The 57671-nt window shown below is 40.1% G+C and carries 60 protein-coding genes and 1 pseudogene; 44 read left to right on the plus strand and 17 right to left on the minus strand.

From position 1 onward, the window contains the following. Positions 1-44 precede the first annotated feature (44 nt). Positions 45-782 carry a DUF3231 family protein gene (locus ABRT01_RS08185; protein ID WP_367746785.1) on the minus strand — a complete coding sequence of 246 codons (738 nt, stop codon included), beginning with the start codon at positions 780-782 and terminating at the stop codon, positions 45-47. A gap of 453 nt (positions 783-1235) precedes the next feature. Then, complete coding sequence (locus ABRT01_RS08190; protein WP_269409184.1) at positions 1236-1544, minus strand: hypothetical protein; 309 nt, start codon at positions 1542-1544, stop codon at positions 1236-1238. 468 nt (positions 1545-2012) lie between these two features. On the opposite strand from ABRT01_RS08190, the gene ABRT01_RS08195 reads away from it, so the two are divergent. Together ABRT01_RS08195 and ABRT01_RS08200 are read left to right on the plus strand one after the other, a co-directional pair. Then, positions 2013-2348, plus strand: a complete 336-nt coding sequence (locus tag ABRT01_RS08195) for a hypothetical protein (protein WP_269409183.1) — start codon at positions 2013-2015, stop codon at positions 2346-2348. A gap of 98 nt (positions 2349-2446) precedes the next feature. Then, on the plus strand, positions 2447-2584 hold the full coding sequence (locus ABRT01_RS08200) for a hypothetical protein (RefSeq protein WP_269409182.1): 138 nt from the start codon (positions 2447-2449) through the stop codon (positions 2582-2584). Positions 2585-2633: 49 nt separating this feature from the next. Here the strand turns inward: ABRT01_RS08200 and lexA are convergent, their stop codons facing one another. Beyond that, entirely contained in the window at positions 2634-3257 is a 624-nt protein-coding gene (gene lexA / locus ABRT01_RS08205; RefSeq protein WP_269409181.1) for a transcriptional repressor LexA, read from the minus strand. A gap of 294 nt (positions 3258-3551) precedes the next feature. Here lexA and ABRT01_RS08210 point away from each other — a divergent pair, with 294 nt between their 5' ends. The 7 genes from ABRT01_RS08210 to ABRT01_RS08240 all read left to right on the plus strand — a co-directional run bounded on the left by ABRT01_RS08210 (position 3552) and on the right by ABRT01_RS08240 (position 9285). Further along, positions 3552-4190, plus strand: coding sequence for a YneB family resolvase-like protein (locus tag ABRT01_RS08210; RefSeq protein WP_269409180.1), 639 nt, complete (start codon positions 3552-3554; stop codon positions 4188-4190). Positions 4191-4278: 88 nt separating this feature from the next. Continuing rightward, positions 4279-4512, plus strand: a complete 234-nt coding sequence (locus ABRT01_RS08215; RefSeq protein ID WP_269409179.1) for a DUF896 domain-containing protein — start codon at positions 4279-4281, stop codon at positions 4510-4512. A gap of 176 nt (positions 4513-4688) precedes the next feature. Then, positions 4689-6692 carry a transketolase gene (gene tkt / locus ABRT01_RS08220; RefSeq protein WP_269409178.1) on the plus strand — a complete coding sequence of 668 codons (2004 nt, stop codon included), beginning with the start codon at positions 4689-4691 and terminating at the stop codon, positions 6690-6692. 166 nt (positions 6693-6858) lie between these two features. Next, on the plus strand, positions 6859-7317 hold the full coding sequence (sirA, locus tag ABRT01_RS08225) for a sporulation inhibitor of replication protein SirA (protein WP_269409177.1): 459 nt from the start codon (positions 6859-6861) through the stop codon (positions 7315-7317). 44 nt (positions 7318-7361) lie between these two features. Then, a complete protein-coding gene (locus ABRT01_RS08230; RefSeq protein ID WP_269409176.1) occupies positions 7362-7586 on the plus strand; it encodes a YneF family protein in 225 nt (74 codons plus the stop codon). Positions 7587-7953: 367 nt separating this feature from the next. Then, complete coding sequence (locus ABRT01_RS08235; RefSeq protein ID WP_269409175.1) at positions 7954-8658, plus strand: cytochrome c biogenesis CcdA family protein; 705 nt, start codon at positions 7954-7956, stop codon at positions 8656-8658. Positions 8659-8808: 150 nt separating this feature from the next. Further along, on the plus strand, positions 8809-9285 hold the full coding sequence (locus ABRT01_RS08240) for a CcdC family protein (protein ID WP_269409174.1): 477 nt from the start codon (positions 8809-8811) through the stop codon (positions 9283-9285). Between the two features lie 101 nt (positions 9286-9386). Here ABRT01_RS08240 and ABRT01_RS08245 read toward each other — a convergent pair whose 3' ends face one another. Next, positions 9387-9869 (minus strand): DUF2621 domain-containing protein, encoded by a 483-nt coding sequence (locus ABRT01_RS08245; protein WP_269409173.1) that lies wholly within the window; start codon positions 9867-9869, stop codon positions 9387-9389. A gap of 247 nt (positions 9870-10116) precedes the next feature. Between ABRT01_RS08245 and ABRT01_RS08250 the strand changes: the two genes are divergently transcribed. The 7 genes from ABRT01_RS08250 (at position 10117) to ABRT01_RS08280 (ending at position 16463) form a co-directional block, all read left to right on the plus strand. Next, positions 10117-11235: an ATP-binding protein gene (locus ABRT01_RS08250; protein WP_367746786.1), complete on the plus strand. Its 1119-nt coding sequence runs from the start codon at positions 10117-10119 to the stop codon at positions 11233-11235. A 243-nt stretch (positions 11236-11478) separates the two neighbouring features. Beyond that, on the plus strand, positions 11479-14214 hold the full coding sequence (gene acnA / locus ABRT01_RS08255; protein ID WP_269409170.1) for an aconitate hydratase AcnA: 2736 nt from the start codon (positions 11479-11481) through the stop codon (positions 14212-14214). Between the two features lie 177 nt (positions 14215-14391). Further along, positions 14392-14997 carry a redoxin domain-containing protein gene (locus tag ABRT01_RS08260; RefSeq protein ID WP_269409169.1) on the plus strand — a complete coding sequence of 202 codons (606 nt, stop codon included), beginning with the start codon at positions 14392-14394 and terminating at the stop codon, positions 14995-14997. A gap of 18 nt (positions 14998-15015) precedes the next feature. Further along, positions 15016-15216, plus strand: coding sequence for an FbpB family small basic protein (locus tag ABRT01_RS08265; RefSeq protein ID WP_269409168.1), 201 nt, complete (start codon positions 15016-15018; stop codon positions 15214-15216). A gap of 117 nt (positions 15217-15333) precedes the next feature. Next, positions 15334-15564, plus strand: a complete 231-nt coding sequence (tlp, locus tag ABRT01_RS08270; protein WP_367746787.1) for a small acid-soluble spore protein Tlp — start codon at positions 15334-15336, stop codon at positions 15562-15564. A gap of 174 nt (positions 15565-15738) precedes the next feature. Continuing rightward, positions 15739-16164 carry an acyl-CoA thioesterase gene (locus tag ABRT01_RS08275; protein WP_269409166.1) on the plus strand — a complete coding sequence of 142 codons (426 nt, stop codon included), beginning with the start codon at positions 15739-15741 and terminating at the stop codon, positions 16162-16164. Further along, the gene (locus tag ABRT01_RS08280; protein WP_269409165.1) at positions 16164-16463 is read left to right on the plus strand and encodes a hypothetical protein; all 300 of its coding nucleotides are present in this window, start codon (positions 16164-16166) and stop codon (positions 16461-16463) included. The genes ABRT01_RS08275 and ABRT01_RS08280 overlap by 1 nt, the downstream gene beginning before the upstream one ends. Positions 16464-16522: 59 nt before the next feature. On the opposite strand, the gene ABRT01_RS08285 is transcribed toward ABRT01_RS08280, so the two are convergent. From ABRT01_RS08285 to plsY, 3 genes are all read right to left on the minus strand, one after another. Beyond that, positions 16523-16807 carry a HesB/YadR/YfhF family protein gene (locus ABRT01_RS08285; RefSeq protein WP_269409164.1) on the minus strand — a complete coding sequence of 95 codons (285 nt, stop codon included), beginning with the start codon at positions 16805-16807 and terminating at the stop codon, positions 16523-16525. Between the two features lie 20 nt (positions 16808-16827). Next, complete coding sequence (gene yidD, locus ABRT01_RS08290; RefSeq protein WP_269409163.1) at positions 16828-17061, minus strand: membrane protein insertion efficiency factor YidD; 234 nt, start codon at positions 17059-17061, stop codon at positions 16828-16830. 173 nt (positions 17062-17234) lie between these two features. Continuing rightward, a complete protein-coding gene (plsY, locus tag ABRT01_RS08295) occupies positions 17235-17819 on the minus strand; it encodes a glycerol-3-phosphate 1-O-acyltransferase PlsY (RefSeq protein ID WP_269412544.1) in 585 nt (194 codons plus the stop codon). Positions 17820-18060: 241 nt separating this feature from the next. Here plsY and ABRT01_RS08300 point away from each other — a divergent pair, with 241 nt between their 5' ends. The 15 genes from ABRT01_RS08300 to ABRT01_RS08370 all read left to right on the plus strand — a co-directional run bounded on the left by ABRT01_RS08300 (position 18061) and on the right by ABRT01_RS08370 (position 39176). Then, on the plus strand, positions 18061-19128 hold the full coding sequence (locus ABRT01_RS08300) for an ABC transporter ATP-binding protein (protein WP_269409162.1): 1068 nt from the start codon (positions 18061-18063) through the stop codon (positions 19126-19128). Beyond that, positions 19125-20651 carry an ABC transporter permease/substrate-binding protein gene (locus ABRT01_RS08305; RefSeq protein WP_269409161.1) on the plus strand — a complete coding sequence of 509 codons (1527 nt, stop codon included), beginning with the start codon at positions 19125-19127 and terminating at the stop codon, positions 20649-20651. The genes ABRT01_RS08300 and ABRT01_RS08305 overlap by 4 nt, the downstream gene beginning before the upstream one ends. 12 nt (positions 20652-20663) lie before the next feature. Then, positions 20664-21080, plus strand: a complete 417-nt coding sequence (locus ABRT01_RS08310; protein WP_269409160.1) for a CoA-binding protein — start codon at positions 20664-20666, stop codon at positions 21078-21080. A gap of 196 nt (positions 21081-21276) precedes the next feature. Beyond that, positions 21277-23259 carry a DNA topoisomerase IV subunit B gene (gene parE, locus ABRT01_RS08315; protein WP_269412543.1) on the plus strand — a complete coding sequence of 661 codons (1983 nt, stop codon included), beginning with the start codon at positions 21277-21279 and terminating at the stop codon, positions 23257-23259. A 76-nt stretch (positions 23260-23335) separates the two neighbouring features. Then, the gene (gene parC, locus ABRT01_RS08320; protein WP_367746788.1) at positions 23336-25786 is read left to right on the plus strand and encodes a DNA topoisomerase IV subunit A; all 2451 of its coding nucleotides are present in this window, start codon (positions 23336-23338) and stop codon (positions 25784-25786) included. Between the two features lie 195 nt (positions 25787-25981). After that, positions 25982-26584 (plus strand): TetR/AcrR family transcriptional regulator, encoded by a 603-nt coding sequence (locus ABRT01_RS08325; protein ID WP_367746789.1) that lies wholly within the window; start codon positions 25982-25984, stop codon positions 26582-26584. An 87-nt stretch (positions 26585-26671) separates the two neighbouring features. Continuing rightward, positions 26672-27814 (plus strand): acyl-CoA dehydrogenase family protein, encoded by a 1143-nt coding sequence (locus ABRT01_RS08330; protein ID WP_367746790.1) that lies wholly within the window; start codon positions 26672-26674, stop codon positions 27812-27814. A gap of 54 nt (positions 27815-27868) precedes the next feature. After that, the gene (locus tag ABRT01_RS08335) at positions 27869-29224 is read left to right on the plus strand and encodes an acetyl-CoA carboxylase biotin carboxylase subunit (protein ID WP_367746791.1); all 1356 of its coding nucleotides are present in this window, start codon (positions 27869-27871) and stop codon (positions 29222-29224) included. A gap of 10 nt (positions 29225-29234) precedes the next feature. Continuing rightward, on the plus strand, positions 29235-29447 hold the full coding sequence (locus ABRT01_RS08340) for an acetyl-CoA carboxylase biotin carboxyl carrier protein subunit (protein WP_269412542.1): 213 nt from the start codon (positions 29235-29237) through the stop codon (positions 29445-29447). Positions 29448-29477: 30 nt separating this feature from the next. After that, complete coding sequence (locus ABRT01_RS08345; protein WP_269409155.1) at positions 29478-30260, plus strand: enoyl-CoA hydratase; 783 nt, start codon at positions 29478-29480, stop codon at positions 30258-30260. 28 nt (positions 30261-30288) lie between these two features. After that, positions 30289-31818, plus strand: a complete 1530-nt coding sequence (locus tag ABRT01_RS08350) for an acyl-CoA carboxylase subunit beta (RefSeq protein WP_269409154.1) — start codon at positions 30289-30291, stop codon at positions 31816-31818. Between the two features lie 361 nt (positions 31819-32179). After that, positions 32180-32635, plus strand: coding sequence for a CBS domain-containing protein (locus ABRT01_RS08355; RefSeq protein WP_269409152.1), 456 nt, complete (start codon positions 32180-32182; stop codon positions 32633-32635). A 362-nt stretch (positions 32636-32997) separates the two neighbouring features. After that, positions 32998-36615, plus strand: coding sequence for a dynamin family protein (locus ABRT01_RS08360; RefSeq protein WP_367746792.1), 3618 nt, complete (start codon positions 32998-33000; stop codon positions 36613-36615). Positions 36616-36677: 62 nt separating this feature from the next. Continuing rightward, positions 36678-37547: a 5'-3' exonuclease gene (locus tag ABRT01_RS08365; RefSeq protein WP_367746793.1), complete on the plus strand. Its 870-nt coding sequence runs from the start codon at positions 36678-36680 to the stop codon at positions 37545-37547. 333 nt (positions 37548-37880) lie between these two features. Continuing rightward, entirely contained in the window at positions 37881-39176 is a 1296-nt protein-coding gene (locus tag ABRT01_RS08370; RefSeq protein WP_367746794.1) for a hemolysin family protein, read from the plus strand. Between the two features lie 83 nt (positions 39177-39259). On the opposite strand, the gene ABRT01_RS08375 is transcribed toward ABRT01_RS08370, so the two are convergent. Continuing rightward, positions 39260-39424, minus strand: a complete 165-nt coding sequence (locus ABRT01_RS08375; protein ID WP_269409148.1) for a hypothetical protein — start codon at positions 39422-39424, stop codon at positions 39260-39262. Between the two features lie 172 nt (positions 39425-39596). Between ABRT01_RS08375 and ABRT01_RS08380 the strand changes: the two genes are divergently transcribed. Continuing rightward, on the plus strand, positions 39597-40922 hold the full coding sequence (locus ABRT01_RS08380) for a D-serine ammonia-lyase (protein ID WP_367746795.1): 1326 nt from the start codon (positions 39597-39599) through the stop codon (positions 40920-40922). Positions 40923-41016: 94 nt separating this feature from the next. Here the strand turns inward: ABRT01_RS08380 and ABRT01_RS08385 are convergent, their stop codons facing one another. From ABRT01_RS08385 to ABRT01_RS08395, 3 genes are all read right to left on the minus strand, one after another. After that, the gene (locus ABRT01_RS08385) at positions 41017-41175 is read right to left on the minus strand and encodes a hypothetical protein (protein WP_269409146.1); all 159 of its coding nucleotides are present in this window, start codon (positions 41173-41175) and stop codon (positions 41017-41019) included. Between the two features lie 187 nt (positions 41176-41362). Then, positions 41363-41572 carry a hypothetical protein gene (locus ABRT01_RS08390; protein WP_367746796.1) on the minus strand — a complete coding sequence of 70 codons (210 nt, stop codon included), beginning with the start codon at positions 41570-41572 and terminating at the stop codon, positions 41363-41365. A gap of 53 nt (positions 41573-41625) precedes the next feature. Then, on the minus strand, positions 41626-41907 hold the full coding sequence (locus tag ABRT01_RS08395) for a phospholipase (RefSeq protein WP_367746797.1): 282 nt from the start codon (positions 41905-41907) through the stop codon (positions 41626-41628). Between the two features lie 203 nt (positions 41908-42110). Between ABRT01_RS08395 and ABRT01_RS08400 the strand changes: the two genes are divergently transcribed. Further along, positions 42111-42722: a YitT family protein gene (locus tag ABRT01_RS08400; protein ID WP_367746798.1), complete on the plus strand. Its 612-nt coding sequence runs from the start codon at positions 42111-42113 to the stop codon at positions 42720-42722. A gap of 2 nt (positions 42723-42724) precedes the next feature. Here ABRT01_RS08400 and ABRT01_RS08405 read toward each other — a convergent pair whose 3' ends face one another. Beyond that, a complete protein-coding gene (locus ABRT01_RS08405; protein WP_269409143.1) occupies positions 42725-43969 on the minus strand; it encodes an MFS transporter in 1245 nt (414 codons plus the stop codon). Between the two features lie 45 nt (positions 43970-44014). After that, positions 44015-44515: a DUF3231 family protein gene (locus tag ABRT01_RS08410; RefSeq protein WP_367746799.1), complete on the minus strand. Its 501-nt coding sequence runs from the start codon at positions 44513-44515 to the stop codon at positions 44015-44017. A 234-nt stretch (positions 44516-44749) separates the two neighbouring features. Between ABRT01_RS08410 and ABRT01_RS08415 the strand changes: the two genes are divergently transcribed. Genes ABRT01_RS08415 through ABRT01_RS08425 form a run of 3 tightly spaced genes read left to right on the plus strand, consistent with a single transcriptional unit; the run spans position 44750 to position 47269 of the window. Beyond that, on the plus strand, positions 44750-45706 hold the full coding sequence (locus ABRT01_RS08415; RefSeq protein ID WP_367746800.1) for a sulfonate ABC transporter substrate-binding protein: 957 nt from the start codon (positions 44750-44752) through the stop codon (positions 45704-45706). A gap of 22 nt (positions 45707-45728) precedes the next feature. Then, a complete protein-coding gene (locus tag ABRT01_RS08420) occupies positions 45729-46493 on the plus strand; it encodes an ABC transporter permease subunit (protein ID WP_367746801.1) in 765 nt (254 codons plus the stop codon). Between the two features lie 20 nt (positions 46494-46513). Beyond that, positions 46514-47269: an ATP-binding cassette domain-containing protein gene (locus ABRT01_RS08425; RefSeq protein WP_483101523.1), complete on the plus strand. Its 756-nt coding sequence runs from the start codon at positions 46514-46516 to the stop codon at positions 47267-47269. A 21-nt stretch (positions 47270-47290) separates the two neighbouring features. Here ABRT01_RS08425 and ABRT01_RS08430 read toward each other — a convergent pair whose 3' ends face one another. The 3 genes from ABRT01_RS08430 to ABRT01_RS08440 all read right to left on the minus strand — a co-directional run bounded on the left by ABRT01_RS08430 (position 47291) and on the right by ABRT01_RS08440 (position 48532). Beyond that, complete coding sequence (locus tag ABRT01_RS08430; protein ID WP_269412539.1) at positions 47291-47563, minus strand: YqhV family protein; 273 nt, start codon at positions 47561-47563, stop codon at positions 47291-47293. Between the two features lie 257 nt (positions 47564-47820). Then, complete coding sequence (locus tag ABRT01_RS08435; RefSeq protein WP_269409139.1) at positions 47821-47922, minus strand: YjcZ family sporulation protein; 102 nt, start codon at positions 47920-47922, stop codon at positions 47821-47823. A 160-nt stretch (positions 47923-48082) separates the two neighbouring features. After that, positions 48083-48532, minus strand: a complete 450-nt coding sequence (locus tag ABRT01_RS08440) for a DUF2512 family protein (RefSeq protein WP_269409138.1) — start codon at positions 48530-48532, stop codon at positions 48083-48085. Positions 48533-48707: 175 nt separating this feature from the next. Between ABRT01_RS08440 and mutM the strand changes: the two genes are divergently transcribed. Both mutM and ABRT01_RS08450 read left to right on the plus strand, forming a co-directional pair. Then, a complete protein-coding gene (gene mutM / locus ABRT01_RS08445; protein ID WP_367746802.1) occupies positions 48708-49514 on the plus strand; it encodes a bifunctional DNA-formamidopyrimidine glycosylase/DNA-(apurinic or apyrimidinic site) lyase in 807 nt (268 codons plus the stop codon). Positions 49515-49547: 33 nt separating this feature from the next. Next, complete coding sequence (locus tag ABRT01_RS08450) at positions 49548-50390, plus strand: deoxyribonuclease IV (RefSeq protein ID WP_367746803.1); 843 nt, start codon at positions 49548-49550, stop codon at positions 50388-50390. 24 nt (positions 50391-50414) lie between these two features. Here ABRT01_RS08450 and ABRT01_RS08455 read toward each other — a convergent pair whose 3' ends face one another. Then, on the minus strand, positions 50415-50990 hold the full coding sequence (locus tag ABRT01_RS08455; protein ID WP_269409136.1) for a Uma2 family endonuclease: 576 nt from the start codon (positions 50988-50990) through the stop codon (positions 50415-50417). Positions 50991-51243: 253 nt separating this feature from the next. On the opposite strand from ABRT01_RS08455, the gene ABRT01_RS08460 reads away from it, so the two are divergent. The 6 genes and pseudogenes from ABRT01_RS08460 to ABRT01_RS08485 all read left to right on the plus strand — a co-directional run bounded on the left by ABRT01_RS08460 (position 51244) and on the right by ABRT01_RS08485 (position 57611). Further along, the gene (locus tag ABRT01_RS08460) at positions 51244-51519 is read left to right on the plus strand and encodes a DUF485 domain-containing protein (RefSeq protein ID WP_367746804.1); all 276 of its coding nucleotides are present in this window, start codon (positions 51244-51246) and stop codon (positions 51517-51519) included. Beyond that, positions 51516-53051, plus strand: a pseudogene (locus tag ABRT01_RS08465) (solute symporter family protein). Before ABRT01_RS08460 ends, ABRT01_RS08465 begins: the two are co-directional and overlap by 4 nt. 3 nt (positions 53052-53054) lie before the next feature. Then, positions 53055-54812 carry a LytS/YhcK type 5TM receptor domain-containing protein gene (locus ABRT01_RS08470; protein ID WP_269409133.1) on the plus strand — a complete coding sequence of 586 codons (1758 nt, stop codon included), beginning with the start codon at positions 53055-53057 and terminating at the stop codon, positions 54810-54812. Next, positions 54809-55576, plus strand: a complete 768-nt coding sequence (locus ABRT01_RS08475; RefSeq protein ID WP_269409132.1) for a LytR/AlgR family response regulator transcription factor — start codon at positions 54809-54811, stop codon at positions 55574-55576. The genes ABRT01_RS08470 and ABRT01_RS08475 overlap by 4 nt, the downstream gene beginning before the upstream one ends. 152 nt (positions 55577-55728) lie before the next feature. Continuing rightward, positions 55729-56079, plus strand: coding sequence for a DUF485 domain-containing protein (locus ABRT01_RS08480; protein WP_269409131.1), 351 nt, complete (start codon positions 55729-55731; stop codon positions 56077-56079). Continuing rightward, entirely contained in the window at positions 56076-57611 is a 1536-nt protein-coding gene (locus tag ABRT01_RS08485; RefSeq protein WP_269409130.1) for a solute symporter family protein, read from the plus strand. The genes ABRT01_RS08480 and ABRT01_RS08485 overlap by 4 nt, the downstream gene beginning before the upstream one ends. The last annotated feature ends 60 nt before the right edge of the window (positions 57612-57671 follow it).

The following is a 57671-nucleotide window of genomic DNA, read 5'->3' on the forward strand; positions in this document are numbered from 1 at the left end:
GAATTTCCAAAAGTACTTTACCAGATAAAGGTTAGATGTCATTTTTACTCTGCGAAAGTTGAGTTATTTTGTAGAAAGATATCTCCATTTTCTTTTAAAATTTCTTTTGAAAGTTCCATGCCTTTTGTAAAATACTTTTGCACTTCCTTATCATTGGCACATTGAGCAAAACCTTGCAATAATTGCATTCCTGTAATATTGGATTCAATTGATCGATACAATACGCCGAATTCAACAGTATTTAATGGTCGCTTATAACCCAAAATGTTGGTGCCCTTCATGTATTGTTTATCAGTTATGAAATCAACTGACTTTGGCATGGCGACATAATTCGGACGCGGCAGTATCGACTTTTTAAGAAGATATTGTGTAAACAAATTATAATATGTCTCTGTTATTACGGTAACTTGATTATAAAAATTAATAATGTCTTCCCTATACGATATTGTTAAATGAAGTGCATACAACCCCGTACTAATTTCCTTTAGAACCCGGCTGAACATAATATCAAAGCCATTTTCCCATAACTTTGGTGCTTCTAGATTGACATCCTCTTTGGTGAAGCCTTCCGGACATGCTGCCCCTTCATTTTCAAACATGGCTTTCATTTCGGCAACCTTTGGATGAAGTTGTTCCCACAATCCTGACATTAGGTTTTTGGCTTCTTCATCATCGGCTTTCTCAATGAAATACTCCAACATTCGCAAAATCAGTGTCTTTTTTTGGTATGTCAACCATAGTGAACCCAGTTCAGCGGAACTCATTTTGGGTTGATTAGTCAATATATAAACCTCCAAAATACGTATTTTAAACGTATTTTCTCCCTCACATCGACATTTATGCACCAACGACAATAGGTTAAAGGAAAATTAAATATTATAAGCTACAAAAAGGGACGACTGATCTTGCCCCGAATCAGCCATCCCATCTAGGGGTTCCAATTGCAGTATATGTATCAGCGAGTATGTTTAATTCGAAATTATTGCTACGATGCATTGTTTGTTATTGTGCCCCAAAACATGCCTCATTCATGCCTCGAAGTTTTCGGAATCAAATGTTCTACTTTGATAAGATAGATGAACCGCCCCCCCTTAAATACAGGGTTAAAAAAGTCTAATACTGTAGATTCTGCACGATTGTTCATCCATGGGAGCGGAAACAGTATTTGTCCGACTATTAATGAAATGCGAAAATGACCGTTATATTTAACGGTCATTTTCGTGTATCCTGAAAAATTATTCGGTTATACGAGAGTCAATCTTACTAACAGATTTTTTTCTATTTTTAAATGTCACCCATGAAGTTTTTAATGAAGCATAGGTGCCCACGGCTGCCGCGCTATAAAAGCCACCCATAAAAAAGCCGGCCCATAAGTCATGTCTGTGACTATAAAAAATAGAAATGGAAAACCCGAGGATCGATGCAATCGTCGGGAAATACTGCCGAGGTATCGGAAATATTTTAAATAGCTGTGTGATAATAACGATCAGTGGCACAGCAATAACGCCATCCCAAAAATTTGTATGTATCACCGGAAATCCCATATTGTTGTCTCCTAACATGAATGATATGATCTTTTGCAGTTTGAGTTAAGTTTTTGTTTATTTGAAGAAAATATGTAATTAAAAGAGGATGTTCAAAAAGTCCGGTAAAAATGACATGCCCCTGCAAAAAGGGTATGCCGACGCCTGAGCGCAAGCCCGTTTTTAGTCGGCCTTCCTTTGAAGAAGCTCGTTGGCTTGCTTTTCCGCTCCTCATGTACCTTTTATGTACACTCCGGTGCTCGAAGCTACGCCGCCTAGAACTTCTCGGTCATTTTTATCCTCCTTTTTGAACATGCACTAAAATAATGATTAGTGGAAATAAAGAACGTCAAAAAATAGATTGTCTCATATATCATACATCCATTCATTACAAGCAGGGGATTCTGCAAACGTTCCAAAACGATGAATTACATGGTAGAATAAACATATCCGTTTTTTAAAACCGGTTGCTGGAATGGGGGATGCAAGGTGAGGCAAAAAATAGCTACAATAGCATTCATGTTGTTGATGTTTTTTGCAATAGGTCAATCGATGTACATGACATCACAAATAGATGTAAGCTCAATTGATGAGCCGGCAATTGGTGCAGCAACTACCGTATCAGATATCAACGCCGCTCATATAACGGAAACTCCTACACTCCCGGTTGTGCACGAATATAAAACGGATTTAATTTCTCATCCTTACAAAACGATTGTATATTATCCTGCACCTATCATCCGTTCATTCCATTTTCTCCCCCATGATATGGAATCGTATGGGTTTTTGGACGTAAAGAAGTATCAATCAAATTACCTCTCCTGATACGAAATCAAATCTTAACTTGGTGCTTTTAGCTTTCTGCCAGGATTAAGTTTTTATTGTTTATTCATGATATGTATCAAGTATGGAGGGTAATAATTATGAAAAAGAACAAACCATATTGGAAAGAATCGCTCGAATGTTATTTGTTTGTTACAATAACCATGATCCTGTTTGTTGCAGGTATTGTTGTAAGTGGTCAATTAACAGGAACGGATTGGATTGGTTTGTTAAAATAGTATTGTAGTAAGACCCCTTGATACATTGATAACGTATCAAGGGGTCTTTTTAATGAATGTTCCGATACAATCCAATTACTTTACCCAAAAGCGTTACATTTTGATAGATTAACGGTTCCATTGTTGCATTTTCCGGTTGCAGGCGGATATGGTCTTTTTCCTTGAAAAATCGTTTAACTGTTGCTTCATCCTCATCAGTCATGGCTACCACAATGTCACCGTTTTGGGCAGTGTTTTGTTGTTTGACGATGACTTTATCCCCATCCAATATACCGGCTTCAATCATACTTTCCCCTTCGATGACCAGCACATATAAACTCTCATCCGGTCCTGCGCTTGAACTTGGCAGTGGAATGAACTCTTCAATATTTTCGACTGCAGTAATCGGGATACCAGCTGTAACTTTACCAATAACCGGAGCATATCGCGCTTCATCTTTTGGAATATTGTTTTCTTCAAATGGATCTAAAATTTCAATGGCCCTTGGTTTGGTAGGGTCACGTCGAATATAACCTTTACTTTCAATTCTTGCCAAATGGCCGTGAACTGTTGAACTCGATGCAAGCCCAACAGCACCTGCTATTTCGCGGACAGATGGCGGATACCCTTTCTTGTTAACCTCATCTTTAATGAAATCCAGGATCATCTGTTGTCTTTTGGACAGCTTGGTCATGGAACTAACTCCTCTCGCATAGGATTTATTAATACTAGTTTATCATTGTAGTATAAATTTATCAAACATTCGTTCGAAAAAATGTTGACAAGATCGTATGTTCTGATATAAACTAATTATTAACTACAGCGAACAATAGTTCTTATTTGTTGAGAAGGAGCGGATTGATATGTTTGAAAAACTTACCAAGACCGATGTATTCTATTTAGTGACTTTTGCTTTCACATTAGGGTTTTTATATTTTTCCCTAATTATGAGTGCATAGGTTATAATAAAGGATGAAGGTGTTTTTAAGTGAGGGCGATTCTATACTGCCGGATTAGTACGAATAAGGAGACACAGGAAACATCATTAAACAGGCAAAAACAAGAGCTTTTACAACTTGCAAAAGCTTATGATTTTTCGGTTGTTCAAGTCATTGCAGAACAGGCAAGTGGATATGCAATTGATCGGGACGGTATATTTCAATTGCTTGACCTCTTTTCAGCCGACAAGGCAGATTGTTTACTCATTCAAGATGAAACGAGGTTGGGGAGAGGCAATACGAAAATCGCTTTATTTCACCAGTTAAGCAAACTCAACATTTCTATTTATACGGCGATTCATGGGGGACAGCTGGAACTGTCGGAATCAGATTCCATGGTTCTAAAGATTGTTGGTATTGTCGAGGAATACCAGCGCCAGATCCACAATAGCAAAATTAAACGTGGCATGAGAAAGGCAATCAGTGAAGGGTATGATCCGAGTAAAAATCTGACCAATCGAAATCAGGCACCAGGACGGGAACGAAAAACTTTTCCAATTGAAGAAGTAATACGGTTACGGCAAAAGAAGCTAACTTTTGAAGAAATCGCTCATACATTAAACGGGATGGGATATTCCGTCTCCAAAGCAACGGTACATAGAAGGTATAAGGAGCATCTCAACACTTGAAAGTACTTGCCAGGAAGGGTATGATGGGAAACCAAGGACATGTAGGTTTGTCCTTGGTTCTTACATGCTTTGGAGGAGGATCTCTTTTATGATATCAAAAGAAAAGCTGAATCGAATTAATGAATTGGCTCATAAAGCGAAAACAGCAGGATTAACTGATAAAGAGCAAAAAGAACGTCAAGCGCTAAGACAGGAATATTTGCAAAACGTCCGTAAATCGTTTAAAAACCAGTTAAAATCAATGACAGTTGTGGATCCTGCAGGTAATGACGTGACTCCGCAAAAATTACGTGATATGCAAGAGCGAGAAAAGAAGCACTAATTAACATGATAAAACGTGTTCAAAAAAGGACAAAGAGGATCGGGCACTTAGTCTGGGTCCTTTAATGCAAAGGTCACTTGGACTTTTTGAACATCCCCTTATACTTGTGAGAATATGAACTTCATTATAGAATAGGAAGAGATACAATTATTTGTAGAAACGGAAGGAGAGCACGCATGTCAAAAAATGTAGAACAATTATCCATTAATACAATACGTACATTAGCAATTGATGCCATTGAGAATGCTAATTCCGGCCATCCTGGTTTGCCAATGGGTGCAGCACCGATGGCATATACATTATGGACTGATTTTATGAATCATAACCCGAAACATTCAAAATGGTTTAACCGCGATCGTTTTGTTCTTTCAGCAGGACATGGTTCAATGCTGTTATATGGTTTATTACATTTATCCGGCTATGATGTATCCATCGATGATTTAAAAGGTTTTCGTCAGTGGGGCTCCAAAACACCGGGACATCCGGAAGTCCATCATACAGACGGTGTAGAAGCAACAACAGGCCCATTAGGACAAGGAATTGCCATGTCGGTTGGTATGGCAATGGCTGAAGCACATCTGGCAGCCACTTATAATAAAGATGATTTTGATATAATCGATCATTATACTTACGCATTAGTCAGTGATGGCGATCTGATGGAAGGCATTTCACATGAAGCAGCATCTTTAGCCGGACATCTTCGTTTAGGTAAATTAATTGCTCTATATGATTCGAATGATATTTCCCTGGACGGTGAACTAAACCGCTCCTTTTCCGATAATACCCAAGAGCGTTTTAAAGCGTATGGCTGGCATGTGATGACGGTAGAGGATGGTAATGATGTGAATGCGTTGCGGCAGGCAATTACCGAGGCGAAGGAAATTACCGATCAGCCAACGTTAATTGAGGTTAAAACTGTTATCGGGTATGGAGCACCGAATAAATCAAATTCCGCAGCTTCTCACGGCGCTCCACTCGGTTCCGATGAAGCAAAATTAACGAAAGAATTTTATCAGTGGGAGCATGACGCATTCCACGTTCCAGAAGAAGTGTACGCCGACTTTAATGAAAAAATCGTTAAAAAAGGTGAAAAAACAGAACAAGCTTGGAATGACCTATTTGCTAAATATAAAGAAGTATATCCTGAATTGGCTGATCAACTTGAGAAAGCGATGAAAGGTGAGTTGCCTGCAAATTGGGATAAAGATCTTCCAGTATATGAACCGGGAAAAGATAAATTGGCTACAAGGGCTTCTTCTGGAGAGGTGTTAAACGCGATTGCCAAATCCGTACCATATTTCTTTGGCGGAAGTGCTGATTTAGCCGGTTCCAATAAGACAACGATAAAAGAAGAAGCGGATTTTTCGCGTAATGATTATGCGGGACGCAATATTTGGTTTGGTGTTCGGGAACACGCAATGGCAGCAGCTTTGAACGGAATGGCATTACATGGCGGATTGAAAGTATTTGCCGGCACATTCTTTGTGTTTAGTGACTATTTACGTCCAGCTGTTCGTCTGGCATCGATTATGCATATGCCGGTAACATATGTATTCACTCATGATTCGATTGCAGTTGGGGAAGATGGTCCGACGCATGAACCGATCGAACAATTGGCTGCGATGCGAGCTATGCCAGGACTTTCTTTAATCCGGCCGGCAGATGGTAATGAAACACAAGCTGCATGGCGTCTGGCACTCGAATCACATGATCAGCCAACGGCTCTTGTGCTGACAAGACAGGGATTGCCAACCCTGGAAGGTACAAAAGAACGTGCGTATGAAGGTGTTAAGAAAGGTGCATATGTGATCAGTAAAGCAACCAAGGATACACCAGATGCGCTACTGCTTGCAACCGGTTCAGAAGTGCAATTGGCTGTCGAAGCAAAGGAGACGTTACAAGCAAAAGGCATTGACGTAAGTGTTGTCAGCATGCCTTCATGGGATCGTTTCGAACAACAAGATGATGCATATAAGAACGAAGTCATTCCAAAAGATGTAAAAGCTCGTATTGGCATCGAAATGGCCTCCGCATTTGGCTGGGATCGTTATGTCGGTGATCATGGAACAGTACTTGGCATTGACCGTTTTGGTGCCTCCGCAAAAGGGGAAACAGTCATTGAAGAATATGGGTTTACAGTTAACCGTGTTGTTGAGGAAGTCGAAAAACTAGTAAAATAAATAGCGAAAGTAAAAACAGGTAACCTGCTTTTGTGCCGGGGTACCTGTTTTTTTAATCTTTCCTCTACTTTTATGCCGCTCGACAAAACTAGTATTATTTTGCTTCACGGATTGACATTATTTTCATAGAGCGTGCGTATAATAGAATAAAAGAGGAGGGATTTCATTGGGACATTATTCGATCTATTGGATCAAGAAAGAATTTGCCTATCGATATTTCCATAACAGTGGCATATTATATCGTTTTTTTAAGGAGTATAAGAATCATGCAGAAGATGCGGATCTTCACAAACAATACCATTTTATAACCAATGCTTTTTCCACCGCCTCATTGGTAACCCACTTAAAACGTAACTTGCAACCACAGCAAACACTTATCGACCATGGTACGTATGTGGAAATAAGCGGTGAATCGTCACATATTGTTTTACATATGTACGAAAAACAGATAAACTTTCGGTGTGACACTTTACACGATGCGGAAGATTTATTGTTCCCGGCGCTTCGAACATTTTATCCGTTCTTGTTTACCATTCGCAACGACTGGGGTAATTATGGATGGGTAGACCCTGTTCCTACAGAAAGCGCGCATTTGCATGGACAAGTATTGTATTCTTCCTCTTGATTTACTATACTGTATGGGAGACAACTTGAAGGAGGAAAGCTTGCATGAGCACAATTTGGGTCGTGTTAATTGCTATTGTTGCTCTAATTGCTGGTGTCGCTCTTGGATTTTTTATCGCCAGAAAATATTTGATGAATTATTTGAAGAAGAACCCGCCAATTAATGAGCAAATGCTTCGAACACTAATGATGCAAATGGGTCAGAAACCATCACAGAAGAAAATCAATCAAATGATGCGTGCAATGAATAATCAGCAGGAGAAAAAATAACGTTTCCTTAAAAAGATAAAACGTTTTGTAATTGCATTTATTGCCGGAATTCATATTTGATTTTTTCTTAGCCATTATACAAATATATGGTTATTCTTGGAAGCCACTTTTTCTGTTCGGTGAAAGACAGAAGGAAGTGGCTTTTGATATCAGTTGGAGAATAATTGATCCGGAAAATGTTATTCTTGAATTAAAAACGAATCCAAATAACAAAAAATCATTGCAGATAAAATGATGATCATATAATAAAATAACCTACTTCAAAACATGAGCCCGAAAAGTTTTGGTTAATTGTCAAATTCAAATGCTTTGCCACAGGTCAGAATCTGGTAAAATGAAGAAGTAAAAGGTTGCTGGGAGGATTATTATGTCTGATATAAACATTTTTATTGCATTCGGTGCCGGATTTTTATCCTTTATTTCACCCTGTGTACTTCCACTTTATCCAGCCTTTTTATCCTATATAACAGGTATGAGTGTATCGGATTTAAAGGATGATAGTAAAAAATTTAATACGAAAAGTGTTTTACATACCATTTTCTTCTTGCTGGGTTTTTCCTGTGTCTTTATTACGTTAGGGTTTGCAACTTCCGCCATATCCGAATTCCTAATCACTTATAAAGATGTCATTCGTCAAATTGGTGCGATTCTGATTGTCTTTTTCGGCCTGGTGATTGTTGGTATACTCCGATTTGATTTCTTGATGAAGGACAGGAGGATTACGTTTAAAAATCGCCCAGCTGGTTATATTGGTTCTTTTCTGATAGGACTTGCTTTTTCATTGGGATGGCAACCATGCATGGGTCCGATTTTAGGAATTGTCATTACTTTGGCAGCCCAGAACCCGGATATTGGTATGATAATGATGATCGGTTATATCTTAGGTTTTTCACTTCCATTTCTGATTTTATCTTTCTTTATTGGTAAATTGAACTGGATCAAACGTAATAGTCCCATTCTGGTAAAAATTGGTGGGTATATTATGATTTTTATGGGAATAGCTTTGTTTTTTGACCTAATGACTAAATTAACGTCATTCTTAGCCGGCTGGTTCGGTTTTACTGGTTTTTAAAATGGATTTTTCCATTAAACTGTATTATTATATAACTATATCTATTCATATGTAAACTTAGATCTGCACAAGGTTCAAACTGCAGACGGAAAAGGTTATAATTGCTGTTCATATTGGATAAATTCGTAACCTAAGAAAGAGTTGATTTACATGTTTTGGGTTATAGCAAGTACGCTTGTTGCCTGTTTTATGGCTATTACCATGATATTTGTTCGCTTGAAGGCTTCAAAAAAGCCGGCGTCAGTGAAAAAAATTATTTTACCACCGATTTTTATGAGCACGGGTGCCTGTATGTTTTTTATTCCGGAATTTCGGGTTCCATGGGTACAAGTGTTGGAAGCATTAATAGTTGGGATGATATTTTCGATATTTCTAATTAAAACATCGAAATTTGAAATTAAAGAGGATGACATTTACCTGATCCCGTCCAGATCATTCGTTTTTATTTTATTTGGTCTGCTAGCGGTACGTATGGTGATTAAATTGATTATCGGCAGTACGATTTCGTTGGGAGAAACGAGCGGAATGTTCTTTTTGCTTGCGTTCGGTATGATTGTTTCCTGGCGGCTGGCCATGCTTTATAAATATAAAAAATTGGAACAACACCTGAAATATCAAGAAGTATAAAAACACGCCCGCACATTTACGGTCGTGTTTTTATTTTGTCAAAAAAATATGAATATAAAATTGCAGCCATATTAACCTGGTTCGGTATACCGCTATCTTAACTATGATTTCTTTTTGGCATAACGATCACGAACCCCATCCCGATATTCTTTGGGGGACAGTTCAAACAAGGGCTCGTATGGTGTCACATCAATATTTTTTTTGCGCAATGTTTTTCGCAAAAACTTATGATCTCGTTTTGGTGTAGCAATGATATAGCCCTCTATCAGTACATCGCGGGTTATTTTGCTTTGCTGTTTTTCCAATGCAACCTCACCAATTTTACTGGCAATCTTCTGCCTTGCCACATCACGGAACAATTCCGGTACAGGTGAAACCAATTCTTCCAGTAATTTTTTCTCATCAGCTCCCCACATATGCCGGGTTAATTCCATATAATATTCTTCCCAATCAAGTATCGAATTTCCATCCTCTTTTGGCAGCCGTTTTAAAAATTTCCGGAACATAAAAAATCCGCCAATTGCCATTAAAGTAATCAGCAATATTCCCCATAAAATAATAAAATAATCCATAAATATTGACATATTATCACCTTCATTTAATGTCTGTACTATTATGTAAACAATTGCAATGATTTATTTTTTTTGATTTTTATAGTAAGATACAAATACTTGGTGCTTTCATTTTTAATTTTTGTTGTTTGGTGCATTACAGCTACTATTATTATAATAGCAGTTTTCATGACAAACAAGTGTCATAATTGCTAGAGACAAAACATATGAGTAATGATAAAGGGGAGATATGTTGGAATTTGCAAAAGGGGGTAAAGTTATGAAACAAGAAACAAAAAATAGTGAAGCAAGTATGGAAACAACGGGATGTACAGAAAACAACCATAATGATCTCGTGTTTCCGGATATAGCCAGTCTGCCTAAATCGATGGTTGATTGGATTGACTGTCATCAAAGCGATTTGATCACCGTTTGGGATAACAGTGGAAAAGTATGTTTTGTATCGAAGTCTGTTGAACAATTACTGGGGTATAAGACAGCAGAATTTCAAGGAACTTTTTGGTATGAGCAAATTTCACCAAAGGATTCCGAATATATCAAAAACCATTTCAGCGATTTGTCCGGGAATGAAAAACCGTTTAATATTCATGTCAAAGCTAAGGATGGGAAATATATCTGGACCGAATGCAAGGTGGGCAGGGTGAAAAATGATGATGGGAAGATATATTATATATCCACGTTGAGGGATATTTCGGACAAAAAAGAAATGGAAGAAATGATGATTCGTTCGGAACAGATGTCCATTGCCGGACAATTGGCTGCCGGGGTTGCCCATGAAATTCGCAATCCGCTCACCTCGTTAAAGGGATTTATCCAGTTGTTGCAGGCGGGAGTTAACCGAAAAGATGAATATTATAAAATTATGGTCGATGAAATTGAAAAAATGGAGACCATTACTTCGGAACTTTTGTTTATCTCCAAACCATTGACCGATAAAAAGCAAAAGGAATCCGTAGCAAAGATGTTACAAGATGTGATTGAATTACTAAAACCGCAAGCAAAATTGAAAAAGATTACGTTTGAGTGGGATCCGCTGCAAGATGTCTTTATTCATTGTGACCGATCGCAAATGAAACAGGTATTCATTAATCTTATTAAAAATGCTATTGAAGCAATGGATGAGGGCGGAACGATTCAATTATTTACATATCAAACGGAGACCAACGTAGTGATTGATGTTGTTGACCAAGGCCCAGGTGTACCAGAGGAAATCATACATAAGCTGGGCGAACCTTTTTTCACCACCAAACAGAATGGCACCGGATTAGGATTAATGATCACCAAGCAGATTTTGGACCAACATCAAGCTTGCTTGAAAATTGTAAGAAATGCCGATAAGGGAAGTACGTTCAGCGCTGTTCTACCAAGGATAGAATAATAAGTTTGGTCTGCCACTTATTATTACACCGGCTGATAGAATGATGAACACACACCATTTGGTTACCGATTTTGGTCCGTTTGATAAGTATTTGTTATCATTTTACATAAATTTTTACTATATGATGTAAAGTCGCTATTAGTTGCTTTTTTTGATACAAATCATTTACTATATAATAGATGTGTATGGACTATTAATCTACTTTGGGGAATGGTCAGAACAGAAGAAAGGGGTTAAGCTTACATGACCAAACAAAATGCATTCGATGCGAAGAAGCAATTCGAATTAAATGGAAAAACGTATAACTACTATCATTTAAAAGCACTGGAAAATGCCGGATTGGGAGATGTTACACGGTTACCGTTTTCCGTCCGCGTGTTATTGGAATCACTTATCCGCCAGCATGATGGACGTGTCATTAAAGATGAACATGTCAAAGGTTTGGCAAAATGGGGAACAAAAGATGGGGAAGGGGTAGACGTACCGTTTAAACCTTCACGCGTTATTTTACAGGACTTCACTGGTGTTCCCGCTGTTGTCGATCTAGCATCATTACGTAAAGCAATGGTCGATATGGGTGGTGAACCGAATAAGATTAATCCGGAGGTACCGGTTGATTTGGTTATTGACCACTCGGTACAAGTTGATCAATACGGAACACCCAATGCATTAAAGGCGAATATGGAACTTGAATTTGAGCGTAATGCTGAACGTTATCATTTCTTAAACTGGGCACAAAAAGCGTTTGAAAATTACCGGGCTGTTCCACCAGCAACCGGAATTGTCCACCAGGTCAATCTGGAATATATCGCAAGCGTTGTACATGGTTTGGAAAATGAAGACGGCACATATGATGCATTCCCGGATACATTAGTAGGCACGGATTCCCATACTACAATGATTAACGGTTTAGGTGTACTTGGCTGGGGTGTAGGTGGTATTGAAGCAGAGGCAGGTATGCTTGGCCAGCCATCTTATTTCCCTGCACCAGAGGTAATTGGGGTTAAGTTTACCGGCAGTTTCCCACAAGGAACAACTGCAACCGACTTGGCATTGAAAGTAACGCAAACATTGCGTGAGAAAAATGTTGTCGGCAAGTTTGTTGAATACTTTGGACCGGGACTAAAGGATATGCCACTTGCTGACCGGGCAACCATTTCCAACATGGCTCCGGAATATGGTGCTACATGTGGTTTCTTCCCTGTAGACGAGGAATCATTAAGCTATTTACGGTTAACTGGACGCAGTGAAGAACATATTGCCCTTGTTGAAAAGTATTGCAAAGAAAATAATTTATGGTATTCTCCTGATCAGGCGGATCCGGAATATACTGAACTTGTGGAAATTAATCTGTCTGAACTGGAACCAAACCTGTCTGGTCCTAAACGTCCACAGGATTTGATTCCATTATCAAACATGAAGAAGGAATTTAACAAAGCAGTTACAGCTCCTGCAGGTAACCAGGGACTTGGACTGGATAAATCTGAATTCGATAAAGAAGTTACTATTGACCATCCAAATGGTAAATCTTCTGTTATGAGAACAGGTGCCATTGCTATCGCAGCGATTACATCATGTACGAATACATCCAACCCATATGTTATGCTTGGTGCCGGTTTGGTTGCCAAAAAGGCAGTTGAAAAAGGCTTGCGTGTTCCAGAGTATGTCAAAACTTCCCTGGCACCAGGATCTAAAGTTGTAACACGTTATCTGGACGATTCTGGTTTACAGCAATACCTCGATCAAATTGGGTTTAACCTGGTCGGCTACGGCTGCACAACGTGTATCGGTAACTCCGGTCCATTACGTGAGGAAATTGAAGCAGCTATTTCCAAAAACGATTTAACTGTTGCCTCCGTATTATCAGGTAACCGTAACTTTGAAGGAAGGATTCACCCATTAGTAAAAGCTAACTATTTGGCTTCACCACCATTAGTTGTTGCTTATGCACTGGCTGGAACAGTTGACATTGATCTGACAACTGAGGCACTTGGTACAGATCAGGATGGTAAACCCGTCTATATGAAAGATATCTGGCCAACAATGGAAGAAATCAAAGAGCAAGTAGAAAGTGTTGTGACACCGGAAATCTTCCGTAAAGAATATGAAAATGTCTTCAATTCTAATGAAAAATGGAACGAAATCGAAACAACGGATGAACCATTATTTGAATGGGATGAAAACTCAACATATATTCAAAATCCGCCGTTCTTTGAAGGTTTATCAAAAGATGCAGGTTCGGTTCAACCATTGAGCAATTTGCGGGCGATCGGCAAATTTGGTGATTCCGTAACAACTGACCACATCTCACCTGCTGGAGCAATTGCTAAAGATATGCCTGCTGGTCAATATCTGCAAAGCAAAGGGGTTTCACCAAGGAATTTTAACTCATATGGTTCAAGACGTGGTAACCATGAGGTAATGATGCGTGGTACATTTGCCAATATCCGGATTCGCAATCTGCTTGCACCTGGAACAGAAGGCGGCTATACAACTTACTGGCCTACCGAAGAAGTGATGCCGATCTATGATGCTGCCATGAAGTATGAGCAAGACGGTACCGGTTTGCTTGTTATGGGCGGCAAAGATTATGGCATGGGCTCTTCTCGTGACTGGGCTGCCAAAGGAACGATCCTGCTCGGAATTAAAACCGTCATTGCTGAAAGCTTTGAACGTATCCATCGCTCCAACCTGGTGATGATGGGCGTCTTGCCATTACAATTTGAAAAAGGTCAAAATGCCGATAAATTAGGGTTGACTGGTAAAGAAACATTTACTGTTGACATTGACGAGACGGTTCAGCCACATGACCTTGTAACAGTTACTGCTGTTGATGAAAATGGCAAGAAGACTGAATTCCAAGCCATTGCTCGTTTCGATAGTGAAGTTGAAATTGATTATTATCGTCATGGTGGTATTTTACAAATGGTACTGCGCGATAAGTTGGCAAGTGATAGTGAGGAATTCGCCAAAAAATAATACAATGCATTAACGCAAAATTTCTCGATTAAAAGCTTGGTTCATATAAAATAAGCCCCTGCATATGATGATGAATGTGCAGGGGCTTTTAATATAGTCTGTTCACTTTACAAGTGTTAAGATTGTCTGCATACTTACAAATGAGAGGTTAACGATTGATTAAGGAGAGACAACCTGATGAAACAAATACTTGGAATAGCTGTGATTGCATTGCTTGCGGGGATACTGATTTTCAACTTTACACAAAGGGATAATGATCAGTCCAAGGAAGATAAGAACGAAAAGACAGTAACTGTAAATGATGACATGGAAACGGAAGATGGAGCTGCAATTGTATCCCCGGATAGCACAAGCAACCTTGAACCAGGTAGTATGGCTCCAGATATTGAATTGGAAACACTTGAGGGGCAGGCAATAAAGTTATCGGATTTAAAGGGAAAAAAAGTATTCTTAAATTTTTGGGCAACCTGGTGTCCACCATGTAAAGAGGAAATGCCAGATTTGCAAAAGTTTTATGATGAACATAAAGATGATGTGGAAATTGTTGCTGTTAATCTAACCGGTACGGAAAATAAAGAATCGGATGTCCCGAAATTCATTGATAAATATGATTATACTTTTCCGATCTATCTCGATAAAGATTTGTCCGCAAGTAATACTTATACGACCATCGGAATACCAACAACCTATTTTATTGGTACAGATGGAAAAATCCAACAGCCAGCAAAAAGCGGCCCAATGACATATGATTTTATGAATGACATGCTCCAATCGCTTAAATGATAATAATTTTCTAAAGAAATGGTAATACTGCTAATAAAACAGGGGAACGTCCCTAACAAAAAGGAGTGGATTACTATTTCTTTAAAGAAAAAACTTTCATTCGATGAGTTAGTTATTGAGAATCGCAGACAAATCATGCAGGATCAGTTACTCATGGAAAAAATTGAGCAAAACCTGGAATCCAAGCGTGAAAAGTTTTTAAAGAAAGTAAAAAAATAAGCAACAATTTCAGAAGCTCTTGACTTTTGGGTTCAACAAAAGGAAGAGCTTTTTGTATACTTCCATTATTAACTGCAAACGATAATGGAGAAATATCACATGGAAAGGAGTTTGAACATGGCGGACAATCATTCAAACAAACCAAAGCCAGATGACCGTAGTGATAATGCAGCAAAGTTAAGAGATGCGATCGATAACACTATGGAAAATATGGAAGAAGCAAATGAATCCATGGAATTCTCATCTGCTGAACAAAAACAACAGATAAAAGCAAAAAATGAACGTCGCGAAGAAGCTGTTAAAGGCATGCGTGCCGAAATAGCTGATGAAGAAAAGTATGAACAATAATGATGTTCAAAAAACCTGGAATGCCTTATAATTCCAGGTTTTTTGCTGGTGTACGTTCATCGCTCAAGTGTAAAACCTCTATCACAGAAAAGACCACAATGCATCTCGCATTCATTAGTAGATAACCTATGATAAAATATAATGTAGTGCTCGTAATGAAGGAGGATTTTGGCATTGAACAAGGTACGTACACCAATCGAGGTAAGATATGCGGAAACAGATCAAATGGGCGTTGTCTATCATGCCAATTATTTAACCTGGTTTGAAATTGGCAGGACGAAATTTGTTGAAAGCATTGGGTTGAACTACGAAGAAATGGAAGCACAAGGTATTTTAGCTCCCGTAACCAATGCAGAAATTTCCTATAAAAAGCCAATTCGATATGGTGAGGATGCATACGTTGAAACTTGGCTTGCAAAATATGATGGGTTGCGAACGGTTTATGCCTATGAAATTTTGGACGGAGAAGATAATGTTGCTGTAAGTGGGACAACGGAACACGTTATTGTCAAAAAGGACAGTTTCCGCCCGTTATCATTACGCAGGAAGTTTCCGGACTGGCATGAGACATACTCCAAACAAATAGATGGAGATTCCTGATGGCTTTCGGTATCAAACGAAAAGAGCTAATGGACTGGAAAAACAGAGTTTCGCGCGGAGAGATTGCTTTTTTGACACATTATTGGCAGGACCCACGGTTTCCAGGCTGTTATACCGTCACAAAAGTTGGCTGCAGCAACAGGGAAAAGTTGGCTGCTTGGGGACAGAAATACGGTTTACAGGCAGCATGGATCGATCGGGAAGAAGATTTTCCACATTTTGATTTGTTTGGAGAAAAACAGAAATATATCTTGCAACAAGAACAACAGTGGGACCAACTAAAACAATTTAATTTATAACCTAATCTATAAAAGTGGAAGCGCCTGGTAATGGAACTTCCACTTTTGATGGATGTGATTTATTTATATACAAATTTCGGTTCCTGTTGATGCTCATCCCACGTTACATGCAAATCCTTGCCGGAAAAATACCAGGCATCATCCGTTTCAATAAAAAACGTTATGTCATTGACAATAGCGCTGGCACATGTTTCTTTAGGCGAATCTATTCGTATTCCTAGTGAGAAACCAGGAATATGTCCTCCGGAACCGTATCGAATATAAAAGCGGAAATATGCAGGTTCATCAAGATCAAATTCTTGCTTATACCATTTCGCCACATCTTCAGTTACATATAAGTTCAAAATCGATGCACTCCCCAAAGTTACTTCTGATTGTTTTCTTTCTTTTCCGGAACCAAATCAACACCACCAGGGTGCAACGGATGACATCTACTGATTCGCTTGATCGTTAAATAGCCACCCTTGATTGCACCAAAACGTTTGACTGCCTCTAGACCATACTCAGAACATGTTGGGTAAAACCGGCAAGATGGTGGTCTAAATGGGCTAATTGCTTTCCGATAAAATTTGATCAATCCGATAAGAATATATTTCATAACATTTCCTTCTTCGTCTTTACCATAGAGAAAAACTATGTTAGTAAATATTAAAACAGAAGATATTTTTATAAAGATTTGCAGCCACCAGCCGTACTTAACTTACAATTAAAGTATACGGGACACCTTGGTAATATTCAATTGATTGATTTATGCGACTGATAAATTTACCATCACATCCATTTAATTTTCGGTTCGGTTTTATTCTTAATCCGTTTAATATTTTCTTTGTGACGATAACAGACGAAAATGGTTAATATGGCTACTGCAATAATCAGAAAGATATCTTCCTTAAGCAGGATTGCGAAGATGAATGCAACAATACCGGTAACCATGGATGAAAGTGAGACATATTTAGAAAGATAGAGTGTCAACAAAAATGTTAAAACCATAATAACAAAAATGATAGGACTGACACCCAGAATAATCCCGCCGGACGTGGCCACAGCTTTTCCCCCTTTAAATTTGGCAAACAGGGGATACGTATGACCGATAACAGCAAACAACCCAATCGCCAGACGGTGAACATCCGCATCAAAAAACAACGGAATCAAGGTTGCCAGTGTTCCTTTTAAGATATCGGCTACAACAACAATTGTTCCTGCCTTTATCCCTAAAACACGAAAGGTGTTCGTTGCCCCAAGGTTACCACTGCCATGCCCGCGGACATCTATGCCGTAGCCTACTTTTCCGACTATCACGCCAAATGGTATAGATCCCAGCAAGTATGCAATGATACCGAATATAACATAATCCATCATGATTCCTTCTCTCTTTATAATGTTCAAAAGAGTTGAACAAATATTTAAACATAATCATATAGTATAGTTTATTTTATCATGAACTGATTAGGGAAAGAACCAAAAAATAATAACTTTCATCAATATTTGTTCGCCATGGGAATAATAGAGTCCAATACAACCCAAATGTTCTTAACAGGTTTGAATTCCAACAAAATGGGTATCGGAAATAGTAATGGGAAGTGATAGGAGGGAAATTGTGATTGAATTCAGAGAGATCCATAAAATGTATGATGATGGAACGGAGGCGGTAAAAAATTTATCTTTGAAGGTGAACAAGGGAGAATTAATGACATTGATCGGTCCCAGTGGATGTGGGAAAACGACAACAATGAAAATGATTAATCGGCTGATCGAGCCAACATCAGGATCCATATATATACAGAACAGACATATAAACGAATACAATATTCATGAATTACGCTGGAACATTGGTTATGTATTGCAGGAAATCGCACTGTTTCCGCATCTGACTATTGAGGAAAATATTGCAGTCGTCCCGGAAATGAAAAATTGGAAACGCAAAAAAATCCGCGAGCGCTGCCGGGATTTACTGGAAATGGTTGGGCTTAATCCAGATACATATTTAAAACGCATGCCCAGCGAATTATCAGGCGGCCAACAGCAGCGGATTGGTGTTATCCGGGCACTGGCAGCTGATCCCGACATTATTTTAATGGATGAACCATTCAGTGCGTTGGATCCGATTAGCCGCGACCAGTTACAGCATGATATTCGCTCCTTGCAAAAAGAGATTAAAAAGACAATTGTATTTGTAACACATGATATGGATGAGGCAATGGCAATTGGTGACAGAGTATGCCTGATGCGGGATGGACAGGTTGTACAAATTGATAAACCTCAGCAATTGATTTTACATCCAGCAACAACGTTTGTGAAAGATTTTATTGGTGAACGTAAATCACCATGGCAAACAGCGGTTGATGTCATCGCTGACCAATCCAATGACCGGGTTATCACAGAAAAAATGTTTGCCGAGAAGTCCTATCCTTCTGAGGGAACTTATATGATCAGAGATGAACATAATATGTACCGTGGTGCCGTCATAAATGGTATCCGTTGGGAAGTACAAACGTTGGCGAATGATTTGCCTCTATACAAAGCAACAGAAATCATTCAGTCCAGTGATCAGACTCTATTCCCAGTGATCAAAGAACAAAAGCTGGTAGGTGTGTTGTCCTACAAAGATATTGTCCGTTTTCTCAAAAGTAAAACAAAAATGGAAAACGGGGTGATTTACCAGTGAAAGATTTTATTGCTATTTTTGAAAAGCGTCAGGATGTATTACTGGAAAGCATTTGGGAGCATTTACAAATTTCACTGCTTTCTTTAATTATTGCTATTGTCATTGCCGGCCCATTAGGTTTAATCTTAACCCGTTACCGGCGGATCGCGGAGCCAATCATTGGGATTGCGGCCATTATGCAGACGATCCCAAGTTTGGCTGTGTTGGCATTTCTTATCCCATTATTGGGTATCGGGACAGTTCCAGCTATTGTTGCATTAATTGCCTATGGTCTATTACCAATTTTACGGAATACATATACGGGTATTAATGAGGTTGATCCAGCGCTAAAGGAAGCAGCAACCGGGATGGGAATGAATTCATTCAAACGATTGACAAAGGTGGAATTACCAATTGCGATGCCGGTTATTATGGCTGGCATCCGTACATCAATGGTTTTAATTGTTGGCACCACAACCATCGCTGCGCTGATTGGTGCCGGGGGGTTAGGTGAACTTATCCTATTGGGCCTTGATCGTGGGGCAGATATTAACCTCATCCTATTAGGCGCAATACCGGCAGCACTGCTTGCGATTTTACTTGATTTTATCTTACGCGGGTTCGAACGCATTTCCAAAAGAGCTGGTTTCAAATCGTTTATTGCCATGTTGCTGATTGCGGTGCTTGTCGTTGTTTCCCCATTTATCATTCATACCGAAAAAAAGCCCGACCTGGTCATTGGTGGGAAATTGGGCGCCGAGCCAGAAATATTGATTAATATGTATAAACTACTAATAGAAGAAAACACTGATTTACACGTGAAATTGGAGCCGGGATTGGGAAAAACAGCTTTTGTATTTAGTGCCCTACAGCAAGGAGATATTGATATATTTCCGGAATTTACTGGAACGGCAATTGTTACCCATTTAGATCAGCAGGCAAAAAGCAATCATGCCCGGGAAGTTTATGACCAAGCAAAACGGGGGATGCAAGAGCAATATGACATGGCGTTTCTTGAGCCGATGGAATACAACAACACGTATACAGTTGCGGTAACAAAAGACTTCGCTAAGCAACATAACTTACAGTCGATTGACGATTTGCAAGGTGTAGAAGATACACTTACTGCAGGATTTACCCTTGAATTCAAAGATCGTTATGATGGGTATGTCGGGATGCAGGATGTTTACGACTTGTCGATTGGAAATGTCCAAACAATGGAACCGGGGATTCGTCAGCGTGCCCTGGAAAAAGGCGAAGTTGACGTCATTGATGCTTATGCAACCGATAGTTATATGGTAGAATTGGGATTAGTGTCCCTGGATGATCCAAAACATTTATTTCCGCCATATCAGGGTGCACCGTTAATGCGTCAGGAAACATTGAACAAATATCCGGAACTGGAAGATATTTTAAATCAGCTTGGTGGGAAAATTACGGATGAACAAATGCGGGAAATGAATTATCAAGTGGATTATGAAGATACTTCACCGAAAAAAGTAGCTGAAGACTTCCTGGTTAAGCATGGATTATTAAAGAAATAAGGAGTGTATATAATGGAAAACCCAGCAAATGAAACGATAAAACAGGTGCTTGAGGAAGCAAAAACGATTGCCGTTGTCGGGCTTTCTGATAATCCAGAACGCACCTCTTATCAAATTTCTAAAATCATGCAGGAGCAGGGGTACCGAATTATTCCGGTTAATCCAACGGTGGAGAAGGTTTTGGGCGAAAAGGCTTACCCCGCTTTGACAGATGTTCCGGAAAAAATTGATATTATTAATGTTTTTCGCAGGCCAGAGTATCTTCCTGCAATTGCCAGGGAAGCGGCCCAAACTGATGCAAAAGTATTTTGGGCACAGCAGGGGATAGCCAATCAAGAAGCGTATGATTATTTGCATGAACGAGGTTTTACTGTCATGATGGATCTTTGTATCAAGGTAGCACACGCTGTCTTGGTAGGAAATAAATAGTAGCAAGGATGGCTGCATAAAGCCATCCTTGCTTGTGCTTTTACCTCTGCTAACTAGGAATAGCTATACATTCTGATTTTGATTGTAGTATACTATATAAAGTCTAAGTTGAAAGCCTACAGACAATAGGCTTTTTTGATTGTTGACGCTATAGGTGATATAGTGTATGTTTATAAAACAAACATTTGTTCCAATTATGTATTGTGAGGAAGGAGCAGGGTGTGGTTTGGTTAAACAACCATTACAATATTCGGATGATTCAATTCAAATTTTAGAGGGGCTGGAAGCAGTAAGGAAACGGCCCGGAATGTATATTGGGAGTACCGATGCCCGAGGGCTCCATCATTTGGTGTTTGAAATTGTGGATAATGCGGTTGACGAAGCTCTGGCAGGGTACGGAAACCAAATTAAAGTGACCATACATAAAGACAATAGCATTTCTGTCGAGGATAGCGGGCGAGGAATACCAGCCGGGACGCACAACAGCGGCAGGTCCACGATTGAGGTTATATTTACTATTCTCCATGCCGGCGGTAAGTTCGGACAGGGCGGATATAAAACAAGCGGCGGACTGCATGGTGTTGGAGCATCAGTAGTCAACGCCCTGTCAGAGTGGTTGGAAGTAACAAGTTTTCGTGATGGACACATCTATTCTCTCCGCTTTGAGAACGGTGGAAAAACGGTTGGTAAACTAGAGCAGCGGGGTACTACAAGGAAGCAGGGTTCCATTGTTCATTTCAAACCGGATGTGACTATTTTCTCCACGACTGTATTTAACTTTGAAACGCTTTCGGAAAGGTTACGGGAGGCAGCATTTCTACTAAAAGGGCTAAAAATGGAGCTGGTGGACGAACGGGAAAGGCAACAGGAAACTTTTCAGTATCCCGATGGTTTGGAATCATTTGTTGCTTATTTGAATGAAGAAAAGGATACATTACATCAAGTTGTTTCCTTTGAAGGAGAACAACAAGGTATCGAAGTTGATTTTGCATTTCAGTTCAACGATGGCTATGCGGAAAGTATGTTATCCTTTGTTAACCATGTCAGGACCAAAGACGGCGGGACTCATGAATCCGGGGCAAGAAGTGCTATGACCCGGGTGTTTAATGATTATGCCAGAAAAACACAGTTATTAAAGGAAAAGGATAAAAACTTGGAGGGGACCGATATCCGTGAAGGCTTAACGGCCATTATATCGACGCGAATCCCTGAGGAAAAACTGCAATTCGAAGGACAAACAAAAGGTAAATTGGGAACATCGGAAGCAAGATCCGCTGTTGATGCTGTTGTCTCCGAGAAACTATCATACTTTCTGGAAGAGAACCCGGATGTCGCTGGTTTGCTGATAAAAAAAGCCATCAAAGCCAAGGAAGCCCGGGTTGCTGCCAGAAAGGCCCGTGAAGATGCAAGATCCGGTAAGAAAAAAAAGCGTAAAGATGCCATATTAAGCGGTAAATTAACTCCCGCACAGTCCAAAAATCCAAGGAAAAACGAACTATATTTAGTTGAGGGTGACTCGGCCGGAGGGTCAGCAAAACAGGGACGAGACCGTAAATTCCAGGCGGTTCTTCCACTTAGAGGAAAGGTTATTAACACGGAAAAGGCGAACCTGCAGGATGTATTTAAAAATGAGGAAATCTCCACCATTATTCATACGATTGGTGCTGGTGTTGGCGGCGATTTTGATTTAGACGATGTCCAATACGATAAGATTATTATTATGACGGATGCCGATACCGATGGCGCCCATATTCAGGTATTACTGCTAACTTTTTTCTATCGTTATATGCGCCCACTAGTCGAAGCTGGCCGTGTTTATATTGCATTGCCACCTTTATACAAAATCTCCAAGGGAAAAGGAAAAAAAGAACAAATCAAGTATGCCTGGGATGACGATGAATTACAGAAAGAATTAAAGCAATTGAAAAATGGCTATACGATTCAGCGCTATAAAGGTCTTGGTGAAATGAATGCCGACCAATTGTGGGAAACGACAATGAACCCGGAAACGCGCACTCTCATCCGGGTTACCATTGAGGATTTGGCCAGAGCGGAACGACGGGTTACCACGCTAATGGGAGATAAAGTCGAGCCAAGAAGAAAATGGATCGAAAGCCACGTCGAATTCAGCATGAACGAAGACAACAATATTTTGGAAAATGATAAAATCCACACATAATATACACTCGGTTAACTGGTACAAAGCAGCAAACAAAGGAATTTATATTTCGATAAATGTTTAAGGGGGGGTTGGTTTGGTACAACCAGAAAAATATTTGGACCTGCCACTTGAAGAAGTGATTGGGGACCGATTTGGAAGATACAGTAAATATATTATTCAAGATCGCGCATTACCCGATGCCAGAGACGGTTTGAAACCGGTGCAGCGCCGAATTTTATATGCCATGAACGAGGAAAAAAATACACACGATAAAAATTTCCGAAAGTCTGCCAAAACCGTTGGAACAGTAATCGGAAATTATCATCCACACGGGGACTCATCGGTTTACGAGGCGATGGTCCGCTTAAGTCAGGAATGGAAAGTGCGTAATGTATTAGTCGAAATGCATGGGAATAACGGTAGTATTGATGGAGATCCGCCTGCTGCTATGCGTTATACGGAAGCAAGACTGTCAAGCATCGCTTCTGAATTGCTTCGTGATATTGACAAAGCGACGGTCGATTTTATTCCGAACTTTGATGACACCATTCAGGAACCTGTTGTCTTACCAGCCAAATTTCCGAATTTGCTGGTTAATGGTTCAACCGGGATTTCATCCGGGTATGCTACAGACATCCCACCGCATAACTTAGCTGAAGTAATCGATGCGGTTATCAAAAAAATTGACAAGCCATCTGTTACCGTGGACGAATTAATGGACGTCATCAAAGGCCCGGATTTCCCTACCGGCGGAATTATTCAAGGAATTGACGGGATTAAAAGGGCATATGAAACTGGTAAAGGAAAAGTTATTGTTCGGGGAAGGGCACAAGTCGAGACGATTCGGGGCAACCGTGAGCAAATTGTCATCGATGAGATCCCATACGAGGTAAACAAAGCGAACATGGTAAAAAAAATGGATGAACTGCGGATTGATCGAAAGGTGGAAGGGATCGCCGAAGTTCGGGATGAGACTGATCGAACCGGATTAAGGATTGTTATTGAACTCAAAAAAGATGTGGATAGTGATGGCGTCTTGCATTATCTGTATAAAAATACGGATTTACAAGTGACGTATCATTTCAATATGGTTGCCATTCAAGATAAAACACCAAAACTATTATCACTGCCACAGATGCTTGATGCCTATGTTGATCATCAAAAAGATGTAGTAACCAGACAGACCAAATATGAGTTGAAAAAGGCAAATGAACGGGCTCACATTGTTGAAGGATTAATAAAAGCCATTTCGATTTTGGATGAACTAATTGCTACAATCCGGGCATCAAAAGATAAAGGAGATGCCAAAAAACGAATTATGGCAGCATATGGTTTTTCCGAGGCACAAGCAGAGGCAATCGTCATGCTGCAATTATATCGGCTAACCAATACTGATATTACCCAGCTGGAAAAAGAAGCTGACGAATTACGCAAAAAAATTACTGAGTTAGAAGCTGTTTTGGCGAATGAAAAGAAATTACTGCAAACGATTAAAGCAGATTTGCGGAAATTAAAGAAAACATATGCAGATCAGCGTCGCACTAAAATAGAGAACAAAATTGAAGAATTAAAGATTAATATCGAGGTAATGGTCGCGAGTGAGGATGTACTTGTATCAATAACGAGAGATGGCTATATCAAACGGACAAGCCTAAGATCGTACGGAGCATCAAACGGTGAGGATTTTGCCATCAAGGAAGAGGATCATCTAGTCGGGTTATTAGAGCTAAACACAACCGATAAATTACTATTGTTTACCAATAAAGGTAAGTATATTTATTTCCCCGTTCATGAGTTGCCGGATATTCGCTGGAAGGACATAGGGCAGCACATCTCCAATATGGTTACCATTGATAAAAATGAACGAATTATTCAAACTATTCCAGTTCGTGAATTTCCCGACGATAGCTTTCTTGTTTTCTTTACAAAAAATGGCATGGTAAAACGCAGTGAATTAAAACTGTATAAGGCGCAACGCAATTCAAAAGCATTGATTGCAATCAACTTAAAAAATGATGATGAATTGATTAATGTATACCAGACAAAAGGGCATTCCGATATTTTTGTTACATCCAATAAAGGATATGGACTATGGTATCATGAGTCAGAGGTAACACCCGTCGGTCAGCGGGCTGCAGGTGTCAAAGCAATCCAGTTGAAACAAGACGAATTCGTTGTAAGTGGGCAAGTGTTCGATGATTTAGCAGATCCTTCCCTCGTGTTAGTGACCCAGCGTGGTGCATGCAAACGAATGAAACTAAAAGAATTTGAAAAAGCCACCAGAGCAAAGCGCGGACTGGTTATGCTGCGGGAATTAAAATCAAAAGCACATCGTGTACGTGGGGCTTTTGCTATCTATGAGAAAGATGAAATTTGTTTTAAAACAAATAATGAAAAAGTACACAGTCTATACCCATTGGAACTATCAGCAAGTGATCGCTACAGTAATGGATCGTTTGTAATAGATACAGATACTGAGGGAGAGGTTGTCGATGTCTGGAAGAAGGCGACCTATCAACAACCATTTGCTGATCAAACCGAATAATTACCAGGTAAAATGGCCGGAGTATTATACTTCGGCCAGCTTCCACAGGACATGGGTAACTTGAGCGAAAGATCTTCCTTCGAGGTGTCACTGGAGTTTTTGAACTACCCCCCTTGAAATAATTTTCTCAAAATGCTTTATGCACGAACAAGATTATGATAAAGTAAATGTAAGCGATATAAAGAAGGAGGTTCTATGGCAGATTTACGAAACAGGATCATCCAGGCATCATTGCAACTCTTTGAACAAGAAGGATTTCATGGGGCGACTGTTAACCAGATTGTTGAAGAAGCTGGCACTTCCAAGGGTGGTTTTTATCATCATTTTACATCAAAGGACGAATTATTATTTGTTATTCACGACACGTTTATTACATACGTTTTAGATAAGGCAAAGATGGCAAATGAAGCGCATCAATCGCCAACCGCCAAATTAAGGGTCATTATCAAGGATTTTGTGAAAGCATTTGATTTATATCAGGCACACATTACTGTTTTTTATCGGGAAACCATTTATTTGAAACCAGATTATGAAATTCTTGTTAAGAAAAAACGGGATCAATTCAAACAAATCATTTTCAAAACCATTCAAGAAGGCAAGACATGTGAGGAATTTCGTTCAGATCTATCCGTTGAAATCACTGGAATGGCTATTTTAGGCATGGTAAACTGGACGTATATGTGGTATCGGCGATCAGGGGCGAAAACCATTGATGAAATTGGTGACATATTTGTTGACTTGATCCTACATGCGATACGATTAGAGGAACAACCGCCGGATATCGATTTTGAAATCTGATAAATAAGTGGAAGTAGTGGCTTTCATTTTTAACAGCCATGCAGACCAACCAGTCGGTCTTGCGGTTGTAACTACAGGAGGTTTAGTATGAATTTTGAACTAACGAAAGAACAACAGATGATTAAGAAAATGGTGCGTGACTTTGCGGAAGCTGTTATTAGGCCCCGGGCCATTGAGATTGATAAGGAAGCGGTATTTCCATCAGATATTTTTAAGCAAATGGGTGAACTTGGTTTATTAGGGATTCCATTTCCAGAAGAATATGGCGGTTCAGGCGGTGATACAATTTCTTATGCGCTTGCAGTCGAAGAAGTTGCCCGGGTTTGTGGCAGTACAGGATTAAGTTATGCTGCTGCGGTTTCACTTGGTGCAAGTCCACTTTATTATTTTGGTACCGAAGAGCAAAAGCAAACATTTTTGAAACCGCTTGCTGAAGGGGAAGCGTTAGGCTCATTTGGCTTAACTGAACCAAATGCCGGCTCAGATGCTGGCGGTACTAAGACAACCGCAACGATTGATGGTGATGATTATGTCATTAATGGAGAAAAATGCTTTATCACTAACTGTAATTATGCCAAGACAATTATTGTGACTGCGGTTACCGGTAAGGATGAGCGCGGCAAAAATATTATCAGTGCCATTATTGTACCCGCGGATGCTGAGGGTGTTACAACGAAAAACAATTATGATAAAATGGGTGTTCGCGGTTCAGATACAGGTGAGATTGTTTTGGATCATGTTCGCGTACCTCGAAAAAATCTATTAGGTGACCCGGAAAAAGGATTCAAGCAGTTTCTTCATACACTTGACGGTGGTCGTATTTCGATTGGAGCACTTGGTCTGGGAATAGCCCAGGCGTCACTCGAAAAAGCATTACAATATGCAAAAGAACGCAAGCAATTTGGCAAACCGATTTCCAACTTTCAGGCCATCCAGTTCAAGCTTGCTGATATGGCGATGGAAGTAGAATTGGCACGGAATATCGTACACAAGGCTGCCTGGTTAAAAGATCAAGGGAAACCGTTTACAAAGGAAGCCGCCTTTGCCAAACTGTATGCAACAGAAACTGCAGTTCGTTCAGCTAACCAGGCTATCCAAATCCTCGGCGGTTATGGTTACATGCGTGAATATGAAGTAGAACGCTATCTTCGTGATGCCAAACTATTAGAAATTGGGGAAGGCACGTCAGAGATTCAACGTCTTGTTATTGCCAGACAACTAGGCTGCTAGACATATTTTAACGGGCGCGTGGTTTAGAAACATAGAATAGGAGGGAGTGGGCATATGATTAACAAAGTACTGATCGCTAATCGTGGGGAAATAGCCGCAAGAGTTATCCGTACGTGTAAAAAGATGGGTATCCAAACGATTGCTGTATATTCGGAAGCTGATCAAAAAGCACCATTTGTTGCACTTGCAGACGAAAGCTATTTACTCGGACCACCACGGGTAAACGAAAGTTATTTGAACACAGATAAGATCCTGCAAATCGCCAAAAGAGCCGATGTCGACGCAATCCACCCAGGCTATGGTTTTTTAAGCGAAAATGCTGTATTTGCCCAAAAGTGTCGAGATGAAGGATTCATTTTCATTGGCCCAGCTAGCGAGATTATGCAAAAAATGGGCAGTAAAATCGCAGCAAGAAAAACGATGCAACAGGCGGGTGTACCAGTTGTTCCCGGTACTGAAGGTGGAGTCGCATCCGTGGAAGAAGCTTTGCAAATTGCCAAGGGCATCGGTTATCCCATTATGTTAAAGGCTTCGGCAGGCGGCGGGGGTATTGGCATGCAAGTCGTTCAGTCAGATGCTGAACTAGCAAAAGCGTTTGCCAGTAATTCCAAGCGGGCTGAAAATTTTTTCGGTGATGGTGCGATGTTTATGGAGAAAAAATTGGAGCATGCCCGTCATGTCGAGATCCAGATTCTGGCGGACAATGATGGAAACGCTGTCCATTTATTTGAACGGGAATGTTCGATCCAGCGCCGAAATCAAAAGGTTGTCGAAGAAGCGCCATCTCCATTCATCTCTGAAAAAACCCGAAAAAAAATGGGTGAAACCGCAGTCAAAGCCGCTAAAGCAATCGGTTATACAAATGCCGGCACGATTGAATTCCTTGTCGATGAAAACGAGAACTTCTATTTTCTTGAAATGAATACAAGAATCCAGGTTGAGCATGCGATTACCGAGGAAATTACCGGACTTGATATTGTTGAGGAACAATTGAATATCGCAAATGGGAAGGCATTAACTATTGATCAGGATACTTTAACAATCAAGGGACATGCGATTGAAGTGCGGATTTATGCTGAAGATCCAGTCACATTTTACCCATCACCGGGTCACATTACAACAATGCAGGCGCCAACCGGTGATCATATCCGTAATGAACTTGCAGTGACCAGCGATTATGATGTGACACCATTTTATGATCCAATGATCGGCAAGTTAATTGTCACCGGTGAAACACGGCAAGAAGCTATCTCAGGGTTGAAAACAGCACTGGAAAGTTATCATATTGATGGTATTAAAACAAACATTCCAATGTTAAAAGCTGTTATTGACCATGACCAGTTTAAAGCTGGGAACACGACAACCGCTTTTGTGCAAGAATATTATTTACCAATGATTAAAACAAATTAAGGGAGGATTTATCATGGAAGTAAAAGCATCAATGGCAGGAAGTGTATGGAAAGTTACCGTAAAAGAAGGTGAGCAAGTACAAGAAGATCAGGATATTGTTATTTTAGAATCGATGAAAATGGAAATTCCCATTGGCGCAGAAGACGAAGGGACAGTGAAAGAGATCAAAGTGGCAGAAGGTGATTTTGTCAACGAGGGCGATGTTATTGCAATTATCGAATGATATCATTGAACCAAATGGAAGGAGATTGTCATGACTTCAGTAGTTCAATATGAAACACTAGCCGACCATGTTGCCGTGGTGACCTTGAATCGGCCTGATGCCGCGAATGCCATGTCTCGAAAACTGTTAAGTGAGCTGAACGCTTGCATTGACAACATTAATCAGGATAAAACCATTCGTTGTGTGATCATCACTGCACAAGGAGAAAAAGCATTTTGCGCAGGTGCCGATCTAAAAGAACGAAAAGGTATGGGCAATGCACAAACAATTGCTGCTGTCCGAAAGATTGGGGAAACGGTAACAAATGTTGAACAAATTAATGTTCCCGTTATCGCTGCCATTAATGGCGCCGCTTTCGGAGGGGGGCTGGAATTAGCTTTGGCTTGTGATATCCGTGTCGCATCAGAAAAGGCAAAAATGGGATTAACCGAGACTTCATTAGCGATTATTCCCGGTGCAGGTGGAACCCAGCGTTTAAGCCGGCTAATCGGATTGGGTCAAGCCAAAAAGATGATTTTTACAGCCGAACGTATTACCGCCGCTAAAGCACTTGAACTTGGTTTGGTGGAACAAATAAGCGCCAAAGAGACACTTTTGGATGATGTACTGGATTTGGCAAAAGCGATTGCCAAAAATGGTCCAATCGCATTACGACAGGCTAAAACAGCCATTAACCAGGGTTATCAGACAGACATTACTACTGGACTTGCGATTGAACATTTATGTTATAAAGAAACCATTTCAACCAACGACCGTAATGAAGGTTTACAAGCATTTGAAGAAAAAAGAAAACCGGTTTATACAGGTGAATGATGATGTATGATGTAGTAGGAGGTTCAGCATGGCTTACGTAGATGACCTGCAACAACGTATAGAAAAGATAAAAACAGGTGGAAAAGAAAAATATCATCAAAAGAATGCCGAAAAAGGAAAACTGTTTGTTCGTGAACGATTAGCAATGCTTTTTGATCATGATATTGATGTAGAGGATGCTTTTTTTGCCAACTGTATGGATGGTGACTTGCCGTCTGATGGTGTTGTCACCGGTATTGGCCGTATCAATGGGCAAAACGTCTGTGTCATGGCCAATGATTCAACGGTAAAGGCTGGATCATGGGGGAAACGAACGGTTGAGAAGATCATCCGGATTCAGGAGACGGCGGATAAACTGGCACTACCGATGCTATATCTGGTTGATTCTGCAGGGGCGCGGATAACCGATCAAGTGGAAATGTTTCCTGGACGGCGTGGGGCAGGAAGGATCTTTCACAATCAAATTAAATTATCCGGCAAAGTACCGCAAGTTTGTTTGTTGTTCGGCCCATCGGCTGCAGGTGGTGCATACATACCGGCTTTTTGCGATATCGTGATTATGGTCGATGGCAATGCTTCTATGTACCTGGGTTCACCAAGGATGGCCGAAAAGGTAATTGGTGAAAAAGTCTCTCTTGAGGAAATGGGCGGGGCAAAAATGCACTGTTCTGTGTCCGGGTGTGGTGATGTCCTTGTTAAGACCGAACAGGAAGCCATTGCTTATGCAAGAAATTATTTAAGTTATTTTCCCGCCAATTTTAAAGAGAAACCACAATCTGTTAAGGCAAAAGCGCCGAAAACGGGAGAAAAGACGATCGCCGATTTGATCCCGGACAACCAAAATGCGCCATTTAATATGTATGATCTTATCGAACAAATGATTGATGAAGACAGTTTTTGCGAAATTAAGAAGAAATTTGCCAAGGAACTGATTACCGGTCTTGCCCGAATGGATGGAAAATCGGTCGGTATCATCGCCAACCAACCGCGTGCAAAAGGTGGTGTGCTGTTTCCGGATTCGGCTGATAAAGCAGCCAAATTTATTCAACTATGTGATGCCTTTCATATTCCATTACTGTTCTTAATGGATATACCCGGTTTTATGATTGGCACAAAAGTAGAGCAGGCAGGAATTATCCGTCACGGTGCCAAAATGCTGGCAGCCATGAGTGAAACAACCGTGCCAAAAATCTCAGTAGTTGTTCGAAAGGCATACGGAGCAGGATTATACGCGATGGCTGGGCCGGCTTTTGAACCGGATTGCTGTCTGGCGTTACCATCTGCACAAATAGCTGTCATGGGTCCGGAGGCGGCAGTTAATGCTGTCTATGCCAACAAAATTTCTGCCCTCCCAGAAGCAGAACGGCCAGCGTTTATTAAAGAAAAGCAAGAAGAATATAAAGACGATATTGATATCTATCGTTTGGCTTCTGAACTGGTCGTTGATGCGATCATTGATCCGGAAAATCTGAGATCTGAGCTCGTTACTCGCTTTGCCATGTATGAAACGAAACAGGTAACTTTTACAGAAAGAAAACACGGCGTATATCCGGTCTGATTATCACCACAAAATCATCATATCGTTCATCGGAAACGATATGGTGATTTTTTCTTTAAAAATATTAATCATATAATTTACCATAATATTATTATGTATACTCAAACAAAATTATTCCATTTTTCCCCTTTTAATGATATTCTAAACGTAAAGAGATGACAAAACGAAAGTTCTCAGACTTCCTCGTGATTAGAGGTGGGGGTATACAATTCGCTAAATGCATGAAAAAGTGGAGAATGTTTTACTGACTTTCATACGATACGGATAATGGATGCCGCTGAGGGAATTGACATGTTTAATGATCCCTCAAAATAGTTAAAATGGTAGTAACGTAACAGACAAACCAAAATGAGGTGAGGGAATGAAAGTAAGCGAATTTATGATTACAGATGTTATTTCTGTAACCAAGGATCAGTCCATTAAGGAATTACTGGAATTACTGGTCAAACATAAAATTGGCGGTGTTCCAGTAGTAGATGAAACAAATACATTACAAGGAATGATTACAGACGGGGATGTGGTTCGTTATCTAAATCCAAGAGGCAGAACCGTTTATGACATGTTTTCGCTCGTGTTTGTAACGGAAAAGGAAGAATTACAACATAAACTGGACTATGCCATTGGTCAGGCTGTCGGTGACATGAGACGAAAAAAAGATACCTATTATGTACACCCTGATGATGATTTGGATAGTGCTATTTCGATTTTGTCCAAGCATCACTTCAAAAAAATACCGGTTATTGATAGCGACCATAAAGTAGTTGGAGTCATAAGCCGCGGGGACATTATCCGCTATATTACAACCAAATTGCTATGATGATACTCCTGTGTATATCTGCTCACAGGAGTTTTAATTTTAGAGGATGTTCAAAAAGTCCGGTAAAAATGACCTTCGAATTTCGTCGTTGGCTTGCTTTTCCGCTCCTCATGTACTTTTTATGTACACTCCGGTGCTCAAAGCTACGCCGCCTAGAACTTCTCGGTCCTTTTTATCCTCCTTTTTGAACACGCACTCTTACGGATGATTGACAAATCAACTTCAAGTGGTAGCATTTATTTGTGAAAAACCGTATAATAATGATGTATATGACGTTTAGATGTGTGTTTACAAAAGAAAGCAAAAAATGCGCGTATGCAACAGACCTTTAGAACATTCGCCGATGAAGAAAGGAATTGTGTATGTTGGAATCAGCAACCTTGCCATCCCAGCAAGTGGGGATCAACCAATTAACCGCACTATACGAGACCATGCTTGATGCTTTCGATAAAACAAGTGCGGATAAAATACTTGATATCTATGAAAAATTTAAAAGTCAAGAATATGTCATTAGTTTTGCCGGTCATTTTTCAGCGGGAAAGTCTACAATGATTAATACACTATTGGGGACAGCCATTCTGCCAGAGAGCCCGATCCCAACGAGTGCCAATGTCGTTAAAATCACTTCCGGCCGAGGCTCTGTCAGGGTATTCTTTCATGATCAGGCGCCAGTAGAATATCAGGAACCTTATGATATGGAAACAATCAAAAATTACTGCAAGGACAAAGAGAATATCAAAAAGATAGAAATAAGTACGTCTTCACCAATCATTCCAACGAACACAGCACTTTTTGATACTCCGGGCATTGATGCAGCAGATGATGCAGACCGGCTGATTACAGAGGCATCCATGCACCTGGTTGATTTGCTTGTATATGTGATGGACTATAACCATGTCCAATCCGAGGTTAATCTGCAATTTTTACGAACGTTAAATGAGAAGCAGATTCCTTTTTTTGTAGTAATTAATCAAATTGATAAACATGACGACAAAGAGCTTTCGTTTGCGACATTTGCAGACAGAGTAGATCAAACATTTGCCAATTGGAATATCGTTCCAGAAGCAATCTATTATTCTTCATTAATGGATCAGCATACGAAATATAATCAATTTCAACAATTAAAGTCAGATGTGTTTGCACGGTTGGAGGAAAAACGTAATTTCATCGATTCCATTACCCAATCCGTTCGTCAGGTAATGGATGAACATCGCCAGGAATTAACGAATGTGTTTACAGAAAAAATTGCTGCCTACCCTGAAACAGCAATGGACATCGCAGACATTTACGAACAAAAGCAGTCTATTGAACAGCGGATCAGCGAGATGGAGCATGATCACCAAACATTGGAACAAGGATTTCGACAAGAATTAGAAGCAACATTGAAAAATGCCTATCTGATGCCGCATGGCTTGCGTGAAAAAGCAGCTGCCTTTTTGGAGGCACAGCAGCAAGATTTTAAGGTTGGTTTTTTTGGCGCCAAGAAAAAAACAGCAGCAGAAAGAGAACTCAGGCAAAAAACTTTTTTATTAGCTTTGCAGGAAACTATGGAGTCAACTATCCAATGGAAATTACGTGATAAATTAACCAGCCTGCTAAAACAATCGGGAATTACGGACCAAAAACTCATAGCAGCAATACAGCAAATTGCGATTGATTATACGACAGATGATCTGATTGCCTTGGTGAACCCCGGTGCAAAAGTGAATGGTCAATCGGTTTTGCATTATACCAATGAGGTCAGTCAGGATATTAAACAAAAGTATAAACAAAAAGCACTTGGACTTTGGGAAATAATTGATAAACAGCTGGCACAGAAGGATAAAAAGAAACGTTCCACCTTTGAAGCGGAATTGGACCAGATCAATCGAAGTCTAAACATGGAAGAGGAAAAAAGTAAATTAGCGCAAACCTATCAGGATCAATTAAATCAATTGGAAGAACAATTCGCGCATCCTACAAATACCGGGGATAAGTCGCTGGATCAAATCCTGGCAGAACGACAGCAAAACTTTGAGCAACCACTCACTATGGAACAGACTGCCACGACGAAGATAAAAGAATCTGTATCTGAACCGGAAACAATTTCAACAACAACAGATCAAGATTCTCCATCCAGTAAACAGGTATGTACAAACATTGATAAAACAATCGAAAAAGTGGAGGGATTACCAGGGTTCCAGACGATTGTCGACGATTTGATCGAAAAACGTGATCGATTAACTAACAGGACCTACACGATCGCCTTGTTTGGGGCATTTAGTGCCGGAAAATCATCGTTTGCTAATGCCTTGCTGGGTGAACAGGTACTGCCGGTTTCTCCTAATCCAACAACGGCAGCAATCAACCGGATTTGCCCGGTTACAACGTCGCACAGTCATGGTACGGTAATCGTTCATATGAAAGAGAAGAAGGCATTGTTCGATGACCTGGTAACGATCACCAAACCATTTAACCCATCAGCAACCAGTTTAGCCGACTTACTGCAATGGGTAAAAGATAACGACATCCAGCAAAATAGTGAATTAAAACAACTGCATCAATCATATTTGCAGGCCATGATCAACGGTTTTGCCGAACATCAGGATTTGTTAGGTGATTCTATTTCGACCGGTTTGGTTGATTTTGCGGCATATGTTAGTGATGAAACCAAAGCATGTTTTGTAGAATCGATCGATGTTTATTATGAGTCGGAACTTACCAGACAGGGTATTACGCTGGTGGATACACCTGGAGCAGATTCTGTCAACTCCCGGCATACAAACGTAGCCTTTGATTATATCAAATATGCGGATGCGATGTGCTTTGTCACCTATTATAATCATGCATTGTCCCGCGCGGATCAGGACTTTTTGATTCAACTTGGCCGGGTGAAGGATTCATTCCAGCTGGATAAAATGTTTTTTATTGTCAACGCAGCAGACCTGGCCAAAGACGACACAGAACTTCACTTGGTGACCAGTTATATTGAAGAACAGCTGCTGCAATTTGGAATCCGGTTTCCCAAGTTATATCCGGTTTCGAGCAAACAGGCGCTACATGCTAAACTGCTAGAAGAACCTGTTGGCCGTGACATGCAACAGTTTGAACAAGATTTTTACTCCTTTATTCAAAATGACCTGGCAAGCCTATCGATTCAGGCTGCTTTACTTGACATGCAAAGAGCCTACCAGGCAATAACTAATTACATTGCCTCGGCAAATCTTAACGAGGCGGAAAAGGAGCAATATCGTACTCAGCTTGAAAACGAACGTGATTCATTGCAACAGATAGTGGATGCCATGGATGCCGATCTATATGAGAAACAGATTGCACAAAAACTGGAGAAACAGTTGTTTTATGTCATGGAGCGGTTAGGCATTCGATTTCACGATATATTTAAGGAATTCTTTAACCCGGCAACCATTACGGAATCGGGAAAACAGGCAACCAGCCAATTGAACCGGAACCTAAATAATTTACTGGATTATGCTGGATATGAACTCGTTCAGGAATTACGTGCGGTTTCACTTCGAGTCGAAGCATATATGCAGTCACTTGCTGACGATGCTTACACCGGCTTAAAAGAAGATATAGCACAAATCGATCCCAAACTTTTATTACCTGACTTGGCAGCCTGTCATTTTAATACACCAGAGTATGAACCGGCTTTCCGTGAATTAGACCGTGCTATATTCGATAAGTCATTGGCGCTTTTTAAGGGAACAAAAGCATTTTTTGCCAAAAATGAAAAAGAACATATGAAGGATGACATCTATCAGACATTGGCGCCGATTGCACAGCGATATGTTGATGAAAATCAGGCAAAAATGATGGCATCCTATCAAGAACAATGGCGGGAAATGATGAAATACATGCAACAGAAGACAATGAACACGATCAACCAATCGATTAATGATGCCTTATCCGTACTTACCGAAACGGTTGATATCGATGATTTGAAAATAAAACAGCAAGAACTTAAGCAGATCATCGAGTAAAATAGATACTGGGTATGTGCTGATTGCAAAGCCCGGAATCGCTATTGGAAAGGAAAATCTATATGAGCGTGCGAAACAAGATATTGCTGGTTGATGGAATGGCCCTGTTATTTCGAGGCTTTTATGCAACAGCCTTCCGAGGAAATTTTATGAAGACGAAACAAGGGGTACCGACCAACGGGATTTATCAGTTTTTACGGTATTTCCTTGATGCTGTCGAAAAATTTGCCCCCACCCATGTAGTCTGTTGCTGGGACATGGGAAGCAAAACGTTTCGGACAGATTTATTCGCCGGATATAAAGCCAATCGCGGGGAGCCCCCAGAAGAACTGATCCCGCAATTTGATTTAGTCAAAGAGGTTGTTGCAGCATTTGATATGCCAAATGTTGGTGTTGAAAATTTTGAAGCAGATGATTGCATTGGTACGTTGGCTCAGCTTTATAAAATAGAAAATGACGTCCTGATTTTAACTGGCGATCAGGATATTCTGCAACTGGTTGACGATGGAATTGATGTCGCGATCATGAAAAAGGGACAAGGTAATTATGATGTTTTTACGAACGATAATTTTCATGAAAAACGAGGGATATCACCGAAACAAATCATTGATTTAAAAGGGTTAATGGGTGATACGTCCGATAATTACCCGGGTGTAAAGGGAATTGGCAAGAAGACAGCGTTAAAACTAATTAAAGAATATGATTCGATTGATAATTTACTCCAAAATATGGAGCAGTTGCCAAAGGGTGTCCGAAATAAAATTGAAACCAATATGGACATGTTGCAGCTATCAAGGGAATTAGCTGAAATTAAATGCGATGTTCCGATTAACTGTTCGCTGGAGACAGCGGTATGGCAATATGATAAAAACAAAATCAATGATAAATTTATGGAGCTGGATTTTACCCATATGGTGAAATTAATTGGATAGTCACCGCTGGGTCGGATCCAGTTCCTTGATTATAATTACATTTATGGTCTCCAAAAATCTTCCAAATAGGTTTATCATTCTCCTTTCTTAAAATTTCATCACTGCTACTAGATTTATGTTTTTTGATATTATATAATTTTCTTAGGAAAGTAGGTGATTCAGATGGGAAGACCATAAAAATTTTCATAAACACTTTCTTTTTGAATCATTTACACATGGAGCGTGTATTTATCCAAAGAGAATATTTAAGTGTTAGCCAACAGTAAATAAAACTCTATTTTGGATAACCGGAGGTGGATTCCTTGTGTCCACGTGATACAAGGGTAAAATTAATTGGAAATAGTTAACTTACTTATGGTTGTCATATTGGTCTTGTTAACAGGATTCTTTGTGGCAACCGAATTTGCGATTGTAAAAGTTCGAACAACTCGTATTGATCATTTAATCGGGGAAGGAAATAAGAACGCTGTATATGCGAAGAAACTAATCGATAATTTGGATGCTTATTTATCTGCTTGCCAATTAGGTATTACGGTTACAGCATTAGGTATAGGATGGCTGGGTGAACCAGCAATTGCAAGTCTTCTGCAACCGTTTTTTCATAATTTGGAAATAAATTCATCGGTTTCCCATATCATATCGATTGTAATCGCCTTTTTGATCATCACTTTTCTGCATGTGGTTGTTGGTGAATTAGCACCTAAAACTATTGCTATTCAAAAGGCTGAATTTATTACACTTTGGTTAGGCAGACCACTTATTTGGTTTTATAAAATCATGTACCCGTTTATTTGGGTTTTAAATGGATCCGCGAGATTAATAATAAGACTGTTCGGCTTTAAACCGATGCAAGAACATGAGATAGCCCACTCAGAGGAAGAATTACGCTTAATTCTTTCGGAAAGCTATAAAAGTGGAGAAATAAATCAATCCGAAATGATGTATGTTAACAATATTTTCGAATTTGACGATCGTCTGGCAAAAGAAATTATGACACCTCGAATGGAAATGGTATGTTTCTTCAAAGAGGATAGCTTCGAGGATAATTTAGATGTTATCCGTGAAGGGCAGTATACGAGATACCCTGTTGCGGATGATGATAAAGACCATATTGTTGGGTTAGTGAATCTTAAGGAAATTTTTACAGGGCATATTGAAAACGAACAGAAATCAATTGAACGTTACATTAGGCCGATTATTCATGTTTCAGAGGTAACTCCGATTAAAGAAGTATTAATCAAAATGCAGAAGGAACGTATTCATATGGCAATCGTTATTGATGAATATGGTGGAACAGCAGGTTTGCTAACGGTTGAAGATATATTGGAAGAAATCGTCGGGGATATTCGTGATGAATTTGATGTTGATGAAAAACCAAGGATTGAAAAAGTAACAAATACAACAACAATTGTTGATGGAAAGGTACTACTGGATGATATTAATGAGCAAATAGGAACAAACCTGGCGGAAGAAGAAGTGGATACGATCGGTGGTTGGATTATTGCCAATAATCTGGATGCCCGAAAAGGAACAACTGTTGAACACGAAGGATTTCAATTTGTTGTTGATGAGATTGACGGCTATCAGATAAAGAAAGTGAAAATAGTAGGAACTAACGAAACCATTTAGGATAAAAGAAAATTTCCGTTTCTATATAGAAAACCTGTACAACGAGCAAATCGTTATACAGGTTTATGAGTTAATAAACCACTTTATTTACGATTGTTCCGACGGTTGTTATTACGCTGTTTGTTATGGTCATCAAAATCGTGATTATCGAGGAATTCATTTTCGCTGGCAAATTCAACGTTATCTATTTCATGATCAAAGTTGTCAATGTTATCGCGGTTTCTTTTGTTGTTATCATGTTTGCTCATTGGAGATCCTCCCGAAATTATGATCTGTGAACCGTTTACGCTCACACACATATTTTAACCCCCTTTAAAATAAAATAATCTGTTCCTTTTTGGTAAATGGATGTCTTCCGAGAATGATTTGTCTTTGATACGATGATTATAAGAACAAAGATACAGAGGAAGGCTGATGATTATGGCATTTACCGAACAGCAATTACAAAACTGGACGAAAGAATATCCTTTGCTGCAAGACATTCTTAATTTACAACCGGTTGTATGGCTTCATCCTTCAAGGAAAGAATCTCATGCTACTTTACCTGTAGATGAAACGGATATGGTCGAGGCAGCGCTATTATGGGAACGTTTTGCACCGTTTTTAGCTAAGGCATTTCCGGAAACGCATGGTATTGTTGAATCTCCATTACGCCCCATACCATCCGTAAAGGAGCAGCTTATCAGCCATTATAGGCTGCCGTTTGCTGGTGATCTGTACCTGAAATGTGATAGTGAACTGCCGATTGCCGGCTCGATTAAGGCCCGGGGCGGGATTTATGAAATTTTACATTATGCGGAAAAACTGGCATTAGATGAGGGGCTGATCACCAAAGGTGCCAACTATGAAAAATTTGCAAGTGAAGCATTTCAAGCATTTTTTAAGCAATATTCGATCGGTGTCGGTTCTACCGGGAATTTGGGATTAAGTATTGGTATTATTAGTGCCAAATTGGGATTTGATGTCACGGTTTATATGTCTAGTGATGCGAAACAATGGAAAAAGGATTTATTACGAGACAAAGGGGCTACCGTAAAAGAATTCACCGGTGACTTTAGTGAAGCAATTCGGGAGGGACGAAAAAGGACAGAGGCGGATCCACAGGGTTATTTTGTTGATGATGAGGATTCCAGACATTTATTTTTGGGATATAGTGTAGCAGCCTTAAGACTAAAAGAACAACTGGAACAACAGCAAATTCTGGTTGATCAAAATCACCCGCTTTTTGTGTATCTTCCTTGTGGTGTTGGTGGTTCGCCAGGTGGTATTACATTCGGGTTGAAACAAATATTCGGTGACTATGTCCATTGTTTTTTTGTTGAGCCGATCCATTCCCCCGCCGTACTAATTGGTCTTTTGACCGGTGAGCAGGATAGATTATCTGTCCAGGACTTTGGCCTTGATAATCGAACAGAAGCAGACGGTCTGGCGGTTGGACGTCCTTCGCATTTTGCTACGGCCATTAGCAATCAATATATTAGCGGCATCTATACGCTGGCCGACGATGACTTGTTCAAACAATTATATATGCTTGCTGATAGTGAAGGGATATTTGTTGAACCATCAGCTGCAGCGGGGTTATCTGGGCCTGGTAAAGTTGCCCAAACCAGCTATGCGAGCGATCATCACTTAAATATGGACCAAGCAACACATATCGTATGGGCAACAGGTGGTTCACTTGTGCCCAAAAAAGAAATGGAACAGTTTTATGAAAAAGGAAAAATACTCATGCGTAACCTGAAATAGACTATGCAACAGTCCAATCAAGCTGTCAATGCGTCAAAAACCGCCCAATTTAGAAAGGGGTCTGTTCATCATCATCGAACAGACTCCTTTTACCTTATGCTGCTTTGTTGCTGTCATCTTTGTCGTTATTCATACTGTTGTACATGCGTTTTGTTTCCCAATATTCAATTTGGGGTAACCCCCAGTAGAGCCAATATTCATGAATCAGCGTTACACCAACGAAGAAAACCGCATTCCAGTCAAGATATTTCATCAACAGGCTCCTCTCTTTATAACATTATACAGAAATGGAACTAGTCTAAGTACAACGGATATTTTATGAATCAGGTTTTTTCGCATTGCCCCTGATAGCTCGAAGCAAGTTTGGCCTCATGGAGAATTTGTTCATCATTCATTAGTGTTCCCTTCAGCCCAACGACTTTGCTATATACTTGTTGCATTTACCGGAAACCCGGGGTAATCCCAACAATTAAGATGCGTGCCTTTTTATTTATATATTCGACTGGTGCGTAATATATCGATAATTTTTGATCGGCTGATTGCTCTAAAAGAAAACGATGATTGACGATCTCCCCTTGTTTCACTTGGCCAGATAAAGAAAAGATAGCATCTTTAAATGAAGCAAATTTGGCATAATTCGTTATTCCCATAGATATCCTCGATTCCTGTCATATTTATGTGATGTTCAGATGCTTTAAAAGAACTAGCATGTAAACAATGATTTTATTCGCATATAACGATACATTGTACGAGCATGTCGTCCCTCCGGTGTATGTGGATTAATCAGTGGACGAAGGCGGCGCATAAATTCTTGATCACATCTGCATCGATGCCCATGGATTTGGTAACATAGGTCGTGTGCTTTACAAGCAGCATCCACTGCATTTATCGGTGCACCAGGGCCGCTACAACCTGGTCCGCACCAGCGATAACCTGGAAATAGACAACGCTCGTGATGGTATCCTCTGTTTCTTTTTCTTGGCATGTTCTCCATCTCCTTTATATGTCTATTAACCCTCTCTACTTCCAAGAAAATCTTCTTCATTTCAGTTTATGCTCGATCCACCACACTGGTTGTTTGAAAACCTAAATCGCATGGACGGTGATCATTTTTGCTCTATAAAAAGAATAAGATAAGAGGGAGGTGTTGTCCAATTTACATTCACATTGTCTGAGGGAGGAGCATTCATGAAATTATTCATGTTAAAAAATGGACTAGTTTTAGCTGGAGGAGCCATTCAGGGGATGGGGATGGGTCTGTTTTTGTTTCCTAATTCTATTCCTTCCGGTGGTGCCGGCGGGATTGCGATATTATTAAACTATTGGTTCGGTATTAGTAATGGTCTGGCACTTTGGATTGTCAATTTTTCCATGCTGTTGCTGGGTATTAAATATTTTGGAAAAGCGTTTGTGTTATGGACGATTGTCGGGATGACGATGACATCTGTTTCCATCCAGTTTTTTGAACAATTTATACAAGTCCCGCAAAGAAATATCATATTTGACCTTGTCCTTGGCTCCGTTTTTCTTGGCACAGGGATTGGTATGCTAATGCGTCAAGATGTTTCCAATGGTGGTGTCGGTGTCGTAGCCATGATCATTGCTTCCGGACGGGAAATTCTGCCGGGAAAGCCATTGTTATATATTAATTGTTTCATTTTTATTTTAACCGCCATGATGATTGACTGGAAAATTATTTTGTTCGCATTTTCCAGCCAATGGATTTCAACCAAGGTTGTGGATTATGTCTGTAATTTAACATTCCATCAGGCATATACCCTTGGCTGGCGGAAAAAATAGTCCTACATATAGTTATAACGAAAAGTTGTATTTTTATTTTCCTTTCCGTCTTTTCCTTTGACATGAATTAATGTTAGCATAAGCAGGGCAACGATGAGTGTCAGGACAGCGATGGAAACAAACATGCCAGTTCGCGACCAATCCATCAGCCGGGAAAATATCGGCGGCCCCAAGGCAACACCAAGAAAACGGACAGAGCCGTACAGTGAGGTAACAAAACCTCTGCGTTCTTTACCAACAGCACCAGTAATAATACTATTTACGCACGGCAGAACGAGTCCGGCTCCAACACTGCTGATGGCCAGAACAGCCAGAAATGGGATTAATTTTTCCAGGAATACGAGTGAACCATAGGAAATTGTCATCAATATAAGTCCAAGCACTGATAATTTTTTCATTCTTTCCAAATTCTTTCCGATCTGGGTTCCCGTGATATAGGACGTCGTAACCATAACAAGTAACGGGATTGCGAGTATGAGCCCCTTTATAATACCGTCAATTTTATATGTCTTTTCCAATACGTCAGATAAAAAGAAAAGGATACCAAATAAGGTAAATAAACAGGTGCCACCTGCGAGATATGTTGTAATAATCCATCTTCCTTCATGTTTAAATACACTCAACAGCCCATGCATGTATTTGGCGAATGGCGGTGGTGTTTGCCGGTTGCTCTTTTCTTTAATAAAAATTAACGAAAGTAAAGCAGAAATCAGACTGATAACCGGGAATACAAAAAACACGGAAAACCAGGTAATTAACGCAAATAACGACCCTAGAACTGGGGATAACACTTTCCCCAACCCGTTGGATGCCTCAAAAATCCCTAGAACACGACTCTGTTCTCCGCCCTTGAATAAATCACCGGTCAAGGCCATTGCGATGGGCGCTGTCCCGGCTGCACCAATCCCTTGAATGATTCGGCCAATCAGAATCCACATATACGCATGTGAAAAAAAAGCCGCACCAACTCCCGCAAGCAGTCCGCCCAACCCAAATAAAACAAGTGAGGGGACAATAACAATTTTTCGCGAAAACCGGTCAGAAAGATAACCGACGACAGGGATTAAAATGGCTGCCGCGATCGAAAAGACGGTAATTGTCAGGCTCACCTGCATTTGTGAAAGTTTTAAGGTGGATTTCATCTCCGGCAGCATCGGGATTAACATCGAATTTCCTAATGTCATGATCAGCGGAATCGATCCAATGGCGACGATGGTCATTCCCTTATTTTTTGATGTGGATGCCACTTTGTTTCCAACTCCTCCGAATTTATTTTTTCAGTTTCTACATTGTTATTTCAAATTAATTGGTGGGGAAACAAGCCACCCTTTTTCTTTGGAAAGTTGCAATAGTTTTACTTCATATTCCTCTTTTTGGGAATGGAATTCACCATACATCGTTCGAATATCTTCCCGAATAGCAATGCCCATAATGTAGCTGCACGATATTTTTCCGGTCATTAATTCCTTCTGCGCAAGTGCAGCAATCTCCGAATCATTAAACCGGGCACCAGCCGGAATATCTTGCACTTCTACATTAGGACGATCCGGTGGAGCTGGTGGTAAGCGAATTCCGGTTTCCTTTAAAATTGCCTCAACCTGTTGCTCTTCCTGGGTAAAGATATTCTCTTGCAAATCCTCGAGCAATACTTTCAAATCGTTGTCACCTGTATGGTTAATCAGAACTTGCATTGTTACTAAAACCGTTTTTGTATGATGTAAATATGACCATAAATGAAAAACCTCACCGGAATGAAGTGGTTCTTCCTGAGGTTTGTTGGATAACATACCCATGCGATTTACCCTCCTGAAATATTTCTAGCCGAGGCGCCTTGCGAATGCAGCAGGCACCGTTTCATTTAGTCTCCCTAAAAAAACAAAAATTATGTTGTATTACGAACGATTCAGAAATAAGGCATGTGCTTACACGTTTCCTCTTGAACGATTTTATTCAGGACAGGAACCTATGCTTTATTTATACATAGGCTAAAAACAGATTAAGACTAACAAAGAGATGAGGTTTGGGATATGGGAAAAAGATTTCTACTGTTGCTTAGCATGTTATTTGTTATTGCTGTTTTTGCCGGTTGTTCAAAGGGAGAAAGCGCCCCTTCTGATGTCGAACAAGATCATGTAATTCGGATTGGTTATCAGAAGAATGGACCCCTCGTTATTTTAAAGTCACTTGGTACATTGGAGGAGCAACTGAATTCACTTGGATACACAGTGGAATGGAAGTTATTCCAGGAAGGGCCCGCTTTAGTCGAAGCATTAAACGCTGGCAGTATTGATTTTGGCAGAACCGGAAATTCCCCAGTCATTTTTGCACAGGCTGCAAATACCGACTTCCAAATTGTTGCGGCTGGAAAATCCAAATTTCAGGGAAGTGGTATCCTAGTGCCAAAGGATTCTGATATCAAATCCATTGCTGATTTAAAGAATAAAACGGTGAGTTTTGCCAAAGGGTCCAGTTCACATTATTTATTGGCAAAAGCATTGGAAAAATCCGGTTTGAAGTATTCAGATATTACACCGGCTTTTCTGTCACCAGGAGATGCACGAATTGCTTTTGAACAAGGAGATGTGGATGCCATGGTAGTTTGGGACCCATTTACCGCGTCGACAGAGCTTTTTTCTGACGCGACCTTACTTGTTAACGGAGAAGGATTTACTACCGATCGCGATTTCTTTATCACAACAAACGAGTTTGCCAAGGAACATCAAGACTTGGTTGATGTCGTAATGGAAGAGGTAAAAAAATCATCCGAGTGGGCAAATAACAACCACGATGAACTGGTCAGCATGCTTACACCGATCTTAAATATTGAGGAAGAAGCAATGAAAAAGTCGGTAGAGCGTCGGACTTATGGGGTAGATCCGATTAATGAGCAGATTATCAAAGAACAACAGGAAATTGCCGATACGTTTTATCGATTGAATATCATACCAAAGAAGATAAATGTAGCAGATATCATGAAGAAATAATTACAGGAAAGGGGGATGACTTGTGGGACGTAAAATAAATCGATCAGCTGCAAAAATCACTCCTTGGCTAATCCCGCTGCTATTATTATTTGGATGGCAGTTTTTATCATGGGTGGGAGCTATTCCGGAAAGGATTTTACCTGCACCAACCCAGGTCTTTGCAGCTGGTGTTGAACTTTTTTCAACGGGTGAATTGGTTAATCATGTAGGAATCAGTTTAAGCAGGGCTTTAATCGGTTTTCTGATTGGCGGGATTATTGGCTTTTTATTTGGATTATTTAATGGTGTGTTTAAAATAGCTGACCTATTCTTTGATACGTCGATACAAATGCTCAGAAATATCCCGCATTTGGCCTTGATTCCACTTGTTATTTTATGGTTTGGCATTGATGAAACCTCGAAAATATTTTTGGTTGCCCTGGGAGTGCTGTTTCCGGTCTATATTAATACGTATCATGGGATCAAATCCGTTGACAAAAAATTAATTGAAATGGGTAAAGCTTACGGACTAAAGGGGGTCGGATTATTTTTCCACGTCATTTTACCGGGGGCAATGTCTTCTATATTAGTCGGTATACGCTTTTCGTTAGGGGTCATGTGGCTAACCCTGATCGTCGCTGAAACAATTTCTGCACATTCAGGAATCGGTTTTATGGCGATGAATGCCCGCGAGTTTATGCAAATGGATGTGATTGTGCTTAGTATTGTTCTTTATGCTTTGTTTGGAAAGTTATCTGATATTATTGCCAGATATTTGGAGAGAAGATTACTTAAATGGGATATGTAGTTAACAGGGAGGAAAATAAAGTGAAAGTAATTCCGGAACAAAAAAGTCATGTTCTACTTGAAAATGTAAAAAAAAGCTATACTAATCGACCAGTTTTAAAAGGACTGGATCTCAGCATCAAAAAGGGGGAATTTGTCGCAATCGTTGGAAAGAGTGGATGCGGAAAAAGTACATTACTTCGCCTCATCGCTGGTTTGGAAGGGGTAAATGAAGGTTCTATTTATATTAATGATAACGAGCTGAATCATTTAAATGAACAGGCACGGATCATGTTTCAGGACGGACGTCTGCTCCCCTGGAAGAAAGTGTTTGATAACGTATGTATTGGTTTGCCAAAAGATGCAAAAGAAAAGGTTGTTCAGGCATTAAAACAAGTTGGCTTGGAAGAACGAATGGACGATTATCCCGCAAAGCTTTCCGGCGGTCAGCAACAACGGGTAGCCTTGGCAAGGGCATTGGTCCATGACCCATCATTATTGCTGCTTGACGAACCATTAGGTGCACTGGATGCCCTTACCCGTATTGAAATGCAAGATCTAATTGAAGCGTTATGGAAAAAGAATAACTTTACATCCATTTTGGTAACCCATGATGTAGAAGAAGCAGTGTCCCTGGCTGATCGGGTTGTTCTCATTGAAAATGGTACCATCAGTCTGGATCAGGTAATCCATTTACCACGCCCAAGACAACGCAGCCATCCCGCCTTCACCATGTACATTGAGGAGATTTTAGGAAGAATCATGGAACACAAACAAGCCAAAGATTTTGTGATGTAGGTGAAATGCTGATTTATCGAATCATTTTTTAATCCCGTAAAGTATAAACGCAACACCGATAATAATAAAAACAAATTTTCCAATCGATAGTCTGTCTGCGATGGCCGCAACACCAATTGCAGTTGTCAAGAGCAAAATCAACGGGTCAATCAAAGCGATGGAACTATTAATAATCAGTGCTTTATCAATTTCATTAAATCGTATCATTAGATAAGCCGCAAATATCTCCATGCACCCCGATAAAATTCGGATAAGCGCCATAACAACAATAGCTTTTCCCAAAACGGTAAACATCATTATCCTCCTGAACCATACTTCTTTCATTATATGCACTACTTGTACACATAAGGACTGGAGGATCGGAAAAGTTCAAAAATAATTTAACCTCAAACACGGCAGGAGGAAATGACACTGGTCATATTTATCAGAGCAGAAGAGCATCACGGAATAGTTGCATCGTTCAATAAAAAAACGGGAGATCCTGATCAGGTTCTCCCAATTCATTTTTTTCACGCTGAAAGGGGCTTGTTACTGGGTATTTGGACTTGTAATTAATACATTCCGCCACCGACAAAGCTGACACCAACGATAATCAGCAAGATAAAGAGCACGACAATCAATGCAAAGCCACCACCACCGCCGCCATAACTCATCTAGAATTCCTCCCTTCTCTATCCGGCTTCACAATAGCATATGGTTGCTTGTAAAAGTTGTATTGGACAGATATAGATGAGGATATGAAAATGTGCCAAAACACTATTTGGATTAGACAAAAAACTCCTTTATGCGCGTGTTTAAAAGGAGGTTATGAACTTAATTATCTCGATCTTTTTTTGTATGAAGTGTTTCGGGATCGGTTTCTTCGGCAAATTCTGTTTGTAATTGGTTGGTGGCTGGTAATTGATCAGGCACGTCATCATCTGAAAGACGTTCCACAATATAAGCATGAATGAATGGTTCACACAAGGAAGTAAAAAAGGCGGCCATTAACGAAATGATTGTAACGGGTAGACTTGCTCCCATTACGAAGCTCCCCAATGCCCAGAATGAAACAAATGATAATGCAAAATCCCCAATTGAGGCAGCGATATTACCAAATTTTCTAAGGATAAACAGATCACCAACAAGATAAGATATACCTGTTACAAGTAAACTAAGCATTAATAAATTCGTCAATGTTGCTTGGAAAAATATGCCGAATGTCGAGAAAGTGATAATTGAAATCACGATAAATTTGATACCCAATACTTTTAAATGTCCCATGTTTTCTACCTCCGCTTTCGTTAAGAATGATATATTTTTATCCTGTCCATTTTTTTAAAAACAACACGGAAGTTTCGCTTATGTATAGCATTTCATTGCAAACAAAATCTAATGCTATAAGTTGGAGATGATAATAATGGTTTAGTTATTTAAAGATATAAGAGGTGATGATGCAATGCCGGAATTACCGGAAATGGAAACATATAAGACATTATTAACGCAACAAATTGTCGGAAAAAAGATCACTGAAGTAATCGTTAATCGAAATAAGTCGATCAATATGGATTCGGATGAATTTATTCAGAAGGTACTGAATCAAAAGGTAGAAGCGATTGAACGCCGGGCTAAATACTTGCTATTTCATCTTGAAAATGGTTCCTGCCTATTATTGCATTTGATGCTTGGTGGCTTCATGTTTTATGGGAAGGAAGAGGAAAGACCGGATCGCACAGTGCAAGTTCAATTAACCTTTGGGGACAAGCATCTTTATTTCATTGGTTTGCGATTAGGTTATCTTCATCTTTATTCTCCAGAGGTGGAAGGGAAGTTAAAGGATATTGGTCCCGAGCCACTTGATGTGAATTTCTCACTTGATACCTTTATAGAGGCACTGCAACAACGACGTGGTAAATTAAAAACAACATTGGTTGACCAGGAATTTCTGGCGGGAGTTGGCAACCGTTATTCCGATGAGATTGCCTGGCATGCGCATGTGTTACCAGAACGCCATGTTAATGACCTGAATGATCAGGAAAGAAACCGGCTATTTCAGTCTATCAGGTTTATTCTTCAGCGAGCTATCCAGTATGGCGGATACATGGAACAACCACTATTTAAAGACGATACATTAACAGGCGGGTACGTTGACAATACATATGTTTATAACAGGGAGGGGGAGGCCTGTAAACGCTGTAGCACCCCGATAGTTAAAGATAAAATATCATCCCGAAAAACGTTCTTTTGCCCGATATGTCAAAACTAAATGCAAGTTACCTCATCGCAGGAGGGAATTTTTATGAAATTTGGTTGTCATGTTTCGATAAGAGAAGGCTATCTAGGTGCGGCGAGACAAGCGGCGACTATGAACGCATTAGCCTTTCAATACTTTCCCAAAAACCCAAGGAGCTTGTCCGTAAAAGCATTCAATCAAGATGATGCAGCGCTTTGCAAGGATTTTTGCAAAAAAAATAATTTGACATCCGTGGCACATACGCCATACCCTACCAGTTTAACGCCAAGAGATAATCGGAAAAGGAAAGAAGTGATGCAATCATTAGTCAACGATCTGGAAATCGCTAACGCCTGTGGCTCTATTGGTGTGGTCGTTCACTTTGGGAAAATAATCAGTCTTGATGACCCGCTGGCAAGCTATCGATTAATGATTGATGTGCTTAACGAGATACTTCGAAAATGGCATGGCGATAGCAAAATTTTACTCGAAAACACAGGTGGAAAACCGGGAACGATGGGAACAACATTGGAAGAACTTGTCCAGGTCCGCAACTTGTGTGAACATCCGGAACAAATTGGGTTCTGCCTTGATACGTGTCACGCATTTGCCAGTGGACTGTGGGATGGTGATAATTGGGAAGCCGTTTTGGAAAAAGGACAAGCACTTAATTATTTTAGTCATCTCAAGGTTATTCATTTTAATAACTCGAAATATAATACCGGGCTCGGGAAAGATCGGCACGCAAATATTTTTGATCATGGGTATATTACAGAATCTCAGTTTGACCAGCTTGTTCAAACTCCCGAGCTCAAAGACATACCATTTATTTTGGAAACCCCCAAGGAGGAGATACCTCATCAAGTTGAGATACGGCAATTACAGGAGCGGTGGGGCTCCCAACATTGACTTATTAGAGACATAATGAAAGATTTAAAGAGAAAATATATCGTCTAGAGAAAAAGTAATATCGGGAAAACGCGTGGAGATGAATGGCTGGTTTTCATCGGAATAAATATCTTCTAGCTTAAGCATATCATCATCGAGAACATATTTTTCAATGTATTGATTTTGATAATCAATGAGTAAGTACTCTTTTACACCCGCTTTTTCATAATAATTACGCTTGAGCAAGCGATCGTTACGTCCTGTGCTTGGAGATAATACTTCGACAACCAAATCCGGCGCCCCATAGCAACGTTTATTACGTAGTTTGCTTGTATCACAAATAATGGAGATGTCTGGCAATACAACCACATCATCTGTTCCCTTTTTTTCATTTTTAAATGGCAAAACTACTTGAAGATTGCTGCCAAATACATAACAATTACCTCCTTTGATCGCGTTCCTGAACTCTCCCATTATATTCGCAATGACATTTTCATGTTGGAAAGAAGCGGGCGCCATAAAAACAGGGATGCCTTCATATAATTCTGCGCGTTCCTCTTCTTTGACATATAGTAAAAATTCGTCCAATGAATAGGTTTTGTCCTTGTCTAACTGTGTCATTTTTCGAATCTCCTTTCATTGCTTTATTATTATTTAAATATTAGCAAGTATCCATTTTTATAGCAAACACTAAGATGGGCTTTGACAAAAATACGTTTAAGGATTAGAAAATTATAAAATATGCCAGGTACTAGATTGTGTTCCTGAAAATTTTGTTTTTACTAGACTTCCACTTTACTTTGCACAAAGATTCCGCTATTATTCAAAATAAAGATAATTAATAGAAAAGTACATGGAAAGCAGGGAATGTGAGATGGATGTTGAACTGCAAAAATTGATCAAAAAGAAATGGCAATTGCTTATCCCTGTGGTTACCCTGCTATTTATCTTTTATTTTGGCTTACCGCTGTCGTTGACTTTATTTCACGATTGGATGGCTGCTCCTTCTCCATTTTTTCAGATGAATTGGGGCTGGCTTTACGCCTTTTTGCAAATTCCTGTGACATGGCTGCTGGCAGGGTTTTATTGTATCAAAATGAAACAGTTCGATAAACAAATCATACAGCTGGTACAGGAGGATGTCGAATGAATCTGACTTATTTTCTTTTTTTCATTTGCATTATCGTTTGTACGCTGATTATTACATACTGGGCGGCTAAACGCAGCAATACGACCAATCATTTTTATACAGCGGCAGGCAGTTTGACGGGATGGCAAAATGGCCTGGCGATTGCAGGTGATTTCATTAGCGCCGCATCGTTTTTGGGAATTGTTGGTGCCATTGCATTGAATGGCTATGACGGTTTCTTGTATTCTATTGGGTTCCTAGTTTCATTTTTGATTGTCATGTTCTTCATAGCTGAGCCTGTTCACCATCTGGGAAAGTATTCTCTGGGCGATGTCATTTGCACGCGTTTTGCCAGCAATCGAATGCGTTGGACAATGGCTATTGGTACATTTTTGATTTCCATATTATATATGATTCCGCAATTGGTGGCTTCTGGTTTGCTAATTCGGTTGCTATTAAATATTGACTATTCTATTTCAGTTGTCATTATCGGTGGGCTAATGACCCTTTACGTTGTTTTTGGCGGCATGATTGCTACATCCTGGGTACAAATTGTAAAAACAGTTGTTCTTTTATCTGGAACTTTTTTGCTGTCACTTATCGTTTTATCCCGTTTCGATTGAAATGTACCTGCAATCATTGCAACCGTGAAGGAACACACACCACTCCACGAACAATTTTTTATGACCGGACAATTATTTTCCAATCCTTTGGAACTGATATCGTTGCAATTGGCATTGATTTTGGGCACTGCTGGTTTGCCACATATATTGATTCGTTTTTTTACAGTCCGTAACACGGTGGAGGTGCGTCGTTCACTAATGGGAGCTACTTGGATTATTGGCACTTTTTATGTGATGACACTTATTCTTGGATTTGGGACGATTGCCTCCTTGGGATATGAAAAATTAATAAAAGCTGACGCAACCGGGAATTTAGCGGCACCGATTCTGGCAAAGGAAGTAGGTGGTGACTTTTTGTTGGCATTTATTTCAGCGATCGCTTTTACCACCATTGTTGCCGTTGTCGCAGGTTTGGTGATTTCAGCGACAACTTCATTTTCACACGACATTTATCATCATATTTGGAAAAAGGGTAAATCAACTGAAAAGGAACAGCTCATAGCTGCCAGATGGACAGCACTTAGTATTGGATTGGTTTCTACCTTGTTTGCCTTACAATTGGAAAATATAAATGTCACCTTTTTAGTGTCATTAACGTTCATTGTTGCCGCTTCCAGCAATTTACCAATTCTGCTGCTCACTCTCTATTGGAAGCACTTTAACGAAACTGGTGCAATGATCGGGATGACATCCGGCTTTGTCGCTTCGTTGACAATGGTCATTTTGGGACCGAATGTGATGGATCCTGTAGACGGCTGGATCTTGAAAGAAGCGATATTTCCAATGCATAACCCTGGTATCATTGCAATCCCGATCGGTTTTTTGGGTTCCATTTTGGGGAGTATCTTTTCCGGCAGAGAGGAACCCGCACAGCAATGGAAGCAGTTTTTTGTTCAATCACAAACAGGAGTAATGGCGAAGGAGAGATGAGTGATGAAAGAAATGACCATCATTCTGTTTGAACGCCTAGGTCTATTGTTAGTCATTGCGTTCGTCATGACCCGGACATCTGGTTTCAAGTCTTTATTGTACAGGGAGTTTAGTTGGAAAATGACTATCGTGCATGCATGTGTGTTTGGCGTTTTTGGCATTGCCAGTACCATTACCGGTTTTGTCCTTGATGGTACCACCGTAATTCACGATTTTGTTTTTCAAGTATCTGACAACCAATTAATTGTCAGTTCAAGTCTTGTGGCGGTGGTGATTGCCGGTTTGCTTGGAGGGCCGGTAGTCGGTTTTGGTGCAGGAATGATTGCTGGAGGTCACCTCATGTTCTTAGGTGGGGTAGGGTGGTTGGCCAACGGGATAGTTAACCCATTGACAGGTTTGCTGGCAGGCTGGACAGCGCGCTTTTTTTCCGACGAACGGGTTATATCGCCATGGAAAGCATTATTTATCGGTATTTTCCCACCGGTACTACAGATGCAGATGCTATTGATTCTACATCCGCAATCCGATGAAATCATTGGCATTGTAGATATGATCGGTCTTCCATTGGTACTGTCCAACAGTGTTGCTATCGCGATATTCACGGCGATGATTGCCGTAGTATTGCGCGAACAGGAGAATGAGGCCGCTAAAGCGATAAAACAGGCTTTTTCCATTGCTGAAGAGGCGCTTCCATTTATTAAAAAAGATGATACAACTCAGATGGCTAACGGATTGGCAAAACTTTTGTATGACCGTTTGAATATTGCAGCAGTGGCTATTACGGATCAACGGCAAGTCCTGGCCCATGTCGGTATCGGACATGAGCATCATCGTCATGGAGATTTGATCACCAGTGAGTTGGCAAAACAAGTTATTTTGCAAAAACAAATGAAAGTAGCGGATTCACAAATGGATCTTCCATGCCATCATCCAAAATGCCAGTTGGAATCGGCAATCATTATTCCGATTATTAATGCAAATGAAGTGACACAACTCATTTACTTTTACTTTCGCAAAGCTCAACAAATTCGTCCGGTCGAGCGTACGCTGGCAGCAGGACTTGGTGAATATCTCTGCAATCAATTGAAAATGCTTGCTGCGGATCAATTAAAGACACATATGATGGATGCGGAGTTAAGAAACCTGCAGGCACAGATCAATCCACATTTTCTTTTCAACACCTTGCATTTAATTGCAGCTTCTTTTCGCAAAGAACCGGAACGCGCCCGCCATATCACAGTACAATTGGCTCAATTCATGCGTTTTAACTTAAAATTGGTTGCCACCCCGCTTGTTGCACTGGAGAAGGAATGCGAACATGTCCAAGCATATTTAGAAATTATTCAAGCTAGGTTTATGAACCGTTTACAAGTGAGTTTTATATATGAAGAAGATTTACTTGATGTACTGATTCCTCCGGCAACCATTCAGCCACTCGTGGAAAACTGCATTCAACACGGGCTTCACGATATGGTTCATGGAGCAAGAATTGATGTAAGCATTATATCCCGGGACAGGCATATACAAATTAGTGTGAAAGATAATGGTTGTGGCTTTGAGAGAGAAATTTTACAGGAAGTCACGAAGAAGCCATTAATGCAGAATGCCAATCACGGAACAGGCCTGTACAATGTCAACAAGCGTTTGGTCACGTTGTTGGGGGAGGTTGCAAGATTATCGGTACGAAATTTACCGGATAAAGGCAGTGAAGTTTTTTTTAACATACCAATTAATCATGTAGTGAGGGAGGAGATTTCATGAAAATCCGTGCACTCATAGCTGAAGATGAACAAATGGCACAGGAGGAATTGCTTTATTTACTGGAAAAACAGCCGGATATTGTACTATGTCCGTGTGCGGAAAATGGACAGCAATTAATCGCACTTTATGAAGCATATGCACCGGATGTTATTTTTCTGGATGTCCATATGCCCCAGTTTTCCGGTATGGAAGCGGCAAAGAGAATTATCGGGCAAGCAAAGCATGAAATACCACTATTTGTCTTGACCACAGCATATGATGAATATGCGTTACAGGCATTTGAAATAGAAGCTGTCGATTATTTGCTAAAACCCTTTGACGAAACACGGTTTGACAAGGCACTGCAGCGTATTCGTCAAAAGCTTTCGCAGCGTATCCTGCAAGAAGTGCCTCATGCCAGTCCCGCAGTACCGTCCCGAACAAATAAATTGCTTGTGGATGATGGTGAAAAAACTGTTGTATTAACGCCGGAGATGATTTATTATGCTGTACCCAGCCCAAGTCAGCGGGCATTGGAAATTCACACGAAGGATAAAGTCATTGTCGGTAAGTTGACATTACAAGAATTGGAAAAGAAATTACAAGGTTTTAACTTTTTCCGGACGCATCGTAGTTATTTGGTTAACATCAATTATATTCAGGAAATCACTCCTTGGTTTAATGGAACAAGCAACGTCACGCTGTCAGACATATCGAAAACGAAGATTCCTGTCAGCAGAGCAGCAAGAAAGGAGTTATTTCAGTTGCTGGAGATGCAGGGATAACCATTCATCCACGGATAAATGCCATTCAATCATAATCTGTAACCATTGGTGCAAAAGCGAGTTCCTGACATTTCAAACCAATTATAATAATTAGTAAGCGGTTACAAAAGGAGAAAGAGAATTTAATGATAAAAAACAAGGGGTTGGGAAATTTGAGTGAAAGTAAGGTGTTGAAACAGGATTTTCCTGAAAAACCAGATTACGTGAAGGTAGAAAAGAGCGAGGAATTCCAGAGCTTTATGGCGAATCGGAAAAAGTTTATTTTGCCGTACACTATTTTCTTCTTGGTATTTTACTTTCTATTGCCAATCTGTACTTCTTACACGACGTTTTTGAATAAGCCGGCAATCGGTGATATTTCATGGGTGTGGCTTTTTGCATTCGCACAATTCGCCATGACTTTTATTTTATGCATTGTTTATATGAAAAAAGCTGGGGCATTGGATAAACAAGCGAATGCAATTATTGATAACCAATTGGAGCAAGGAGGAGACAGCCGATGAGCCCTACAGTCATCACCTTATTTTTGGCAATTGTGCTATTGACGTTGGTCATCACTTATTTTGCTGCTAAGCATACCAAAACAACAGGTGATTTTTATACGGCTGGCGGCGGACTGAAAGGCTGGCAAAACGGTATTGCCATTTCCGGAGACTATTTGTCGGCGGCATCATTTCTTGGTATCGCCGGCGCCATTGCATTGAATGGTTTTGATGGATTTTTTTATAGTATTGGCTTTTTAATTGCGTATCTGGTCGTCATGTTTTTGGTAGCCGAGCCATTGCGCAATTTAGGGAAATACACGCTGGCCGATATGATCAACTCACGTTTTGATGCAAAAAAAGTGCGTGGAGCAGCAGCATTGAGCACCATAACCATTTCGATTTTTTACATGATTGCTCAGCTTGTTGGAGCAGGTGCATTGATTCAACTTTTGTTCGGTATTGATTATTGGATTGCGGTATTGATTGTTGGAGTTATGATGACGATATACGTGTTATTCGGCGGTATGATTGCAACAAGCTGGGTACAAATTACCAAAGCTGTACTATTGATGGCGGGTATGGTGATTATTTCTTTTCTTGTACTATGGGAATACAATTTCAACATCGGTACCATGTTCTCCGAAGTGAAAACGGCAACGAGCCACGGAGCTGCTTATTTAGAACCCGGGTTGCAATATACACAGCCGCTCAGCACAATTTCCTTGATGCTTGCATTAGTACTTGGCACAGCAGGGCTACCACATATCCTGATGCGCTTTTTTACCGTAAAAGATGCCAAGTCGGCTAGAAGTTCTGTTGTATCAGCGACATGGATTATCGGTATTTTTTATATATTGACATTATTTCTTGGCTTTGGAGCGGCTGCATTCGTTGGTGATTCTAAAATCATTGCTGCCAATCCAGGCGGAAATATGGCTGCACCATTGTTGGCACAGGTACTTGGTGGCGAGCTTTTGTTTGCCTTTATTTCAGCAGTAGCTTTTGCGACGATACTCGCAGTTGTAGCCGGTTTGGTTCTTTCCGGAGCTTCTGCATTTGCACATGATTTGTACGGGGAAATTTACAAAAAGGGGAAAGCAACCGAAAAACAGCAGATGCTCGCAGCCCGTTATGCAGCATTGGGCGTGTCCGTCTTATCTATTATTTTGGCATTATTTACGCAATACCTTAATGTTGCTTTCCTTGTTTCATTAGCATTTTGTATGGCGGCCAGTGCTAACTTGCCAGTTATTCTATATACAGTTTATTGGAAACGATTTAACACAACAGGAGCGGTTACTGCCATTTTGTCCGGCTTGATTTCTGCTTTAGTACTTGTTTCGATGAGCCCAAGTGTATTTTCACCAGTGGAAGGGGCGGCATTATTTGTCGGAAATCCAATATTCCCGCTGGATAATCCAGCATTGGTATCTGTACCATTAGGTTTCCTGGGTGGATATGTTGGCACATTGTTATCCAAAGAATCTGATCCAGTCCGTTATGCAGAAGTAAAAGTAAAAGCGAATACTGGCTATCGGGAACGGGCTTGATTCTTGAAATGATGATAGTTGCGTAATAATATCAAAACGCATAAAAATGTCTTAGGAGAA

It is taken from the genome of Lentibacillus sp. L22 (genome assembly GCF_040812445.1).
Taxonomy (GTDB): domain Bacteria; phylum Bacillota; class Bacilli; order Bacillales; family Amphibacillaceae; genus Lentibacillus_C; species Lentibacillus_C daqui.

Bases quoted from the DNA above. Each gene is read 5' to 3' on its own strand.
- ABRT01_RS08190 (WP_269409184.1), bottom strand. From the start codon at position 1,544: ATGGGATTTCCGGTGATACATACAAATTTTTGGGATGGCGTTATTGCT.
- ABRT01_RS08200 (WP_269409182.1), top strand. From the start codon at position 2,447: ATGAAAAAGAACAAACCATATTGGAAAGAATCGCTCGAATGTTATTTG.
- lexA (WP_269409181.1), bottom strand. From the start codon at position 3,257: ATGACCAAGCTGTCCAAAAGACAACAGATGATCCTGGATTTCATTAAA.
- ABRT01_RS08215 (WP_269409179.1), top strand. From the start codon at position 4,279: ATGATATCAAAAGAAAAGCTGAATCGAATTAATGAATTGGCTCATAAA.
- tkt (WP_269409178.1), top strand. From the start codon at position 4,689: ATGTCAAAAAATGTAGAACAATTATCCATTAATACAATACGTACATTA.
- ABRT01_RS08230 (WP_269409176.1), top strand. From the start codon at position 7,362: ATGAGCACAATTTGGGTCGTGTTAATTGCTATTGTTGCTCTAATTGCT.
- ABRT01_RS08235 (WP_269409175.1), top strand. From the start codon at position 7,954: ATGTCTGATATAAACATTTTTATTGCATTCGGTGCCGGATTTTTATCC.
- ABRT01_RS08240 (WP_269409174.1), top strand. From the start codon at position 8,809: ATGTTTTGGGTTATAGCAAGTACGCTTGTTGCCTGTTTTATGGCTATT.
- ABRT01_RS08245 (WP_269409173.1), bottom strand. From the start codon at position 9,869: ATGTCAATATTTATGGATTATTTTATTATTTTATGGGGAATATTGCTG.
- ABRT01_RS08250 (WP_367746786.1), top strand. From the start codon at position 10,117: ATGAAACAAGAAACAAAAAATAGTGAAGCAAGTATGGAAACAACGGGA.
- acnA (WP_269409170.1), top strand. From the start codon at position 11,479: ATGACCAAACAAAATGCATTCGATGCGAAGAAGCAATTCGAATTAAAT.
- ABRT01_RS08260 (WP_269409169.1), top strand. From the start codon at position 14,392: ATGAAACAAATACTTGGAATAGCTGTGATTGCATTGCTTGCGGGGATA.
- ABRT01_RS08265 (WP_269409168.1), top strand. From the start codon at position 15,016: ATGGTAATACTGCTAATAAAACAGGGGAACGTCCCTAACAAAAAGGAG.
- tlp (WP_367746787.1), top strand. From the start codon at position 15,334: ATGGCGGACAATCATTCAAACAAACCAAAGCCAGATGACCGTAGTGAT.
- ABRT01_RS08280 (WP_269409165.1), top strand. From the start codon at position 16,164: ATGGCTTTCGGTATCAAACGAAAAGAGCTAATGGACTGGAAAAACAGA.
- yidD (WP_269409163.1), bottom strand. From the start codon at position 17,061: ATGAAATATATTCTTATCGGATTGATCAAATTTTATCGGAAAGCAATT.
- plsY (WP_269412544.1), bottom strand. From the start codon at position 17,819: ATGGATTATGTTATATTCGGTATCATTGCATACTTGCTGGGATCTATA.
- ABRT01_RS08310 (WP_269409160.1), top strand. From the start codon at position 20,664: ATGGAAAACCCAGCAAATGAAACGATAAAACAGGTGCTTGAGGAAGCA.
- parE (WP_269412543.1), top strand. From the start codon at position 21,277: ATGTATTGTGAGGAAGGAGCAGGGTGTGGTTTGGTTAAACAACCATTA.
- ABRT01_RS08325 (WP_367746789.1), top strand. From the start codon at position 25,982: ATGGCAGATTTACGAAACAGGATCATCCAGGCATCATTGCAACTCTTT.
- ABRT01_RS08330 (WP_367746790.1), top strand. From the start codon at position 26,672: ATGAATTTTGAACTAACGAAAGAACAACAGATGATTAAGAAAATGGTG.
- ABRT01_RS08335 (WP_367746791.1), top strand. From the start codon at position 27,869: ATGATTAACAAAGTACTGATCGCTAATCGTGGGGAAATAGCCGCAAGA.
- ABRT01_RS08345 (WP_269409155.1), top strand. From the start codon at position 29,478: ATGACTTCAGTAGTTCAATATGAAACACTAGCCGACCATGTTGCCGTG.
- ABRT01_RS08350 (WP_269409154.1), top strand. From the start codon at position 30,289: ATGGCTTACGTAGATGACCTGCAACAACGTATAGAAAAGATAAAAACA.
- ABRT01_RS08355 (WP_269409152.1), top strand. From the start codon at position 32,180: ATGAAAGTAAGCGAATTTATGATTACAGATGTTATTTCTGTAACCAAG.
- ABRT01_RS08360 (WP_367746792.1), top strand. From the start codon at position 32,998: ATGTTGGAATCAGCAACCTTGCCATCCCAGCAAGTGGGGATCAACCAA.
- ABRT01_RS08365 (WP_367746793.1), top strand. From the start codon at position 36,678: ATGAGCGTGCGAAACAAGATATTGCTGGTTGATGGAATGGCCCTGTTA.
- ABRT01_RS08375 (WP_269409148.1), bottom strand. From the start codon at position 39,424: ATGAGCAAACATGATAACAACAAAAGAAACCGCGATAACATTGACAAC.
- ABRT01_RS08380 (WP_367746795.1), top strand. From the start codon at position 39,597: ATGGCATTTACCGAACAGCAATTACAAAACTGGACGAAAGAATATCCT.
- ABRT01_RS08385 (WP_269409146.1), bottom strand. From the start codon at position 41,175: ATGAAATATCTTGACTGGAATGCGGTTTTCTTCGTTGGTGTAACGCTG.
- ABRT01_RS08390 (WP_367746796.1), bottom strand. From the start codon at position 41,572: ATGGGAATAACGAATTATGCCAAATTTGCTTCATTTAAAGATGCTATC.
- ABRT01_RS08395 (WP_367746797.1), bottom strand. From the start codon at position 41,907: ATGCCAAGAAAAAGAAACAGAGGATACCATCACGAGCGTTGTCTATTT.
- ABRT01_RS08400 (WP_367746798.1), top strand. From the start codon at position 42,111: ATGAAATTATTCATGTTAAAAAATGGACTAGTTTTAGCTGGAGGAGCC.
- ABRT01_RS08410 (WP_367746799.1), bottom strand. From the start codon at position 44,515: ATGGGTATGTTATCCAACAAACCTCAGGAAGAACCACTTCATTCCGGT.
- ABRT01_RS08415 (WP_367746800.1), top strand. From the start codon at position 44,750: ATGGGAAAAAGATTTCTACTGTTGCTTAGCATGTTATTTGTTATTGCT.
- ABRT01_RS08430 (WP_269412539.1), bottom strand. From the start codon at position 47,563: ATGTTTACCGTTTTGGGAAAAGCTATTGTTGTTATGGCGCTTATCCGA.
- ABRT01_RS08435 (WP_269409139.1), bottom strand. From the start codon at position 47,922: ATGAGTTATGGCGGCGGTGGTGGTGGCTTTGCATTGATTGTCGTGCTC.
- ABRT01_RS08440 (WP_269409138.1), bottom strand. From the start codon at position 48,532: ATGGGACATTTAAAAGTATTGGGTATCAAATTTATCGTGATTTCAATT.
- mutM (WP_367746802.1), top strand. From the start codon at position 48,708: ATGCCGGAATTACCGGAAATGGAAACATATAAGACATTATTAACGCAA.
- ABRT01_RS08450 (WP_367746803.1), top strand. From the start codon at position 49,548: ATGAAATTTGGTTGTCATGTTTCGATAAGAGAAGGCTATCTAGGTGCG.
- ABRT01_RS08455 (WP_269409136.1), bottom strand. From the start codon at position 50,990: ATGACACAGTTAGACAAGGACAAAACCTATTCATTGGACGAATTTTTA.
- ABRT01_RS08460 (WP_367746804.1), top strand. From the start codon at position 51,244: ATGGATGTTGAACTGCAAAAATTGATCAAAAAGAAATGGCAATTGCTT.
- ABRT01_RS08470 (WP_269409133.1), top strand. From the start codon at position 53,055: ATGAAAGAAATGACCATCATTCTGTTTGAACGCCTAGGTCTATTGTTA.
- ABRT01_RS08475 (WP_269409132.1), top strand. From the start codon at position 54,809: ATGAAAATCCGTGCACTCATAGCTGAAGATGAACAAATGGCACAGGAG.
- ABRT01_RS08485 (WP_269409130.1), top strand. From the start codon at position 56,076: ATGAGCCCTACAGTCATCACCTTATTTTTGGCAATTGTGCTATTGACG.